The following is a 55,303-nucleotide window of genomic DNA, read 5'->3' as shown; positions in this document are numbered from 1 at the left end:
GGTGCCGGGCGGCGCGATGGCTGGTGCAACCGCGTGCGCAGCCGCGTGCGCAGCCGGGGTCGCGGCACAAGCAGCCAGGAGCAGGGCAGAGGTGATGATCACAGTTCTCATCGCAGGTCCTTCTGTAGGTAGTGGGCAGCAACGCGGGGAGGATGCCGCTTCATTTTGCGATGTTTCAGTCAGTGCCGCGTGCAGCAATGGATCATGACCCATTCCGGCTGCCGTCGTCCGATTCAAGCAAGACGGCGCCGTCGCCGCGTTGTGACAACTGGTCGCCAGGGTTTCGCAACGGACAGTCCTTCAGTGACAGGCAACCACAGCCGATGCAGCCGTCGAGCTGGTCGCGCAGCTGGACCAGGCTGCGGATGCGCTCGTTCAGCATGTCGCGCCAGTTGCTGGACAGCCTTGCCCAGTCCTTCGAACTGGGCGCCCGTTCGGCTGGAAGATCATCCAGCGCGATCTTGATCGTGGCCAAAGGAACGCCCGCCCGCTGTGCGACCTTGATCACGGCAATGCGCCGCAGCACGTCGCGGCGGTAGCGGCGCTGGTTGCCGTTGTTGCGCCAGCCATGGATCAGTCCCTTGGCTTCATAGAAGTGCACGGTGGCAATGCTGACCCCGCTGCGACGCGCGACTTCGCCCACGGAAAGCGGAACGCTGACATCGATCTTCATGGCCGGGGTTCCTTGACCTCATCAATACATGAGGTTTTATAAGGCAGTTCCCTTTTTCCTGCATGTGAACCCTGGGCTGCAGGTCATGAATCATAGGTTTGAACGAAAATGGAACAGCAAGGCATCGCCGTCCCCGGCACCCGCTGGGGCGATCTCCTGTCCGGCCGCAATGCAGTGCGCTCACTTGCCCTGGCGGGCGGGGTCGCACTGCATGCGGTCAACGTCTACATCGCCACCACCATGTTGCCAACCGTGGTGGAGGACATCGGTGGCCTGGATCTCTACGCATGGAACACCACGCTCTTCGTGGTCGCGTCCATCCTGGGGTCGGCACTGTCGATCAAGCTGCTTGAACGTGCCGGGCCTCGTGGAAGCTATGCAATGGCGACGCTCATCTTCGCAGCCGGTGCCGTGATCTGCGCGCTCGCGACCTCGATGCCGATGATGCTGGTGGGGCGGCTGGTGCAGGGTGTCGGCGGCGGCTTCCTGTTCGCACTGGCCTACGCCATGATCCGGCTCGCGTTCGAAGAGCCGCTCTGGCCCCGCGCGATGGCCCTGGTTTCGGGGATGTGGGGCGTGGCGACGTTGATCGGACCTGCGGTGGGCGGCGTCTTCGCCGAATGGGGCGTATGGCGGGCCGCATTCTGGTCGGTCACCGCGGTTGCCGTGTTGTTCGCGCTGCTGGCGTCGAAGGTCCTTCCGCAGAGGGAGGCATCGTCTTCAGCTGCGGCCAGGTCCTCGGTCCCGTGGTTGCAGATCCTGCTGCTGACCCTGGCCGTCATCAGTGTCTCCCTAGGCAGTACATCCTCGAGCGCAGTCAACAATTTCATTGGCATCGTGATGGCCGTGTTCCTCGCAGTGGTGCTGATGAGGATCGAGTCCCGAGCGAAGCAGACGCTGCTTCCTTCCGGCGCTCTCCGGCTCCGCTCGCGGCTGGCCGCGTTGTATGGGCTGATGTCGCTGCTGGTGGTGATGATCACCAGCGGCGAGGTCTTCGTGCCACTGTTCCTGCAGGTGCTGCATCAGCAATCACCGCTTGCTGCGGGCTACCTCGCGGCGCTGATGGCGGCCGGTTGGACGCTCGGGTCGTTGGTCGGCTCCGGCTTCAGCGGGCGCGCCGTTGACCGGGCGTTGATGATCGGCCCGGCGCTGGGGTGGGTGGGCATGATCGGGCTGGCGCTGCGGGTGCCGGCTGCGGGCAGCGGTACGTGGTTGCAGATGGTGCCGATCTGCGTGGCGCTGGCCGTCATCGGGATCGGCGTGGGCCTGGCCTGGCCTCACCTGCTGACACGCGTGTTGACCTCTGCACCGCCGGAGGAGCAGGAGCGCGCCGGTGCGTCGATCACCACCGTCCAGCTGTTCGCCACCGCGGCCGGGGCTGCGCTTGCCGGGATGGTCGCCAATGCAGCGGGACTGATCGAGCCGGGCGGGGCCGAGGGAACCGCGCGTGCGGCCCGGTGGCTGTTTGCCACCTTCGCGCTGGCGCCGATGCTGGGCATGCTGCTGGTGAAGCGATGCCGCTTTCCGGCGGACGTGAACTGAGGGACGGAGGAGGGCGCAGCGACCTTGCCGGGCCGCTGCGCCATGCCATCAGTTGCTGGCTGCCTTCACGGCTTCGGCCGCGTCAATGATGCCTGGCCCGCAGCCACCCGGGCAGTTCGCTGCGGCGATCGGGTGCGCAGTGCGACGCAGGATGTCCTTGACCTGGTCGGTGGTCTTTGGCACCGGCGCCACCGCTTGCATCAGCGCGACGATGCCAGCGACGTGAGGCGCCGCCATCGAAGTGCCGGACATGAAGTCGAAGGCGTTGTTACCCACCGTGGACAGGATGCCCTGCGCCGGATGCTGACGGGTCGGGGCGCAGTTGGCCTGGCTAGGCGGCGTGGCCAGCGGCAGGAACTCGCCGACGGACGCGCGGCAGGACCAGGTTTCACCACCGGGTGCGGTGATATGGATGCCTGCGCCATAGTTGGAGTAGAACGCGCGTCGCCCGCCCTGATCGTTGGCAGCCACCGCGATCACGCCCTTGCAGTTCGCCGGGGCGAACTCGGACACATCCAGATTACTGTTGCCGGCGGCGACCACCACGATCGTGCCCTGCGCGGTGATGTCGTCGATTGCATCCTGCTCGGCCGGCGAGCAGGCACGGCGGCCGCCCAGGCTGAGATTGATGACTTCGGCCGGGTTCGCATTGGCCGGGACGTTGGGCACGTTGATGCCGGCACTCCAGAGCATGCCATCGATGATGTCGGCGGAACCGCCATTGCCCTGGTTGCCGAGTACGCGTACCGGCACGACCTTCGCGTTGTAGGCCACGCCGGCCACGCCGATCTGGTTGTTGGTCACCGCAGCGACCGTTCCGGCGACGTGGGTGCCGTGTGCGATGCCCGAGGCATCGAAGGCATCGGCGTCGCGTCCATCGCCATCGTCGGATCCGCCACAGCCGGGATTCATTCCGCCGATGATGCACTGCCAATCACTGAACGGACGGGTCGACGAGATCATGTCGTAGCCCGGCAGCAGGTTGGCCTGCAGATCGTTGTTGTTGAGATAGCCCGAATCAACCACCGCAACCACCACACCCTGGCCAGTGGAGCGATCCCACGCGCCGGGCAGGCGCGCGCCACTGGTCGGATTGCTGTAGTGCCACTGTTCGCCGTAGCGTGGGTCGTTCGGTGTGGCGAATGCGCTCATCATGTAGTTCGGCTGCACGTACTCCACATCCGGATCGTCGGCGATGCGCTGCATCAGGATCTGCGCTTCGGGGAGGTCCAGTGGCTTGTCCGTGGTGACCACGTCGGCCCCGCCGCCCATGCGGCGTTGATGGGTTACGGACGCGGCTGCTGGCGGTGCGTTGCCGATCGAACGCTTGCTGCGCTGCTGGACGCCGAGGCGCTTCTTCAGCGCATCCTGCGCGGTGGTGGCGGAGACGCGCTTGCTGCTGCCGTCCCGGTACTTGACGATGAAACTGCTGTACTGCTCGTTGCTGGCCATGCCTCGCGTCCATACCCGTTCGGTGGGTTGGGCGAAGGCGGGGGCGCTGGCCAGGACCAGGGTGATGGCGCTGGCAAGGGAAACCCGAAGCGACGTACGCATGGATACAGTTCCTTTGTGAAAAGTGCGGCGGATGGGCCGGGCCTGGGGCTCGACTCGATGTGGAGAGTGGGGTATCCCGTGGGCTCCTCTCGATGGCGACCTTGAGCGAACGCATCCGCAGACGTTTCTCCCCCAGGGCGGAGGTAGGAAATTTCTGAATTGGTTTAGTGATGTCGAAAGCGTCTGACGATGTTCAGTGCCGACATGGCTTGTCCGATTCCGCTTTGCGGCGTGGTGTGATGGCGGGTTTCACGCTTTGGTTGGGCGGAAACAAGAAAGCCCGAAGATGCACGCATGCGGAGTTTCCGGGCGTAGCCTTCAGCGTTGACGTGGGACCTGAATTGGCTGCGTTGTTCCAGCCACCGCTGTCGGGCATCGCAACTCCTGCTCTTCAGCTGGCTTGACGTTTGAGAACCTACGGCCCTGGGGAGAAGGGATTACGCGGAACTCCTCGTTGGATGCAACTCCAGTGCGATTCTGATGGGCCTGGGATCCTGACGTGGTGAATTTCCACGTCAGGATGGAGATGTTCCCGAGCAAACCAACTACGGAAACTGTCGGCGGCACCACCCTTCACTATGGAATCTACAGCTGATGGCCGTTGGACTACGCGTTCGCAACCAAGGGACCGGACAGATCCAGATCGGCTCTGGCTACCGAAATCTGCAGCTGGCCAAGTCAGGCACGCTCAACACTGGTTCGTTTGCCGGTGGATCGACTGGTGGATCACCACCGTTTGCCTCATGGTCTCCGAGTGGTGTGTTGGCATCGACGAACGGGACGACGAACCTTCACGTCTGCCGATACATCAATGACTCCGTATCGACCAACACAGGATTCACTCTGGTCCAGAGCGGCGTGACGTGCAATGTCTACGCCTCCAGTGCCGCGCCGAATAAGCTGCTGGAGTACTACACGTTCAATGCTTCTGAGCGAGAAGGTACTGGTCCAGTCGGGTTGCGCCTGCGCAACGAAGTCGGCACGGTCTTCTACGACTCCAGACGCAAGGGCCTACGGGTTCTCCAAGTGGTGGCGCTGCCGACAGTCCCAGGGCCTCCGGTGGAGATCGGCCAGTTTTTCCCCGGGACGAAGATCGGCATTGCCATTCCGTCGCCGCGCTTCTACTACTTCGCGCAATCGCAGGATCGGTGCACCATGAACGCCAACTATTTCCACATGACCAGCGACAACCGGATCTTCCTTTCGCGGTTGCAGGTGACTCAACAGACCCTGATCACCAACACCTTCCCGGTGGGCGGCGTAACGATGGGGCCGCAGAACGCCACGATTTTCATCGTGGACCTGACCGAGGTGCCGCTGGGGTTCGGCTAGGGCGCCAGGAGGCATTGGCGAGTGACCATTCGAACTTGACCGTGTTGCACGCCAAATACGATACATGTCTCGGTGGCACAAATTTCCCTGCTCTAGAATCGACGTGCGGGCAAGACGCCCGCTGGAAATCTGTACGTCCATTCTCTAAGGAGTAGATGTGAAGAAGTTGATTGCTGTGGTAGCCGTTTTGGCTGGATCGCTGGCGTTGAATGCGTCCGCGCAGGAAATTGACTACTTGGGGGCGTCTCCGAAGATCCTTGCAGAGGCGAATGCCCATGCAGCTGATTTGCCCGCCGGCGTCCAGTTGGTCGAGCTCGAAAGATGGCGGTGGAGGGAGGACACTTTCAGTGCCCGGCCGCTGAACACTCCGGGTGGAATGAAGCACCCGGGTAAGAAGGAAGGCACTTTGGGCTTCATTTCCTACTATCCATTCGAAGGCAGCGTGACGATGTATGCCTGCCTCAATAATAACTGGATGGATAGCTTCTCTTCGATGGACCCGAACTGCGAAGGCCATATGAAGACCACGAACATGATGCCAATTACGGGCTACATCGCCTCGACGCAGCTCCCGGGCACCGTGCCGTTGTACCGTTGCATGCGAGGTGGTCTGAAGCCGAACAACTGGGCAGACCACTTCGATACGCTGGACCCCAACTGCGAAGGCGTGAAGTATCCAGTGAATGAAGGGATCATGGGCTACATCTGGCTCTGATTTATCGCTGATCTACAGCACCGTCAGAAAGGAGGCAGTCGCTGGGCGACTGCCTCCAAGAGATCCTCGCGGTTGTTCCGCGGCGTATTCACCGCGCGGCTGACCCGATAGGCCTCCATCGCCGGCGTCTCGCTGGCCAGCAGCCATCCACTCATCGATCTGGCCAGCCTGCAGCCACACACCGAATGAGCGAGGCGGCCTAGGAAGGCCGCCTCATGGCTCCATGTCGTTAAATCTCTTGTGATCCCTTAGGCAGCTTCGGAATCGGTCCGCCTGGTCCGACCGTTACGGTGCCGGTTCTTCCACCGCCGCCGTAGCTGCCGCCGCCTACGTCTGCGCCGCCACCTCTGCCCACTCCTTGACCGCTGCCTTGACCGCTCCCAGAGCCGACACCGGAGCGCGGGGATTGAGTAATGGCCTCTTGGGTCGTGCCATTCCAGTCGTTACTGTCGGTCATTTGATACGTCGTGCAATGCGAACCGTTGCATACGATGACCTTCGCTCCTGTCTGTATCGGCTCCAGATGTGTGCCTTTACGCTCGCGATTGGTGATCTGCATGTACTTCAGCAGAAACGCTTTAGTAGCAACGTCTGGCTCAGGCCTCTGACCCTTGCAAGCATCACAATTGACCGGACCGAAAACCGCAATTGAAGGACCAAGTATAGTGAGGGAGTACAGCAACGGAATTGCGGAAAGTCCTATCAAAGCAATCAGGACGACAAGAAATTTTTTGCTCCGAACAAAATTCATGAATTGCACCCCTGTTGATAGAATTAAAATATTATTTGCAGCATGAATTTAAGATTTTACCCGCCATCTCCCTGGCGGCCTGCGACTGATCTGGCGAAAGGTCTACAGAAATTCTATTAATTGCCGTTGTCGATAGCTCGTTTCGATTCAATCTATCGTAGGCCAGCCAATACGCAAGACTCTGCTCGGGTGATTTTTCCGCAAGAATTCCACGATCGTATATGTTTGCCAGTGCCTCCATGGAGTCTACGCTTCCAGTCGAAACAGATTCCTGAAGATATCTAACCGCATTGGTGCGGTAGTTAATAATTTCCTCGGGATTTTTTAGTGCGTTTGATAGATCCCCTACCACCTCACGGGGGTTGCGTGCATACATCAAACGCGCTTCGATTGAGCCCTGCTCCGCAGCGAGAGCAAGCCAGTTCTCAGAGGTAATGTCATCTCGAGAGTTAAGCCCTTTGCACAACTCAATTTCCCTCTCGACTCTCTCAGAAAACTGCCCCCCCAGCCCTACCGATGCATACGCCTTGTACTCCTCGCTATCGCCAGGATCCAGTGCCCGACGACAACTCGAAATTCGCGTAAAAATTTCGTAGCTAGCCTGCCCATCTCCTCGCTTAGATCGCGCCAATCGGTCATCTACATAAGCTGTCGCCTCGTCCTCCATCTCCGGAATGTCCATCTTCAAGAGAAATGCATTGCCCTCCAGATAAACTCTATTTTTGCGATCCTCGTAACCTTTGAGTTGCGCTTGACTTTTGACATCGTGATAGTCGGCATCAATCGATGCCGGAGTGGTCTTTATAGGGTTATCTACGGTGCCCGCATCACTCGTTGAGTGAAGTATGAAAAAATAGATCGCAGCGGAAATGGACGCGGTCAAAGCGACTAATGAAATGGAAAGTAATTTTCCCGATCTCTTCATTTAGATGTTTTCTTTGTGAAATTTTTGGTATTTTCAGTGAAATCAGTTTTCTTTTTACTGACGATAAGCAGGATCTGTCGCGCTAGCTTCATGCTGCTGCTCCCAACTCGAAGGTATCGAAGCGGATCACCTCTTGACGCAGCCATTCGTTGGATGAGCGATTGCGATTTCTTAGTTGAAGAAGAACGGACTCGGAAGGCGCTCCCCCCAGCGCGCATCTATGTGATGTTAATCAAGGGTTCATTTTTTGATGAGGAAACATGGTTGCTGCCAGAGCCTGTCACTCCGCCTGGAGCGGCAAGGCAGCGCCGCAGCGGCACCGCAGATGTCCGGAGAGTGGCCCGACCGGTCGTGGCCTCGGGAGGCATGTAGGGACAGCCCGACCCGACAGGGAGAGGTTGCCCGATGGTGCCGGTCGCGCGTTGAGGGCATTCTGACCTTGCCGGATCCGGGGCCGCAGGCAGCTCAACCCGGGGGGCGCGTGAGCAGCGCCGCGCCGGCTCAACTGCAGTGGACAGTGGGTTAGGGCTCCGGCCATAGTCACGGCTGGCCAATGGACGTGCCCTAGGAGCATCCTCAACGTACTGATCAGCCGTGACCAGCTTGTCGTTGCAGTGGATACGCTTGCGGAGGATGCCCTGACTGGCGCCCACTCTGCCGGTGCCAAGGTGCTCCTGATACCGCAGCACAACGTGCTACTGGCCACCAGAGGTGGAGCCCAGTTCTTCCTGAAGATCTACGAGCTGGCTCTGCAGGCGAGCTTCCGGGCCGACTTCTCCATCGAGCAGCTTTCTGCTGAGATGGGGCCTGTAATGGACCAACTGTCGTTGAACTATGAGAAGGCGGCCGCAGAGGCTGACCTGCCTATCGAACAGCTGGGGACCGAGATTGTCCTGGGCGGTTGGTCGCCCAGAAACGGCAGAATGATGGCCACGGCCTACGCCAAGAGCGACAGCCGGCAGGCTACGTCAGTGCAGCCGATCGGCGGCCAGTTCGCGTCACCAGGCGATCCACTCAAAGGCGTGGCGCCGAGCATGCTGCAGGTCGACCTGATGGCTGCCGGGCGGCTCCAAGCGAACTACCTCAACGAGCAAATGGGCCGGCAGGTCGCCGGCGGGCGTCTGCTGATCGGGTTCCTTCAGCAGGGGCAAGCGGTGGTGAAAGACCTTGGGAGCTTATAGCTTGGACAGGCACTGCACCCTATGGAGTTGCGGGACACAGTAGCCGTGGGGGCGTGGGGGATGGACGGTTCACTGTCGTACTAGTTCTGCTAGATTCCCCGAGGCCTCCATGGTTGGGGGTGACAAAGGAGAGCATCATGGTCTTTGGAAGAGTCCTAGTGCGTTTCGTTGTTTCTGGCGTCCTGATGATTTCAGGTTTAGGTTTTCATGCGGCGGCAAATGCGCAAGATACCTTGAAATCCTGTGACGGCTGCAGTCTGGATCAGATGAAGAATACGGCATGGCTTGATACCAATGCCGAGGAGGCACCTTTCTGGGGGTACAAGTACTATGTCAATCGTCAGAATGGAGTCATCGCCAAGTTTGTAACGTCCAAGGAAGATGGACCTCCAGGTGATACCTGTCCTCCGGGTGGCGGCGTTGGGTGCCAGAGCGTTGTAAAGGTGTTCCCGGATGTTCCCGAGTCGGCATTTACGGATTATGCGTTCAAGGCACAACAGGTCTGGGGCTCGCAGATAGTAATCGAACCCGGCCCAGGAGTTCCGAATAACGCATACGAGTTCGTGCAATATCCGCAGATGAGAGAAGTGGTGATGGCGCAAGCCCACACCAAGTCTGCGTTTCTCAATCTTGTAACCCAAGCAGTGCGTGGCCTGATCGATCAGCATCTGTTGAGCTTGCCCCCCAAGGTGGTCTCAGTAACGCTGATCCTTCCGGATGGATCGAGGGTCATCGCCATCATGGATCCGACGACCGAAAGGCTGTCTCACGAACCCAATACCGTGCGCGATGCTGCCGGAAATTTCGTGCCAGAGACTCCTGGTAAGGTGGCCGGCGGGATTGGCCAGACGACGTACTATGACTTCACCAATAATCCAGCTGATCGATTTAAGTTCGTACAGTGGGTCAGCTCGTTAGGGGCAACCGTTACCGGTCCGACTAGTAGTCAGAAAATGTACTGCACTGAAAGTGCGGACAACTCAGGTGCTGGTGTAAATGTAATTATTACCTGCACTGCCTACTAGAGCCTGCATTCGACATCCAGTTGCTGATCTCTGCTTGGTGGCCCGGCGTTTTGCCGGGCCACCTCTTGCAAGTGCTCTTGGAACCGTACTGCAGCGGAGGTATGCAAGGCTGAGCGGTTAAGACTGACCGTTGAGCAAGTCGCAGCGGTTGAGACAGCCGGCAGTATCCTTCCGGCTATGCTTCCCTCGCACGGCTACCAAGGCTTCCGCACCGCTCCCGTTCCGTCTGGCTGGGTCCAGATGGGGGAGAGCTGGGTGCTGTGGTGGGGCGGTCGACAGATCGCCAACATCAGACGCGGCAAGGATGGCGCTGTGCGCGTGCGTCTGGATGCCCGGAAGATGTGGCAGATCAAGGAAGTTCCGGCCGCCAGCATCGCCCAAGGCAAGCGCTACGCCGAGCGCTGGTGCGCGGCCAGGCTGTACCCCGACATGCCGCTGCGTCAGGCGGTCGCCCGGCTGACAGACAGCACCCCGATCCAGCCACCCCCGCCACTGCCCGGACTGCCGCCAATCCGCGAGCAGCAGCAACAGGCTCGGCGCCTGGCCGAGGCCGGAGCGAAGGAGGTCGAGCGGATCAAGGAAGCGCTGGAGCTGCGCAAGCCGCCGGTAGAGACGAAGCCCCGTCCGAGGGACGCACGCAAGGCGTGGGTGAGGGCAGGGCTCCGGGAGCTACGTGGTTGGTGAGCGGAAAAGGTTCCCGAATACACGGTGTCTGCCCATTGCGGGACTAGGGGCCTGTACTCAGGCCTCCTGAATTGCACTCAATCTAAGTTGTTGACTGCAATGCACAGTGCGCCAGCCTTCTAAGCCGCCGTTTGGTTGTGTTGTGATGGCGCACTGGGTGGGTTGATTTCTTTCCCTAGCTGGGCAATCGCCTCTGCAATCTCCAGATAGAGTGCGGCGAGGTTCATGCAGGCATCGCCTACCCGGTCGTATCTCTCGGCCAGGGACTCAATGGTGAAGTCCATCCCATGCGCAACGTTGCTGGACAGCGGGTCTGAATTCTCACCCTTGTACATGTAGGTTGCGAACGGCGACCGCTTCAGAAAGATCTGATCGACGCCATGGATGAGGTGATGGCGAGCGGCTGCCTCATTCTCCGCCCACTCCAATAGGTCCGCCACACGGTCCCGTGGATGCCAAAGGGCAGGGCAAGCCTCTATGCACTTTTTCAAGTTCTTGATCTTAGTGCTGAATGGCATAAATCCCGGCTTGAACTCCGGGGGCAGAGAATGCTCGCCCAACTTCTTGAGCATCTCTCGATATGGGCCTCCCGCAGCTGCCAGCAGGTCATAGATCCCATTCTCGAACCTGCCCCACGCGCTGATATAGCGACCCAATACGGCGTAATAGTCACGCTCGGAGTCGTCATGAAAATGAACCGTATCAGCTATGTACATAGGTATTCATGCAGGCGAGTACGGGACAACTTTAGCGGATCGCGCCAAGCCGAATCCGGCTGGCCGCAGACATCGTCTCTTGTCCAGCGTGTTTCCCGGCTTCTGGCCCGCCTTCGCTCATCGCGAAGTGCATATGCCAAGTCGGGCGCTGCCGGTGAACAAGCCCCGCCCGAAGCACGCCCGCAAGGCGTGGGTGAGGGCAGGGCTGGAGCAGATGCGGCGGGGTGTGTAGGTGTCATCCGGCCCGCAGCTTCACCACGTTGCCATCGCGCAGGCCATCGAGGTAATCCGCCCAGACCTGCATCATCCGCACGCGCTCCTGCAGGTGCGATGTGCGGTTGTAGGCCCGGCCGTTTGGATCCTTCACCGCGTGCGCAGGCTGGTGCTCGATGATGTCCGGGCGGAAGTGCAGGACCTCGTCCAGAATGGTGCGAGCGGTCGCGCGGAAGCCGTGGCCGGTCATCATCGTGCGGTCGTAACCCATGTTGCGCAGCGCTGCGGTCACGGCGTTCTCCGACATCGGGCGTTTGGGGTCGCGGGCGCCAGAGAACACCCACTTGTGCCGCCTGGTGACCGGCTTGATGTCCTCCAAGATCTGCAGCGCCTGCTTGGACAGCGGCACCAGGTGTGCAGCACGCATCTTCATCTTGCTGGCGGGGATGGTCCACACGGCCGCGTCGAGGTCGAATTCCTCCCATTCCGCATGCCGCAGTTCGCCAGGACGCAGGAACACCAGCGGTGCCAGCCGCAGCGCCGAGCGGGTGATGGCAGAGCCGCTGTATGCCTCGATGGAGCGCAACAGGCCTCCCAACTGCACGGGGTCGGTAATCGCCGCATGGTGGGCCTCCTTCGGCGGTGCCAAGGCACCCTTCAGATCGGCGACCGGATTGCGCTCGGCACGGCCTGTGGCCACGGCGTACCGCATGATCTGGCCGCAGTTCTGCATGATTCTGTGCGCGGACTCGATCGCGCCGCGGTCCTCGATGCGTCGTGCCACCCGGAGGAAGTCCGGCGCGGTGAGGTCGGCTACAGAGCGTGACCCGATCCAGGGGAATACATCGTTCGTCATCCAGGCTTCGACCTTCTCCGCATAGCTGGGCACCCAGGGGCGCGCGACCAGCCACTCGTTGGCGATGGTCTCGAAGCTGTCCGAGCCAAGGACGGACTGGGCGAGGGCAGCAGCCTTCTTCTGCGCGCCCGGGTCGACGCCTCTGGCCAGCAGCCGGCGAGCTTCGTCGCGGGCCTCGCGAGCTCGAGCCAAGGAGACATCCGGGTACAGGCCGATCGACAGCAGCTTCTCCTTGCCGGCGATGCGGTACTTCCAGCGCCAGCTGCGCGCGCCGGTCGGGGTGAGGTAGAGGTACTGGCCGCCGCCGTCGGTGATCTTCTGCGGCTTGTCGCTGGGCTTGGCGCGCCTGATGGCTGCGTCGGTCAGAGGCATCGGGGGTATCGCTTCAGTGGGTGCGGTCGGATACCCCCACCGTCTCATGGATTGAAACGGATTGCCCCAGTCTGCTGCGGACAATAAAAAAGCCCGGAAACCCTTGTGACGCGGGGGTTTCCGGGCTTCTCCGGTCCTTGACGAACCGTTCGTTGGTGGAGGTGGGCGGAATTGAACCGCCGTCCGAAGGCACTCCATCCCCAGCACTACATGCTTAGCTCACCGTTGAATCTCATCCCCGAGCAGCACGGTGTGCAAAGCGCACCCGGGAACCAGCCTGTTGTGTTCTAGTGCCGGACTGACAGGCAGCCGCCCAGCGCGATTCCATGATAATGACTCTACGCTGCGAGCATGGACACAAGCAGTTTCGAGGCTCCGCCTAAGTCGGCAGAAGGTCACGCACCGCAGTTTTTAGGCTGCGAGAGCGACCGGAGCGTAGTTGTCGTCGTTGGCAACTAGAGTTTTGCAGCTGGATTTACGAGGAAAGCTACCCCCTCGGCATGCGCCAGGCGACTTCACAACCCCCGTCGAAACCAATGCACCCCCGGTTTCTTCAAGCATTGCAAGGCTTTGGGGCCAATGCCGTCATAAAAGCTGACACTGACCCTGCCCAACGAGACGGATCTTACGGCAATCTTCCTGAACAGTCACGCGGGTGAGCGTCCGTCTCCCAGCTGATTGGCACGTTGCGATCCCTTGGGACGCCGTGCTCGAATTTCCGGTACCACTCCACGGGGGGCCTCATGGCCATTTCCGTCAGCCCCGGCAACTGGGGACAGTATCGGATCGGGCAAGAGGTGCGCGGTGGCATGCTGTCGGCTGAATCGTCCTGGTACATCCAGCCACACGCAGATCAGGCGGCGAAGGCCCTCGCGGCAGCGTTTCCGGCAACAGGTCCTGCATCAGGGCTGCAGGCCGATCTGTTGTTGAAGGCAGTGGTATCGGTCTGTGCTCAAGACGGGCCGCAATAGCGCCAAACGCTGAAGCGGGCCGGCGTAGGTGCGATCAGGCTTGATAGCATCCAGATTCCTGAAGTTGAGCCAGTGGAAGGACGCCATGACGCTAGACGTTGCAGTAACAGATGAACCCAGCGACGAAGCGCTGGAGGTGATTGGCACTGGCTTGGACCAATTCAATCTGGAGGCTGCAGGGTATGCCGATCGACGCGCGCTGGCGGTACTGGTTACCGATCCGGCCAGCGGCAAGGTGGTAGGGGGCCTTACCGGGCGAACCTCACTGGGCATGTGGTTCGTGGATCTGTTCCATCTGCCAGCGGCCCATCGCGGCAACGGGCTGGGGTCGCGTGTGCTGAAGGCCGCAGAGGATGAAGCGCGGCGTCGCGGTTGCCGTTCCGGCGTGCTGTACACCCTCAGCTTCCAGGCGCCCGACTTCTATGTGAAGCATGGATGGGTCGTGTTCGGCCGGGTGCCATGCGATCCGGCCGGCACATGCAGGGTGTTCCTCAGCAAGGATCTGTCGGTGGGGTGAGCGCTGCGGGCGAGCCGCGCGTCCTGTCAATCCGCAACTTGTTGTAGAGCGTCTGTCATAGCGGATTGCTAACTTCGTGGACACGAATTTGCGACACACTGGCGATGACCATCCGAGCCAGGACAGACACGGAGACCATGGGTGACCGATGCAAGCCAACAACGCAGCCTGCGGCAGCTGATCGGGCCGGTCGGTGCCGACTACCAGCGGCGTGCGTTGCCGCCGGGCTGGGTCTGGGCGGTGCTGGCGGTGCTGCTGGCGGCCACCTGGGTGACGGAGTTGCCGGCCACGGCAGCTGCGGCACTGGTCGCCAGCGCGGTGGTGGTGCACTGGTCGCAGCGCGGCCGCATCCATTGGCTGGGGTGGCGCCTGCCGGGCCTGGCAGTGCTGGCCGCCCTGCTGTGGGGGCCGGAAGTGCTGTCGCAGTGGTTCGAGCACGGGCTGGCCGTGGTCCTGATGTCGCTGGCCAGCCTCAGCATCGGTGTGCATGTCTGGCAGTCGCGACAGATGGCGCGCCAGCTGCAGGGCGCGGCCGATGCACTGGATGACGCCCAGTTGCTGGCGTTGCTGCCGGCTGATGCCGCGAACCTGGCCCAACAGTGGCGCTTGGGTGATGACCGTTACGCACCGGAGCTGGCGGTAGTGATGCACCTGGCGGTGATGCACGCGGCGCTGTCGCCGCGGATGCGCAGGCAGGGCATGCTGGCGGGGTGACCTGCCTTTTGTAGAGTCGAGCCATGCTCGACTGCTTTTCTTACCGAAGCCGAGCATGGCTCGGCTCTACAGAAAGCCAAGGCAGCCGAGCATGGCTCGGCTCTACATGATCATGTGCAACGGCCTCGACTGCTTTTCTTACCGAAGCCGAGCATGGCTCGGCTCTACAGAAAGCCAAGGCAGCCGAGCATGGCTCGGCTCTACATGGTCATGTGCAACGGCCTTACGCGTCGCGGTTGCCGCGACGCATCACGCGCTGCTTCTCGATCGCCCAGTCGCGGTCCTTGGCGGCATCGCGCTTGTCGTGGGTCTGCTTGCCCTTGGCCAGCGCGACTTCGAGCTTGATCTTGTTCTTGCTCCAGTACATCGCGGTGGGCACGATCGTGTAGCCATCGCGCTCGACCTTGCCGACCAGCTTGTCGATCTCGCTCCGGTGCAGCAGCAGCTTGCGATCGCGCCGGTCGTTGGCCACGACATGGGTCGAGGCCTGGATCAACGGAGTGATCTGCGCGCCGATCAGGAAGATCTCACCATCCTTCACGTAGGCGTAGGCGTCGACGATGTTGCCGCGGCCAGCACGGATCGATTTCACCTCCCAGCCCTGCAGGGCCAGGCCGGCTTCGAAGCGGTCTTCGATGTGGTACTCGTGGCGGGCACGCTTGTTCAACGCGATGGTTTTGTTGGCCGTCGCGCTCTTTGCTTTATCCTTGCCGCTGTTCTTGCTCATTTCCGTATTGTCTCCGATTCGGGCCCGCCCGGTCGATTGCCGAAACGTCCTGTATTCATGCCTACTATCCGCCGCAGCGCCCTGGTCGAACATTCGGCCGCGCGCATGTTCGACCTGGTCAATGATGTCCAGGCCTATCCGCGCCGTTTCCGCTGGTGTTCGGCTGCCCAGATCCTGGAGCAGGGCGAGGACCGGCTGGTAGCGCGCCTGGACCTGGGCCTGGGCTCGTTCAGCACCTGGTTCCAGACTGAAAACACACTGCAGCGCCCGCACAGTATCGATATGCAGCTGCGCGATGGCCCGTTCAAGCAGCTGCACGGCCGCTGGGAGTTCCATGCGCTGGCCGAAGATGCCTGCAAGGTCACCCTGACCCTGGACTTCGAGCCCAGTTCGCGCCTGCTCGGTCCGGCGCTGGCATTGGGCTTCCAGAGCCTGGCCGACCGCATGGTCAACGACTTCATCCGCGTTGCCGACGAGGCCTGAGCGATGATCGAGGTCGAGGTGGTGCTGGCCTGGCCGCAGCGGGTGCTTTCGCGCCGGCTGCAGCTGGACGAGGGCGCCACCGTGGCTGAAGCCATTGTCGCTGCCGCGCTGGAAGGCAGTGCTGGATGCCCGGCCGTGGCCGTGCACGGCGTACTGGCGCGCCCGCAGCAGGTGCTGCTGGATGGCGACCGCATCGAGCTGCTACGCCCGCTGCTGGCCGACCCCAAGGACAACCGCCGGCGTCGCGCGCTCGGCGGTTGATTCCTGTCGCCCGTCCGCGAGGACGGGCAGGGGGCGTCAGCGACCCTTCTTCTTCTTGTCCTTCGGCAGATTGCGGCCGAACTGGCGCACGGTCTGCTGGGCCAGGGCCTTGTCGTTACCCGGGAAGTAATCGCCTTCCCAGCGGGTCACGTTGTCATTGTCGAAGAACACGGTGAAGTTCTTCACCTCGGTACGGCCCAGGCGGTTCACGCGCTGGCTGGAGGTGTAGTCCCAGCGCTGGGCGTGGAACGGGTCCGGAATGGACGGGGTGCCCAGCAGCGCGGTGACCTGCTGCTTGCTCTGCCCGACCTGCAGCTTGGCCACGGCATCTTCCCGGATCAGGTTGCCCTGATAGATGGGTTGCTTGTAGATGATGCCGCACCCGGTGGTGGACAGGGCGACGGCGGCGACCAACAGGAGATTGCGCATCGGGACTGGCGGTTGGGGAAATCAAACCGATGATACACTCCCGGCGTGCCACCGCGACCCAATCCGAGGCAGCTGGCGCTAAATCGCCAATGAACGGAGACCTATGGAAACCCACGACCTGCGAAAAGTCGGCCTGAAGGTGACCCATCCACGGATGCGGATCCTGGCGCTGCTTGAACAGCGCAATGCCCAGCACCACATGACCGCCGAAGACATCTACCGCCAGCTGCTCGAGCATGGCGACGAGATCGGCCTGGCGACGGTCTACCGGGTGCTGACCCAGTTCGAGGCCGCCGGCCTCGTGCTCAAGCACAATTTCGAAGGCGGCCAGGCCGTCTACGAGCTGGACCGTGGCGGCCACCACGACCATATGGTCGACGTGGACAGCGGCAAGATCATCGAGTTCGAAAGCCACGAGATCGAGGAGCTGCAGCGCAAGATCGCCGCAGACCACGGCTATGAGCTGGAAGAGCACTCGCTGGTGCTGTACGTGCGCAAGAAGCGCAAGTAAGCCGTTCCAGCCAGCTGGATGCGACGAAACCCCGGGCCTGCCCGGGGTTTTTCGTTGCTTACGGCAGATCCACGCCATGTGTGAGGGGCCCCATCAACACCTCCAGATCCACCGCCTCGGCCATGGCCCGGTTGCCCGCATCGCCCGGGTGCAGGTGATCGCCGGAGTCGTAGGCGGCGGCCATCCGTGACGGATCGGCCGGGTCGCGCAGCGCCGCATCCAGGTCGATCACCGCGTCAAACGGGCTGCCCGTGCGCAGCCAAGCATTGAGCTGCTGGCGCAGGGCCTCCTTGTCCGGGTGGTAGTAGTCGTCCAGCGGCGTGCCGGGCAGGGCGCCGGCGAACGGCGTCAGGGTGGCGCCGAGGATGCGTAGACCCCGCCGATGGGCCTGCTCGGCCAGGGTGCGATACCCCGCCTGCAGTTCGGCCAGCGTGGGCCGGGCCTGGTTCCGGGCGAAGGCGGTGCCGGGCCAGCTGATGTCATTGATGCCGATCAGCACGACTACGCTGACCACGCCTGGTTGATCCAGCACGTCACGCCGGAAGCGGGCCAAGGCGGATTCGCCCATGCCATCGCGCAGCAGCCGCCCCCCGGAAATACCGGCGTTGACCACGGCAACGCCCCGCGATGCCAGGCGCGCCGCCAGATGGTCGGTCCAGCGCTGGTCCTGGTCGAGGCTGGCGGTGGCGCCGTCGGTAATCGAGTCGCCGATCACCACCACGCTGCACGTGCTGGCGGCGGCCTCGACCTCGATGCCGGCCAGGAACAGGCGGGCAGTGGTGCTGCTGGCCCCGCTCAGAGCCTGGGTCTGGCTCTGGTCGCCGGGCGCAATCCAACTGGTCTGCCGACCCTCCCAGTGGAACGTCTGCACGGGCGTCGGCCCGGGCACGAAGACACTGATCTGCAACGCCTGGCGGTCATCCGTGGCCACCGCTAGTGGATCGCTCAGCCGTTCCTGACCGGGCTCGATCGATACGCCGGGCTGGCCGTCGAAACTGAGCGGCTGCGGGGCGGCACCCGCGTGTGCGGCCACGCTGGCCGCCCCGATCCGCAGCGGCTGGGTGCCGTAGGCATTGCTCAGCCGCACCCGCAGCCGGGGCCCGCCCAGGCTGATGCGCGCGGTCTGGCGGAAGGTCTGGTCCTGCAGCGTGGCCGGAACCAGGGTCGGGAACAGGAAATCGGCGCCCCAGACCGGTTGCGGACTGGCCTGCCAGCTGGCGACCCAGTGCGGGGCCGGGGCGGCACTGGCTGCGCTGGAGAGGGTGATCAAGGCGGTCGCGGTGAGCTGGCTGAGGCGGTTCATCGGGCAATCCCGGGAGGAGGGAGGGCCATGGTGATTCTCCGTCGATCTGTGAACTAGACTGCGCATGGATAATCATCTGTGAACTGGATTCATCGCCATGGCGCGACCCGACATCAACCGATCCGGCGAACTGGAAGTGTTCGTGCGGGTGATCGAGACCGGTGGCTTCTCCGCCGCGGCCCGTACCCTGGACATGACGCCGTCGGCAGTCAGCAAGCTGGTGGCCCGGCTGGAGCAACGGCTGGGTACGCGCCTGCTGCAGCGCTCCACCCGCCAGCTGCAGCTGACCCCGGAAGGCTGCGCGTTCTACGAGCGCGGCCTGCGCGTGCTGGCCGACCTGGAGGAGGCCGAGCGCTGCGCCAGCGCCCATGCTGAGCCGCGCGGACGCCTGCGGGTCAATTCCAACGTGCCATTCGGCCAGCATTTCCTGTTGCCGCTGCTGCCGGCGTTCCTCGAACGCAACCCGCAGGTGGGCGTGGACCTGACCCTCAACGACGAGGTGATCGACCTGCTTGAGCAGCGCACCGACGTGGCGGTGCGGGCCGGCCCGCTGAAGAGCTCCAGTCTGGTGGCGCGACGGCTGGGCGCGACGCGGATGATGATCGTGGCCGCGCCGGCCTATGCGCAGCGGCACGGGCTGCCACGCAACGCCGAGGAGCTGCAGTCGCACAACCGGCTGGATATCGGCCATGCGCGCGCGATGCAGGGCTGGCCGCTGTTGCAGGACGGTCGCGAACGCATGCTGCTGCCCAGTGGCAATGCCCGTGCCAGCAATGGCAACGCGCTGCGGCAGCTGGTGCTGGGCGGGTTGGGCATGGCGCGGCTGGCGACCTACCAGGTGCAGGAGGACATCGCCGCCGGACGCCTGCTGCCGGTGCTGGAGGAGGCCAACCCCGGTGACCTGGAAGAGGTGCACGCGGTGTTCCTGGGGCAGGGCGGCTACCTGTCGCTGCGGGTGCGCGCGTTCCTTGATTTTCTGGTGGAAACGGTGGATCTGGCGCGGCCACAGGGGTAGTGGGGGGGGGGGGGGGGGGGGCCCGGCGGGGGCGGGGGGGGGGGGGGGGGGGGGCGGGGGCGGGGGCCGCCCCGCGGCCCGCCCCCCCCTGGTCCGCGTCCCACTGGTGGGCGGCGCCCCCCCCCCCCCCGGCACTACCTCGCGCGTTGTAGATCCACGCCATGCGTGGATAACCGCGAACAGGCCTCAGACCTGCAGCAGCTTGCGTGCGGCGGCGCGCGCTTCCTTGCTCACTTCCACGCCGCCGAGCATGCGCGCCAGTTCTTCCTCGCGCGCCTTGCTGTCCAGCTTTTCCACTGCGCTCTGGGTCATGCCTTCCACCGGGGCCTTGCTGACCCGGTAATGGGCGTGGCCCTTGGAGGCGACCTGCGGCAGGTGGGTCACGCACAGCACCTGGCGCTTCTCGCCAAGGGCGCGCAGCTTCTGGCCGACGATGTCCGCCACCGCGCCACCGATGCCGGAGTCGACTTCGTCGAACACCATGGTCGGCACCGCATCCAGGTCCAGCGCGGCCACTTCGATGGCCAGCGAAATGCGCGACAGTTCACCGCCCGAGGCCACCTTGCGCAGGGCGCGCGGTGGCTGGCCGGCGTTGGCGGCGACCAGGAACTCCACGCGCTCCGCACCCTGCGGATCGGGCTTGCCAGTGTCCTGTGGCTCCAGCTCGATCAGGAACTGGCCGCCGCCCATGCCGAGCTCGGCGATGATGCCGGTGGTGGTGGCCGACAGTTCGGCAGCGGCGCTGCGACGGCTGGCGGTCAGCACCTCGGCCTGTACGCGCCAGGCCGCAGCGGCCTTGTCGATTTCGCCGGCCAGGCGCTGCAGGCGTTCGTCGGCGCCGCGCAGCTGTTCGACTTCGGCATGCATGCGCTCGCGCTGCGCGCCCAGCTCGTCCATCGGCACGCGGTGCTTGCGGGCCAGGTCGTGCAGGCGGCCGAGACGACGCTCGTTCTCCTCGAACTGCTCCGGGTCGGCGTCGAGGTCGTCATGCACGCGGTCCAGCAGCGACAGGGCTTCGTGCAGCTGGATCGAGGCGTTCTCGATCAGGCCGTCCACCTCGCCCAGGCGTGGGTCGTGTTCGATCAGGCGCGACAGCTCGTGGCGCACCTGCTGCAGCAGGTCCAGCGCGGAACTGCCGTCGTCGCCATTGAGCTGGTTGCTGGCCGCCTGGCAGGCGCTCAGCAGGGCGCTGGCGTGGGCCTGGCGGCGGTGGCTGGCACCGAGTGCGACGATCGACTCCGGTTCCAGATCTTCGCGGTCCAGTTCGCGCAGCTGGTGCTCCAGGAAGCCGATCCGGTCACTGACGTCGCCCTGTTGCGACAGCGCCAGCGATTCATCGACCAGAGCCTGCCAGGCCGCGGCGGCGCGGCGCACCTGGCGGCGCTCGTTCTCGTTGCCGGCATAGGCATCCAGCAGGGCCAGCTGCGACGGGCGCGTCAGCAGGGCCTGCTGTTCGTGCTGGCCGTGGATCTCCACCAGCAGCGAGGCCAGGTCGCCCAGCTGGGCCAGGGTCACCGGACGGCCATTGATCCACGCCCGCGAACCGCCATCGGCACGGATCACACGGCGCAGCTGGCATTGTTCCTCGTCGTCCAGCTCGTTGTCGGCCAGCCATTGGCGCGCGGCCTGCAGCTGGTCCAGCGCGAACTCGGCGGAAAGTTCGGCGCGCGCAGCGCCGTGGCGGACCACGCCACTGTCGGCGCGCAGGCCGGACAGGAAGCCCAGCGCGTCGACCATCAGCGACTTGCCGGCGCCGGTCTCGCCTGAAACCACGGTCATGCCTGGCCCGAACTCCAGTTCGGTGGCGCGGACGACGGCAAAATCCTTGATCGAAAGATGTCTGAGCATGGGTAAGGGGGTATCAGCAGCCGCGCAACGCTAGCACGCGGGCGAGGGAGGTCCAATGACTTGCCAAGGTGATGCGCCGCCATTATCTAGTGTCCGTGTCTCACAGGTTGATTCCATGCACGGTTCTCCCGACCAGCTTGCCCCGCGTGCGCGCCATCTGCTGCGCACGCTGATCGCGCGTTACATCCAGGACGGCGAGCCGGTCGGCTCGCAGACGCTGGCGCGTGTGGCTGGCCTGGAGGTCAGCCCGGCCACCATCCGCAACATCCTCGGCGACCTGGAAGACCTGGGGCTGCTGGCCTCGCCGCACACCTCGGCCGGGCGCATCCCGACCGCGCATGGTTACCGGGTGTTCGTCGACAGCCTGTTGCAGATGCAGCCGCCGGGCGAGGGCGAGCTGGCCCGGTTGCGCCAGGAACTGGCCAGCGGCGGCAGCACCCAGGCCCTGCTCGGCAGCGCCTCGGAGCTGCTGTCGGCGATGAGCCACTTCGTCGGCGTGGTCAGTGCGCCGCGGCGCGAGCAGTTCGCCTTCCGCCAGATCGATTTCGTGGCGCTGGACGGGCGCCGGGTGCTGGCGATCCTGGTGTTTGCCGACAACGAGGTGCAGAACCGCGTCATCGAGACCCGCCAGGAGTTCGCGCCGGGCCAGCTGGAACAGGTCGCCAACTACCTCAATGCGCATTTCGCCGGCCTGCCGATGGCCGAGATCCGCACCCGCCTGCTGCTGGAGCTGCGCGATGCCCGTTCCGAGCTGGAGCAGCTGCTGGCGCACAGCATCGAACTGGCCGAGCAGGCCCTGCAGCCGGCCGCCGACGACATGCTGGTGGCCGGCCAGACCCGCCTGATGGGGGTGCAGGACCTGTCCGACCTGGAGCGCCTGCGCGAGCTGTTCGAGCTGTTCTCCAGCAAGCGCGAGATCCTGCAGCTGCTGGAGCGGACCATTCAGGCCCCGGGGGTGCGCATCTTCATTGGCGAGGAGACCGGGATGATGCCGTTGCAGGGGGTCTCGCTGGTCACCGCCCCGTACACCGCCAATGGCCAGGTACTGGGCGTGCTGGGCGTGATCGGCCCCAAGCGGATGGCCTACGACCGCATGATTCCGCTGGTCCAGGCCACTGCCGATGTGCTCGGCGCGGCCTTTTCACCGGCCGGGCGCACTCCCGGAACATCCGACGCTTGAAACGCAGCATCCCGCCCACACTAGGGTGGGTGGAGGCGGAGATTGACCGCCAGGGACCCAGACATGAACCACGAACATCCAGATATCGAATCCCAGCAGACTGCCGCCGATGCGGCCGCCGCCGCCGGCGTCAACGACGAAGTGGAGCGCCTGCGCGCCGAAGTCGAGCAGATCAAGGCCGATGCGCTGCGTGAGCGCGCCGACCTCGAGAACCAGCGCAAGCGTGTTGCCCGTGACATCGAGCAGGCCCGCAAGTTCGCCAACGAGAAGCTGCTTGGCGAGCTGCTGCCGGTATTCGACAGCCTGGATGCCGGCCTGAAGGCCGCCGGCGACGACCCGCATCCGCTGCGCGAAGGCCTGGAGCTGACCTACAAGCAGCTGCTGAAGGTCGCTGCCGACAACGGCCTGGTCCTGCTGGACCCGATCGGCCAGCCGTTCAACCCGGAACACCACCAGGCGATCAGCCAGGTGCCGACCCCGGGCGCCGCCCCGGGCAGCGTGGTGACCGTGTTCCAGAAGGGCTACCTGCTCAACGAGCGCCTGCTGCGGCCGGCGCTGGTGGTGGTGGCCGCCGATTGATCGGCCGGGCCGGGCCATGCCCGGTCCCGGTCGTGCCAGGCCATGCCTGGCAAGGTTTTCCAGGCGCTGAACACAGCGTTCGGGAGGTGGCTTGAATGTTCCACGAGCCTCCCCCACATCGTATTCATCCACCGGCCGAGCGGCCGGACTGACCCCAACAAGCATCCTCAGGAGTCTCCCCCATGGGCAAGATCATTGGTATCGACCTCGGCACCACCAACTCGTGCGTGGCGATCATGGACGGCGGCAAGGCCCGCGTCATCGAGAATTCGGAAGGCGATCGCACCACCCCGTCGATCGTCGCCTACACCAAGGACGGCGAAGTCCTGGTCGGCGCCTCGGCCAAGCGCCAGGCCGTGACCAACCCGAAGAACACCTTCTATGCGGTGAAGCGCCTGATCGGCCGCAAGTTCACCGACGCCGAAGTGCAGAAGGACATCGCCCACGTCCCGTACGGCATCCTGGCCCATGACAATGGCGACGCCTGGGTGTCGACCAGCGACGGCAAGAAGATGGCCCCGCAGGAAATCTCGGCCAAGGTGCTGGAAAAGATGAAGAAGACCGCCGAGGACTTCCTCGGTGAGAAGGTGACCGAAGCGGTCATCACCGTGCCGGCCTACTTCAACGACAGCCAGCGCCAGGCGACCAAGGACGCCGGCCGCATTGCGGGCCTGGACGTCAAGCGCATCATCAACGAGCCGACTGCGGCTGCGCTGGCCTATGGCCTGGACAAGGGTGACAACAAGGATCGCAAGATCGTGGTGTACGACCTGGGCGGCGGCACCTTCGACGTCTCGGTGATCGAGATCGCCAACGTCGACGGCGAGAAGCAGTTCGAAGTGCTGGCCACCAACGGCGACACCTTCCTGGGCGGCGAAGACTTCGACAACCGCGTCATCGAGTACCTGGTTGAAGAGTTCAACAAGGACCAGGGCATCGACCTGCGCAAGGATCCGCTGGCCCTGCAGCGCCTGAAGGACGCCGCCGAGCGCGCCAAGATCGAGCTGTCCAGCGCCCAGCAGACCGAAGTGAACCTGCCGTACGTCACCGCTGACGCCTCGGGCCCGAAGCACCTGAACATCAAGCTGACCCGCGCCAAGCTGGAAGCGCTGGTGGAAGACCTGATCAAGAAGTCGATCGAGCCGTGCCGCGTCGCCCTGAACGATGCCGGCCTGCGTTCGAGCGACATCAGCGAAGTGATCCTGGTCGGTGGCCAGACCCGCATGCCGAAGGTGCAGCAGGCGGTGACCGAGTTCTTCGGCAAGGAACCGCGCAAGGACGTCAACCCGGACGAAGCCGTGGCACTGGGTGCTGCGATCCAGGGCGGCGTGCTGGGCGGCGACGTCAAGGATGTGCTGCTGCTGGACGTGACCCCGCTGTCGCTGGGTATCGAAACCATGGGCGGCGTGTTCACCAAGATCATCGAGAAGAACACCACCATCCCGACCAAGGCTTCGCAGGTGTTCTCCACCGCCGAGGACAACCAGTCGGCCGTGACCGTGCACGTGCTGCAGGGTGAGCGCGAACAGGCCCGCTTCAACAAGTCGCTGGCCAAGTTCGACCTGTCCGGCATCGAGCCGGCCCCGCGCGGCCTGCCGCAGGTGGAAGTGTCCTTCGACATTGACGCCAACGGCATCCTGCACGTGTCGGCCAAGGACAAGAAGACCAACAAGGAACAGAAGGTCGAGATCAAGGCCGGTTCGGGCCTGTCCGAGGAAGAGATCGCGCGCATGGTTGCCGACGCGGAAGCCAACCGCGAAGAAGACAAGAAGTTCCAGGAACTGGTGCAGGCCCGCAACCAGGCCGACGCCCTGATCCACGGCACCCGCAGCGCCATCACCGAGCACGGCAGCAAGGTTGGCGGCGATGTCATCGGCAAGGTGGAAGCGGCCCTGGCCGACCTGGAAACCGCGATGAAGGGTGACGACAAGGCACAGATCGAAGCCAAGTCGAAGGCACTGGAAGAAGCCGGCCAGTCGCTGTTTGCCGCCGCTTCGGCCGACCAGGGCGGTGCCGCCCCGGGTGCCGACGCCGGCAATGCGGGCAAGCCGCAGGATGACGTGGTGGACGCCGAGTTCACCGAAGTCAAGGACGACAAGAAGTCCTGATCCGGACCGACACGGGACGCAGGCCATCAGCGTCCCGTTGTCGCATCAGGGTCCTGACCGCCCACCGGCGTGTCGGGGCGCCCGACGCAAGAGCGGACCTGGTTCCGCTCTTCCGCTTTGACGAATCCCGACTTTCCGGAACCCGATTCACGATATGAGCAAGCGCGATTACTACGAAGTGCTGGGCGTTGCCCGCACCGCCAACGACGAAGAGCTGAAGAAGGCCTACCGTCGCTGCGCGATGAAGTTCCACCCGGACCGCAACCCGGGCGATGCGGCGGCCGAAGCCTCCTTCAAGGAGTGCAAGGAAGCCTACGAAGTGCTGTCCGACGGCAACAAGCGCCGCATGTACGACAGCCATGGCCACGCGGCGTTCGAGCACGGCATGGGCGGCGGCGGCCCGGGCGGCCCGGACATGAACGATATCTTCGGCGATATCTTCGGCAACATCTTTGGCGGCGGTGGCGGTGGTCCGCGCCAGGCGCGTCGCGGCGCCGATATCGGCTACGTGATGGAGCTGGACCTGGAAGAAGCCGTGCGCGGCGTCGAGCGCCGCATCGAGATCCCGACCCTGGCCGAGTGCGGCGACTGCGATGGCAGTGGCTCCGAAGACGGCAAGGTCGAGACCTGCAATGTGTGTCATGGCCGCGGCCAGGTGCGCATCCAGCGCGGCATCTTCGCCATGCAGCAGGCCTGCCACAACTGCGGCGGCCGCGGCCAGATCATTGCCAAGCCCTGCAAGACCTGCCACGGCAATGGCCGTGTCGAGGAAGACAAGGTGCTGTCGGTGAAGGTGCCGGCGGGCGTCGATACCGGCGACCGCATCCGCCTGCAGGGCGAGGGCGAGGCCGGCCCGGCCGGTACGCCGCCGGGCGACCTGTACGTGGAAGTGCGCGTGCGCGAGCATGCGATCTTCCAGCGCGATGGCGACGACCTGCACTGCGAAGTGCCGATCCGCATCTCGCAGGCGGCACTGGGTGACACCGTGCGCGTGGCCACCCTGGGCGGCGAAGCGGAGATCCGCATTCCGGCCGAGACCCAGACCGGCAAGCTGTTCCGCCTGCGTGGCAAGGGCGTGCGTTCGGTGCGCAGCCGCAGCGAAGGCGACCTGTACTGCCGTGTGGTGGTGGAGACCCCGGTCAACCTCACCAACGAACAGCGCAAGCTGCTGGAGCAGTTCGAAGCCACCTTCGTCGGTGAGGAAGCGCGCAAGCATTCGCCGAAGTCGGCCACCTTCATGGATGGCGTGAAGGGTTTCTGGGACCGGATGACGTCCTGAGTTTTTCGACGGAAGCGATGAACGATAGCGCCGGGCCATGCCCGGCGTTGTCGTATGCGGTCAACGGAAAAACGCCGCCGGCGTCTGCCCCAGCTGCCGCTTGAACATGCTGGTGAACGCGCTGGGGCTGTCGTAGCCCATCGCCAGCGCCACATCGATGACCTTGTCGCCGACCGCCAGTCGCTCCAGGGCGGCCAGCAGCCGTGCCTGCTGCCGCCACTCCCCGAAGGTCATGCCCAGTTCGCTGGCGAAATGGCGCTGGATGGTTTTCACGTCCACCTGCAGCGCCTGCGCCCAGTCCTGCAGGGTGGCGTCGTCGCCGGGGTGTTTCTGGATGTGCTGGCAGATCCGCTGCAGGCGCGGGTCGGTGGGCGAGGGCAGGTGCAGCGGCAGCACGTCCATGCGGTGCAGCTCGTCCAGCAGCAGGCGCACCACGCGGCCGTCGCGGCTGTCATCCACATGCGCGGTCTCGATCAGGCTGGCGGCGAGCAGCAGCTCGCGCAGCAGCGGCGCTACCTGTACCGCGAACGCCTCGTCCGGCAGCTGCGGCGCGAAATCCGGTTCCACGTACAGGCTGCGCATATGCACCTCAGCGATGCAGTCCACCGCATGGGCCATGCCGGCCGGCACCCAGATCGCGCGGGTCGAGGGCACCACCCAGCGGCCGCCGTCCGCACGCACCACCATCAGTCCGGACATGGCGAACACCAGCTGGTGACGGCGATGCCGGTGTGGCGCGATGTGGGTGCCGGGCGGGTAGTGGCGGGCGCGGCAGGTCACCGGGCGGTGTACCGGAACCTCGTTCCACGGTGCAGTCTCGCGGACCGGGCAGGGAGTGTCCTTTTTGCGATATGCCATGACCCGAACGCGGCAGAAGGGAGAGGGAGGCCACCGTAGCATGCGTGGCTCGCCCCCAACCTGACTGTGTCCATGTCGACCCTGGCTTCTCCCGCAACGACCTCACGCCCGGTGGCCCCCGGCGTGCTGGCTGCCATTTCCACCTCGCATGTCGTCAACGACATGATGCAGTCGCTGATCCTGGCCATCTATCCGGTGATCAAGGGCGGCTTCAATCTCAGCTTCACCCAGATCGGCCTGATCACGCTGACCTACCAGCTCACCGCCTCGATCTTCCAGCCCTTGATCGGCATGGCCACCGACCGTCGCCCAGCCCCGTACTCGCTGCCGATCGGCATGGCCTCGACCCTGTGCGGCATGCTGCTGCTCGGCTTCGCACCGAACTACGCGGTGGTGCTGATGGCTGCGGCGATGGTCGGCATTGGCTCGGCCATCTTCCATCCGGAAGCCTCGCGCATCGCGCGACTGGCCTCGGGCGGTCGTCATGGTTTCGCGCAGTCGGTGTTCCAGGTGGGTGGCAATTTCGGAACAGCGCTTGGCCCGTTGATCGCCGCCGCAGTGATCGTGCCGTATGGCCAGCACGCCGCATCGTGGTTTGCCGGCGCCGCCCTGATCGGCATTGCGCTGCTGACCTATGTCGGCCGCTGGTACGCGTTGCATCTGGGCACGCCACGACCGGTCAGCACGGCTGCGATGGCGCCGCGGCATCCGCCGCGCACCGTGGCCAAGGTGCTGGCGATCCTGCTGGTGCTGATCTTCAGCAAGTACTTCTACATGGCCAGCATCGGCAGCTACTTCACCTTCTACCTGATCCATCACTTCGGCATTCCGGTGGCGCAGGCCCAGCTGCATCTGTTCGCGTTCCTGGTGGCGTCCGCCGCCGGCGGCTTCCTTGGTGGCCCGCTGGGTGACCGCATCGGCCGCAAGCCGATCATCTGGACCTCGATCCTGGGCGTGGCCCCGTTCGCGTTGATGCTGCCGCATGCTGATCTGCTGTGGACGACCGTGCTGGCGGTGCTGATCGGCTTCGTGCTGTCCTCGGCGTTCTCGGCGATCGTGGTGTACGCGCAGGAGATGATGCCGCACCGCATCGGCATGGTGTCCGGCCTGTTCTTTGGTTTCGCATTTGGCATGGGCGGGCTTGGGGCGGCTGTGCTGGGCCTGCTGGCGGACAAGACCAGCATCGAGTACGTCTACCAGTTGACCGCGTTCCTGCCGCTGCTGGGTATCGTGGCGGCGTGGCTGCCACCGTCGCGGCCTGCTGCTCACTGAGGGGGTGGGGTTTGCAGGGCTTGCAGCCCTGCACCTGCCGAAGCCAAGGCAACGGCAACGGCAACGTCAAATTCAAAAGCTGGCTTTCCGTGGGTTGGCGGGGTGGGTCCGGTTGAGGGGGACGGCGTAAATACGTCCCTGTAGCCTCGGTCGCGCCATCCATGGCGCTCACGCCCCCTCAACCGGACCCACCCCGCCTTCGACAGATTCCCGCGGTCTGTCGGAACGGGGTACTGCTCTGGTGGGTGTCGACCTTGGTCGACACGGATGAATTCGTTCGATATCTGACAGATGTGTCGACCAAGGTCGACACCTACCAACAGCCGCGCGGAACAACAGCCGCAGTTACCAACAGCCGCGTGAACCTGTCGAAGGTGGGGCGGTGTCGGATTGCGGGGTGTCAGCGGCATGGATGCCGCTGCGAAGCCTACAAGGACGTACTTGCGGCGTCCCCGCACTCCGACACCGCCCCGCCACCCCACGGAATGCCGCTTTGGCTTCGGCCGTTGCGGTTGCCGTTGCATTGAGCAGGTGCAGGGCTGCAAGCCCTGCCGAAAACTCCCTTGGGCGTAGAATGCGGGCATGAGCGAATCCCTTGATAACCACCTGGTCCACGGCCGCCGCCAGCGGCCCGATGGCCCGTCGCCGATCGATGTCATCTCGGTCCAGTCGCAACTTGTCTACGGCCACGCCGGCAACAGCGCCGCCGTACCGCCGATGCGTGCGCTCGGTGTGCGCGTCGCGGAAATTCCGACCGTGTTGCTGAGCAATGCGCCGTTCTACGACACCACGCGCGGTCGGGTGCTGCCCGCCGACTGGTTCGCCGACCTGCTGCTGGGCACCCACGAGCGCGGCCTGCCGCAGCGGGCGAAAATGCTGGTTTCCGGCTACTTCGGCAGCACCGCCAACGGTGCCGCCTTCGCCGACTGGCTGGACAACATCCTGCCGGTCTGTCCGCAGCTGCGTTACTGCCTGGATCCGGTGATTGGTGACACCCACACCGGCCCCTACGTGGAACCGGGCCTGGAAGCGATCTTCGCCGAGCGATTGCTGCCGCATGCCTGGCTGGTGACCCCGAACGCCTTCGAACTGAATCGTCTGACCGGTATGCCGGCACTGGCCGAGGCCGATGCCATCGCCGCCGCGCGCACGCTGCTGGACCGTGGCCCGCACTGGGTGATCGCGCACAGCGTGGGCGGTAACCCGGGTGAGCTGGTGACCCTGGCGGTCGGTCGCGAGGAAACCTGGCGCTGGACTTCGCCGCTGCTGCCGGTGGACGTGGCCGGCACCGGTGACGTGCTGATGTCGCTGGTGGTGTCGTTCCTGTTGCGAGGTGAATCGATGCAGCAGGCGATTTCGCGTGCGATTGCCGGTACCCATGCGGCGCTGGAGGCGACTCTGGACAATGGCTTCGAAGAGTTCGACGTGATCGCGGCGGCGCCTGCCGCACTGGCCGAAGGCACGCGCTTCCGCGCCGAACGCGTGGCATGAGCGGCTTGCTCGAACGCACGCCGCGCACGGTCGGCATCGTCGGCAGTGCCGGCGCCTATGGGCGCTGGCTGAGCCGCTTCTTCCAGCAGCACATGCAGCTGCAGGTGATCGGCCACGATCCGGCCGATCCGGACTCGCATACGCCGGAACAGCTGCTGGCGCAGGCCGACGTGCTGGTGTTCTCGGCACCGATCCGGCATACGCCGGCTCTGATTGCCGAGTACGTGTGGCAGTCGGCCGGCCGTGAGCAGGACCGGCTGTGGCTGGACGTGACCTCGGTGAAGGAAGCGCCGGTGCAGGCGATGCTGGCCTCTCAAGCCGAAGTGGTCGGCCTGCACCCGATGACCGCGCCGCCGAAGGCGCCGACGCTGAAGGGCCGGGTGATGGTGGTCTGCGAAGCGCGCCTGCAGCACTGGCAGCCGTGGGTCGATACGCTGTGCACGGCGCTGCAGGCCGAGTGCGTGCGGGCCACGCCGCAGCACCACGACCAGATGATGGCGCTGGTGCAGGCGATGGTGCATGCCACTCACCTGGCCCAGGCCGGCGTGCTGCGCCAGTACCAGCCGCAGCTCGGCGCTCTGGCCGCGATGATGCCTTACCGCTCGGCATCGTTCGAGCTGGACACGGCGATCATCTCGCGCATCCTGTCGCTCAACCCGGCGATCTACGAAGACATCCAGTTCGGTAACCCGTACGTGGCGCCGATGCTGGAACGGCTGGTCGGCCAGCTGCAGGCCCTGCAGGCCCTGCAGGCGCAGGTCGGGCAGGGCGACGACCGTGCGCGTGGTGAATTCCGCGAGCAGCTGCTGTTGGCCAACCGCAGTGCCTTCGGCGAGCAGGCGCTGGCGGACGGCAACTACACCTTTGAACGCGTGGGTTATCTGCTGGCTGACCTGACCGAGCGTAATGCGTTGTCGGTGCACCTGCCGGAGGACCGGCCAGGCTCACTGCGTGAGCTGCTGAACGTGTTCGAGCAGCATCTCATCAGCCTGGCTTCGATCCATTCCTCGCGCACGCCTGGTGGCGAAGTGCATTTCCGCATCGGGTTCGTGGCCGGCAGCGATGCTGCGGCGATCACCCGGGCAGCAGCCGACGTGGACGCCAGCGGCATCGGGCGGGTACTGGGCTGAATTCATCCACAGGCGGTGTGGATGGTTCCTGAGCAAACGTGTGGATAACCTTGCTCAGGCCTTGGCAGCAAAGGCTGTCAAGATGCTTGGTGAAAAATTGATCACGCCTTTTGTAGAGTCGAGCCATGCTCGACCGCCTTGGGCAAAAGGCGTGTCGACCAAGGTCGACACCTACCAGAGTCAAGAACGCGCGTCGATCAAGGTCGACACCCGCCAGAGCGGGGCGATACGAAATCGGGTAGCGCCGGGGTCATGCCCGGCGAACCTCAGATCGTCAGCCGCAGCTCGCCGCCACTGGTGGTGAACTCGCGGCCATCGCGCACCAGCGGCCGCCCGTCATCCAGTTCGTAGCGTGGCGTGGCTTCGGAGTGATGCCCGCTGCCATTCGCCTCGGGCTTGAACTCGATGATGATGTGGCTTTCGCCGTTGCTGTCGACGGCGGGGAACTGACGGAACGACATCGTGCACCTCCTTCAGCGGATGCGGTTGTTGCGCGGCCAGCTTGGCCGCGCCGATGTTAGCCGGACGTCATCAATCGATGAACTGCAGGCGCGCAAGTTCAGCGTACAGTCCACCTTCGGCCAGCAGCTGTGCGTGCGTGCCCTCGGCGACGATGCGGCCCTGGTCCATCACCACGATGCGGTCGGCCTTGAGCACGGTGGCCAGGCGGTGGGCAATGACCAGTGTGGTGCGGCCCGCCATCAGCCGCTCCAGCGCTTGCTGCACGCTGTGCTCGCTCTGCGCGTCCAGCGCGCTGGTCGCTTCGTCCAGCAGCAGGATCGGCGCATCCTTCAGCAGCGCACGGGCAATCGCCACACGCTGCTGCTGGCCACCGGACAGGCGGGCACCGCGCTCGCCCAGCTCACTGTCATAGCCCTGCGGCAACGCGCGCAGGAAGCCATCGGCCTCGGCGGCACGCGCGGCAGCCTCGACTTCGGCGTCGCTGGCCTGCAGGCGGCCATAGCGGATGTTGTCGCGCGCACTGGCAGCGAACAGCGTCGGCTGCTGCGGCACCAGCGCCAGCTGCGCACGCAGCTCGGCCGGGTCGGCCTGGCGCACGTCGATGCCGTCCACGTCGATGCGGCCGCTGGCTGGATCATGGAAGCGCAGCAGCATCGAAAGCACCGTGCTCTTGCCCGCCCCCGAGGGACCCACCAGCGCCACGGTCTCGCCGGGGCGGACGTGCAGGTTGAAGTGATCCAGTGCGGCCTGGTCCGGTCGCTGCGGATAGTGGAACACCACGTCGTCGAACCGGATCTCGCCATGCAGCGGCTGCGGCAGCGCGCGCGGCTGTGCCGGCGCGCGGATCTCGATGTCTTCCTGCAGCAGTTCGCCGATGCGGCCCATGCCGCCGGCCGCGCGCTGCAGCTCGTTCCATACTTCGGCCAGTGCACCCACCGAACCGCCACCGATCAATGCATACAGCACGAACTGGCCCAGCGTACCGGCGCTGAGGCGGCCGTCGATGACGTCGTGCGCGCCCAGCCACAACACACCGACGATGGCGCCGAACACCAGCAGGATGGCGCTGGCGGTGACCAGCGACTGTGCGCCGATGCGGCGACGGGCGGCGCCGATGGCATCACCGAGTGCCTTGTCGAAGCGCCCGCGCTCGTAAGGCTCGCGTGCATGTGCCTGCACCGTGCGTACCGCACCCAGGGTTTCACTGGCCAGGCTGTTGGCATCGGCGATGCGGTCCTGGCTGTTGCGTGCGACCGTGCGCAGCTTGCGCGCGCCGATGATGATCGGCAGCACCGCCAGCGGAATGCCGAGCAGCGACCATGCGGCCAGCCGCGGGCTGGTGACGAACAGCATTGCCAGGCTGCCGATGACGGTGACCGCGCTGCGCAATGCTACGGACATGGTCGAGCCGACCACGCTGCGCAGCAGTTCGGTGTCCGCGGTCAGGCGCGAGACTAGCTCTCCGCTGCGGCTGCGGTCGTGGAAGCCGGCGCCCAGCTGGATCAGGTGGGCATACAGCTGGCTGCGCAGGTCGGCCACGACCTTTTCACCCAGCAACGATACGAAGTAGAAGCGCGCGGCCGTTCCCAACGCCATGACGACCGCCACCAGCATCAGCAGGGCGAAGGCGCGGTTGATCTGGCCGCCGCTGCTGAAACCGTGATCGATCATCTGCTTCACCGCCGGAGGCAGGCTCAGCGTGGCTGCAGAAGACACCGCCAGGGCCAGCAGCCAGGCGGTGAACAGGCCGCTGTGGCGGCGCACGAACGGCCACAGCGTGCGCAGGCTGCCGAGGCGCCGCAGTGGCGGGGTCGAAGCGGGGGCGTCGTCCTTGTCAGTCATCCTGGTCGTCGTCTTCTATGCGGATACGGTCACGGGTGGCGTCGCGCAGGCGGATTTTCAATGCGTCGACCTGATCGGCAGGCAATTCGATCCGCAGGCACACGCCATTGGCATCGAACTGTTCATCGCGCTTTTCGGCACCGAAGGCGGGCAGGGTGGCATGCAGGGTACCCAGGTCCTCGAAGCCGGCCAGCAGCTGCAGCCGGGCCATCGCCACCAGCGGCAGGCGCGGGGCGGTGCGCAGGCACTCGGCGGCGGCGCCGCCGTAGGCGCGCACAAGGCCACCGGCACCGAGCTTGATACCGCCGAACCAGCGCGTCACTACCACCATCACCCGGTCGAAACCCTGGCCGTCGATCGCCGCCAGGATCGGACGTCCCGCCGTGCCGGCCGGCTCGCCATCGTCGCTGGAGCGATAGTCCTGCCCATGCCGGTAGGCCCAGCAGTTGTGGGTGGCATCGGCCACCGCAACCTGCTGCAGGAACGCCATGGCCGCTGCGGCGCCATCGATCGGCGCGGCATGGGCGATGAAACGGCTGTGTTTGACTTCCAGCGTGTGGCTGACCGGCTGGGCGAGAGTATCGAGCATTCCCGCCATTCTACGGGGTTGCCGGGTATTCCCGTCCGCTTCAGTCGTCCAGCAGCGGGCGCAGGTCGCGCGGCAGGCGTGCTTCCGGGTACTGCTGCATGTAGCGCTCCAGGCTGGCACGGGCCAGATCGCGCTGGCCCTCGTCGCGTCGTGTACGGATCTTCTGCAGCCACTGCCGGCGCGGCAGTCGTGCGTCAGCGTCCACCTCGGCCTGCACGGCATCCGCGCTCAGGCCCGCATCGCTGCCGCGGCGCATGATGCCAGGTGCGGAACGGCTGGGAGCCTCACGCTTCATCGAGGTGATTTCTACCCGGTCCAATGCCGGGGCCTGTTCGGCCTGCACGCTGTTGGACTCTGGCGTGCCTGCCGAGCGCGCCTTCAGCGAACCACTGGCGACAACCGGCGCCATCAGCGGCGCGGGTGCCGAGTAGGCGGTGGGAGCCGGAGGCGCAGGGGGGGCTGCTGCCGGCGCTGCGGCCGGAGCGGGCGGCAGGGCTGCAAAGGAGGTATCGGCGGCCGCATCCGCAGCCATCGATCGTGCAGCCTGGGCCGGCGCTTCAGCGGTCCCGGCCGGCGCAGGCTTGCTTGCGCGCGCGATGGCCGGTGCCGGGGCAGCGGCAACCGGGGCTGCCTCGGGTGCTGCGGGCGCAGCGGCCGGTTCCGCAGTCGCCACCGCGCTGTCGGCTGCACTGCGCTCAGCGGCCTGATCGGCAGCAGCGACGTCTTCTGCCGCAGCCGGTGCCGCTGCAACAGCGGCCTCACCCGCCGGAACCGGTGGCGGTTCCGGACGCAGCTGCCAGGCGATGCCGATGGCGAACACCATCGAAGCGGCGATGCCGAACACCGCCGGCCAACGCGGGCGTGTGCGCTGCGTACGTGGTGCTTCGGGAGAGGCGACCGCATCGGCAGCCGGAGCGTCCACGGCAGCGCGGGCCGCGGCCAGGATGGCGGCGTCCAGTGCGGCGGGCGGTGCCTGTTCGGCGCGACGGCCGATCAGCCGGGCAAGCTCGCGTTCTTCCGGCGTCAGCGGTTCGTCTCGGTTCATGCGTTCAATCCCGCACGCAGCTTGTCCATCGCATAGCGCAGCCGCGATTTCACGGTTTCCCGGCCTACGCCGGTGATCTGGCCGATCTCCTCCAGGCTCAGTTCCTGATCCAGCCGCAGTTGCAGCACTTCGCGCTGCTCCGGCGGCAGTTGTTCCATCGCCAGCTGGATGCGGCGACGTTGTTCGAATTCGGAAAGCTCGCCTTCCGGGGTCTGTCCATCCTCGATCGCGGCCAGGCGCAGGTCGGCATCGGCCGGGGCAGCCGGCCGGTGGCGGGCGGCGCGCCAATGGTCGTTCAGGCGGTTGTGGGCGATGCGGAACAGCCAGGTGCTGAACGCCGCGTCCGGTTGCCACCCCGCACGGGCGCTGATCACCCGCTGCCAGACGTCCTGGAAGATCTCCTCGGCCAGCGCGTTGTCGCGCAGTTGCCGCAGCAGGAAGCCGAACAGGCGCTTGCGATGGCGCGCATACAGGCTTTCAAACGCGCGCAGGTCGCCACCGGCCCAGGCCAGCATCAAGGCTTCATCGGTTGGCAGTGCGCTGGCTTCCACGGCGTACAGGGTAAGGCCTGCAGGCGATGGCGCATAGCCGGTGGCGAGGGCGGGCAGGGCGAGGGTCATGGCTCGGAAGGGGCTACGGTCAGCAGGAAAAACGTACGGGCGCACGATTCGGGGTTTACGGGCTTCCATTGCCCCCCGGGTGGCGCGCTATGCTCGGCGGCTCAGGGGAGGCGACGCACTGACGGCGCCAAGAGATTGTCATTTGTCCACGCATGCTGAACCGGCGGAAGAGCCACCACACGAGGCCGTGCTGAGCACGGCGCTGGTGCGCGCGTTGCATGCGCTTCTGCCGGAAACGGCCGTGGTCCGCGTCGGCTGGGATGACCCGCAGCTTGGCCGTGGCCAGGGGGCCTGGCCGAGGGCGACTGCCGGAGGTGATGCGGCAGCGCCAGGCGTGGGCGACGGCCAGCACGGCTGGGAACATGATGGGGCGCGCCTGCGGTTGTCGGTGGAAGGCGCGGTGCCTTCGCCGGCATGGTGGGGGGTTGCCCGGCAGGCGATGGAGCTGGCGCTGCAGCGCGGCCGCCAGGCCGGCCAGATCAAGGCGCTGGAAGAGGCCGAGCGGTTGCAGCAGGCCTTGTTCCAGATTGCAGATCTGGCCGGTGCCGACCTGGAAATGCCCGAGATGCTGCGCCACGTGCATGGTGTGCTGGGCACGCTGATGTATGCCGAGAACTGCTACATCGTGGAATACGACGATGTGCGCGACCAGATCCGTTTCCTGTACTTCGCCGATCAGGTCGATGATTTCGTCGCCGATCCCACGCAGAGCCATGACGCCAGCGAGATGCCGCGCAGCCTGACCGTGGCGTTGCTGCGTCATGGCAAGCCGCTCAGTGGTCCCTCGCGCGAACTGCTGGCGCAGGTGATGGAGCAGGAGCACGACCCGCAACGCGGGCCCGAAAGCCTGGATTGGCTGGGCGTGCCGATGCTGCGCGATGGCCGCGTATGCGGTGCCATCGTGGTTCAGAGCTATGAGCAGGCGGCCCGCTATGGCGAGGCCGAGCGCGCATTGCTGGGCTTCGTTGCGCAGCACGTGCAGACTGCGATGGACCGGCGCCAGGCGCAGGTGCGGCTGGAGCAGCAGGTGGCGCGGCGCACCCAGGAACTGCAGCGCGCCAATCACAGCCTGCAGGACGAGGTGGCCGAGCGTCGACGCGCCGAACAGCTGCAGACCGCCCTGTACAACATCGCCGAGATGGCGATGTCGGCCGACAGCCTGGCGCAGTTCTACGGACAGGTGCATGGGGTGGTCGGGCGCCTGCTCGACGCTCGCAATTTCTACATCGCCCTGGTCAACCCGGCCGGCAACGGCCTGGACTTCGTCTATTCGGTGGACGAGCACAACGCCAGCCGCGCGCCGCGACCGTTCAGCCGGGGCCTGACCGAGTACGTCGTGCGCAACCGGCGGCCACTGTTGGCATCACGCGCGCAGATCGATGCGCTGCTGGCCAGTGGCGAAGTGCGTGAATCCGGTGCGCGCTCGCACTGCTGGCTGGGCGTACCGCTGCTGCGCGACGACGAAGTGGTCGGCGCGATCGTGGTGCAGAGCTACAGCGAGAACAGCATTTTCAGCGTGCATGACCAGCGCCTGCTGACCTTCGTCGCGCAGAACATCGGTACCGGCCTGGCCCGTCAGCGCGACCAGCAACGGCTGCGCTCGGCGCATGCCGAGCTGGAGAAGCGCGTGGAGGAGCGCACGCGCGAACTGGCCGAGGTCAACGAAAAGCTGCTCGGCCAGATCGGCGAGCGCCTGCGTGCCGAACAGCGCTTGACTCACCAGGCCATGCACGATGCGCTGACCGGGCTGCCCAACCGCCTGCATCTGCTGGACCGCCTGCAGGATGCGCTGGCCCTGGCCAAGCGTGAGGGCGGCCCGGTGTTCGCCGTGCTGTTCCTCGATCTGGACCGCTTCAAGCTGGTCAACGACAGCATCGGCCATGCCGCCGGCGATCGCATGCTGGTGGAAGTGGCCAAGCGCATCGTATCGATGGCCGGCACCGAGGACGTGGTGGCCCGGCTGGGCGGTGACGAATTCGCGGTGCTGCTGCAATGCCCGCAGGGCCTGGCCCAGGCCTTGGACTTTGGCCAGCGCCTGCTGCTGGCGCTGCAGGAGTCGATGTGGATCGCCGGGCGCGAACTGTTCCCGTCCGGCAGCCTGGGCATCGCGCTGTGGAACCCCCGCTACCGCACCGGCGAAGAGCTGCTGCGTGATGCCGACGCGGCAATGTACCGGGCCAAGGCGCAGGGCCATGACCGCTGTGCGATCTTCGACGAAGACATGCGCGAGCAGGCCATGCGCAGCCTCGATCTGGAAGCCGACCTGCGTCGTGCGATCAACAACCGCGATTTCGTCCCGTTCTACCAGCCGATCGTGCGCCTGTCCGATGGCGAGGTGGTGGGCCACGAGGCGCTGCTGCGCTGGCAGCATGAGCGCCGTGGCCTGCTGCTGCCGGGGGCGTTCCTGGAGCTGGGCGAGGAAAGCGGCCTGATCGAGCAGGTCGACTGGCTGATCTACGAACAGGTGATTGCCGGCCTGGCCGAGGGCGGGCAGAGCTACGTCTCGGTGAACGTATCACCGCGCCATTTCCGCTCCGCCGGGTTCAGCGGCCGCCTGTTCGGCCTGCTGGATGCATGTGGTGCCGATCCGCACCGGCTGCGCCTGGAGATCACCGAGGTGGCGCTGCTGGACGATGGCCCGCACACGCTGCGCATCCTGCAGGGCCTGCGCGAGCGCGGCATCCAGGTGCAGCTGGACGATTTCGGTACCGGCTTCTCGGCGCTGTCCTACCTGCACCGTTTCCCGATCAGTACGCTGAAGATCGACCAGAGCTTCATCGCCGGCCTGCATGGGCCGGAAGTGCAGAGCACGCGGGCGCTGGTCGAGGGCGTGCTGTCGTTGGCGCGTACGCTGGGCATCGAGACCATCGGTGAGGGCATCGAAACCGAGGCGCAGCGGCAGACCCTGCGCGAACTGGGTTGCGACTACGGCCAGGGCTATCTGCTGGGGCGGCCCGCACCGTGGAGCTGCGCGGCGGTCTGAGCCGCCGCGCAGGAAAGCATCAGCGCAGGGCGGCGCGACGCTTTTCGTCGATCCACTTCGAGGCCTGCGCTGGCTTGTAGTTCTTCATCCACTCCAGCATCTCTTCGATATCCGAGCCGTACCACAGGTCCTGGCGCTGGTCCGGGTGCAGGAAGCGCTCTTCCACCATGCGGTCGATCATGCCGATCAGCGGGGCGTAGAAACCTTCCACGTCGAGGAAGGCGCACGGCTTGTTGCCGATGCCAAGCTGGCGCCAGGTCAGCATCTCGAAGATCTCTTCCATGGTGCCGAAGCCGCCGGGCAGCGTGACGAAGCCATCGGCGAGGTCGAACATGCGCGACTTGCGCTCATGCATCGAACCGACAATTTCCAGTTCGGTCAGGCCGCGGTGGGCCACTTCCCAGTCGGCCAGCTGGCGCGGGATCACGCCGGTCACTTCGCCGCCGGCCGCGAGCACGGCATTGGCCACGGTTCCCATCAGGCCGACATTGCCGCCGCCGTACACCAGGCGCATCCCGTCGCGGGCGATGCGGTCGCCCAGGGCAAGGGCGCGTTCGGTATAGGCCGGCTTGCTGCCAGCGTTGGAACCACAGTACACACAGATCGATTTCATGGATCTTCCTGTCTTTTGGCCGGAAACGAAAACGCCCCGTCGCCGACCGCAGGGCGGTCAGGGACGGGGTGTCTATGGAGTATGGACCTTCGCGGTTGCCGTCTGTAGAGCCGAGCCACGCTCGGCTGCCCTTCGTTCAGACCGCGGTGGGCCCCTGTAGAGCCGAGCCATGCTCGGCTGCACTTCGTTCAGATCGCGGCTACGGCTGAGTCGAGCAAGCTCGACTCTACAAAGAACGAGACTTACGCCGCCGCTGCCTGCTCGCGGCGCGGGCCTTCACGCAGCGCCCGGCCGACCATCCCCACCAGCAGGTCCAGCTCTTCGCTGTCCATGCCGAAGTGCGGAGTGAAGCGCAGCGAGTTCTCGCCACCGTGAATCACGTTGATGCCGTGCTGGCGCAGCCATTCCTCGGTGGAGTTGGCGCCGTAGCACTTGAACTGCGGCGCCAGTTCGCAGGAGAACAGCAGGCCGGTGCCCTGCACCTTGGTGATCAGTCCGCCCAGCTCGTTCTTCAGCTGTTCAAGCTTGCGCACGGCCTCGGCACCACGCTCGGCGATGTTGGCGCGCACCTGCGGGGTCAGCTGGGCCAGGGTGGCGCAGGCCACGTCCAGTGCACGCGGGTTGCTGGTCATCGTGTTGCCATAGATGCCCTTGCGGTACAGCTGCGCGGCATGCTCGGTCACCGCCAGCACCGACAGCGGGTACTGCGCGGCGTTGAGTGCCTTGGAGTAGGTCTCCATGTCCGGCGGGTCCAGGCCTTCGAAGCCCGGGTAATCGACCACCGAGAGCACGCCATGCGCACGCAGGCCGGCCTGGATCGAGTCGAGCAGCAGCAGGCTGCCATGGGCACGGGTCAGTTCGCGGGCAACGGCATAGAACGACGGCGGCACCGAGCGGCCCGGGTCGCCTTCGCCCATCACCGGTTCCAGGAACACCGCCTCGATGAACCACTGGTTGCGTGCGGCATCCTCGAACACCTTGCGCAGGCCGGCTTCGTCGTACGGCGCCACGGTGATCACCGAATCCTCGCCACGGTAGCTGGCCAGGTGCTGCATGTAGCTCTTGCGGCTGGAGTCCGAATAGAGGGCAGGGCGGTCGGTACGGCCGTGGAAGCTGCCCTTGACCACCACGCGCTTGATCGCAGCACCGGCGTGGCGTGCGCCCGGGTCGGTCTGCAGCTTGGCGTTGACGTCGGCGATGCGCGCGGCCAGGCCGACCGCCTCGGAACCGGAATTCAGGCACATGAAACGGGCAAACGGGCAGCCGCCACGGCGGTGGCCGATCTCGGCACGCAGGGCGGTGATGAAGCGCTGCTGCGACAGGCTGGGGGTCATGATGTTGGCCATCACCTGCGGGCGGGCCATCGCCTCCAGCACGGCGTCCGGGGTGTGCCCGAAGCCGAGCATGCCGTAGCCGCCGGCGTCGTACAGCACGGCGCCCTTCAGGGTGACCACCCACGGGCCGCGCGCGGCCAGTGCCACATACGGGGTCACCGCGTCATCGGCATAGAAATTGACGAAACCGTCCTGCATCGCGTCGATCTGCGCCTGTTCGTCCTGCGCCAGCAGCGGCCCCAGGTCGGCCTGCACGCGCGCGAATTCCTCGGCGGCGGCGTCCACCGCGGCGATCAGCTGCGGGTGGTTGGCGGACAGGGCGGTCAGGGTGGCGTCGTCCAGGCCGGAGGTGAGGCGGGTGCCGGGCTGGTTGCGCAGGGGGGCGAGGCGTTCGATGAAGCTCATTGCAGATCTCCTGAAACAATGGGTCGCACGGGTCTTCAAAAGCAAAACGCGCGTCATCACGCGCGCTTGGGGCAGGCTCGTGCAGCGGACTTCCGACTCGATGCTAGCACTTGTTTTTTTGCGCGATAACCCCGCAGAAACCTGCTGCATAGCAGCATTTTGCGCGACGTTCGCCGCGAAGCACGCCGGCTCGCAGACGCTGGACGTACAATGCGCGCCATTGTCGACCTGTTGCCGCCCACTGCCTTGAAGAAGTCCGATTTCAACTACGACCTGCCGGCTGAACTGATCGCGCAGGCGCCCCTGGCCGAACGTTCCGCAAGCCGCCTGCTGCTGGTGCCTCCGGCGCCCGATGCCTTCACCGACCTGCAGGTGCGCGACCTGCCGTCGCTGCTGCAGCCGGGCGACCTGCTGGTGTTCAACGACACCCGGGTGATCCCGGCGCGCCTGTTCGGGCAGAAGGCCAGTGGCGGCCGCGTGGAGATCCTGATCGAGCGCCTGCTGGGTGGCCAGCAGGCCCGCGCGCAGGTGGGCGCCAGCAAGTCGCCCAAGGCCGGCAGCCGCATCGCGCTGGATGCCGGTGGCGAAGCCGAGGTGCTGGGCCGCGATGGCGAGTTCTACGTGCTGCAGTTCCATGTGCCGGAATCGCTGGAACAGTGGCTGCTGCATGCCGGCCGCCTGCCGCTGCCGCCCTATATCCAGCGCGAGCCGGGTGTGGATGACCGCGAGCGCTACCAGACCGTGTTCGCGCGTGAAGTGGGCGCGGTGGCCGCGCCGACCGCCGGCCTGCATTTCGACGAACCGCTGCTGGCCGCATTGAAGGACAAGGGCGTGGACTTCGGCCACGTCACCCTGCACGTGGGTGCGGGCACCTTCCAGCCGGTGCGTGCCGATGACCTGAAGGACCACGTGATGCACCGCGAGTGGCTGAACGTGGGTGCCGAGCTGGTGCAGCAGGTACGGCGCACGCGCGCCGCCGGCGGCCGGGTGATCGGCGTCGGCACCACCGTGGTGCGCGCGCTGGAAAGTGCAATGCGCGATGGCGAACTGCTGCCGTTCGCGGGTGAAACGCAGATCTTCATCACCCCCGGTTACCGCATCCGCAGCGTCGACGCGATGGTGACCAATTTCCACCTGCCGGAAAGCACGTTGCTGATGATGATTTCCGCGTTTGCCGGCAAGGAGCGCGTATTCGAGGCCTACCAGCACGCGATCGAGCAGCGCTACCGCTTCTTCAGCTACGGCGACGCGATGCTGCTGTTCCCGCAGGCGGGGTAGGCGCTGACCTCTGCCTGCTTGTGGTGGGTGCGCACCGTTGGTGCGCACTTGCCGGTGCCTGGAGGCCAGGAAAGCCACGCATGGCGTGGCTCTACTGCCGTGCCGTTCAGGCCTGAATGGGCGGTCGACCCGGTTTTGGGAGACAATGGGCGACTATTTGCCCGAATGACCGCTCCATGTCCCGATTGCAGTTCCAGCTCCAGACCCGCGACGGCCGTGCCCGCCGTGGCCGCCTGACCTTCCCGCGTGGCACGGTGGAAACGCCGGCCTTCATGCCGGTGGGGACCTATGGCTCGGTCAAGGGCATCCTGCCGGACCAGGTGCGTGCGCTGGGCGCCGAGATCATCCTCGGCAACACGTTCCACCTGTACCTGCGCCCGGGCCTGGACATCATCGCCGACCACGGCGGCCTGCACGGCTTCTGCCGCTGGGATGGCCCGATCCTGACCGACTCCGGCGGCTTCCAGGTGTTCTCGCTGGCCCACCGCCGCAAGATCACCGAGCAGGGCGTGACCTTTGCCTCGCCCACCGACGGTGCCCGTGTGTTCCTGGGCCCGGAAGAGAGCATGAAGATCCAGAAAGTGCTCGATTCGGACGTGGTGATGATCTTCGACGAGTGCACCCCGTACCCGGCTACCGAGGATGTGGCGCGCCGCTCGATGGAGCTGAGCCTGCGCTGGGCCCAGCGCAGCCGCAACGCGCATGACGAGCTCGGCAACGACGCGGCCCTGTTCGGCATCGTCCAGGGCGGCGTGCACACCGACCTGCGCAGCCGCTCGGCCGAGGCCCTGCAGGCGATCGGCTTCGACGGTTACGCCATCGGCGGCCTGGCCGTGGGCGAACCGGAGCACGAGCGCAACGCCATGCTCGACCACCTGGACCCGGAACTGCCGGGCGACCGTCCGCGCTATCTGATGGGTGTGGGCCGGCCGGAGGACCTGGTCGAGGGTGTCGCACGTGGCGTGGACATGTTCGACTGCGTGATGCCCACCCGCAACGCCCGCAACGGCCACTATTTCACCTCGTTCGGCACCGTCCGCATCCGCAATTCCCAGTACGCGCGCGACATGGACCCGATCGAGCCGGGCTGCGGCTGCGTGGCCTGCACCGGCGGCTATACCCGTTCCTACCTGCGCCACCTGGACCGCTGCAACGAGATGCTGGCGCCAATGCTGGGCACCCTGCACAACCTGTTCTATTACGAAAAGCTCATGGCCGACATCCGTGCGGCCATCGAGGCGGGAACCTTCCTGGCCTTCCGTGAGTCTTTCTACGCGGCACGCGGGGCGGTAGCACCGCCCCTGTAACCCGAACACCCCCTGCCAAACGGCCCAAGGACGAACGCCCGGGGCCGTGGCATACTTCAAGGCTGACCCAGATCCGCGGTCGACACCTCGTGCCCGTGAAAGGGCCGAAGCGCCGCCCAACCAAAGGACCAACAATGAACCTGCTTGCCTTCCTGATTCCCGCCGCCCACGCCCAGGCCGCCGGCGGCCAACCGCAGGGCATGGGCCTGACCACGCTGCTGTTCCCGGTCATCCTGATCGCCATCATGTACTTCCTGATGATCCGCCCGCAGATGAAGCGGCAGAAGGAGCACAAGGCCATGCTGGAGAAGATCAAGCGTGGCGACGAAGTGCTGACCAACGGCGGCATCGCCGGCATCGTCACCGACATCGGCGACAACTTCATCACCATTGAAGTGGCGGACAACGTGCGCATCCGCGTGCAGAAGGGCGCTGTCGGCAACGTGCTGCCGGCCGGTACCCTGAAGTCGGCCCAGTAAGCCACTCCCTTTCCGATGCACAACCGCGGCGCCGGGGATGGCGCCGCGCGGGACCCAAGCAATGCTCGAATTTCCACGCTGGAAGTACGTCGTCATCCTGATCGTACTGGCGCTCAGCGCGCTGTACGCGCTGCCCAACATCTACCAGAAGGACCCGGCCCTCCAGATCACCGCCAACCGTGGCGGCCAGATCGACGATGCGCTGCGTGACCGTGTGCTGGCCGACCTGAAGAAGGCCGGTGTCGCCACCGTCGGTGCCGAGAAGGAAGGGGAAAGCCTGATCGTCCGCCTGCCGGACCTGAAGGCGCAGTCCGCTGCCAGCGACGCCCTGCGTGACACGGTCGGCGAAAAGTACACCGTGGCCCTGAACCTGGCCTCGACCGTGCCGGACTGGCTGGCCAACCTCGGCGGTCGCCCGATGGTGCTGGGCCTGGACCTTCAGGGTGGCGTGCACTTCGTGCTGCAGGTCGACCAGAAGGCCGCCCTGGACAAGCGCCTGGACGCCTACACCGAAGACGTGCGCAGCACGCTGCGCGACGCCCGCATCCCGTACCAGTCGGTGGAACGCCGCGCTGACAACAGCATCGTGGCGAACCTGAGCCCGTCCGCCGGTGACGACGCCGCGCAGCGTGCCCGCACTGCCCTGGTGAAGGCGCAGCCGACCCTCGGCTACGACGTCAGTGGCAATCGCATCACGGTGACCGTGCCGGAAACCGAGATCACCCAGATCGCCAACGGCGCCATCGAGCAGAACATCAACACCCTGCGCAACCGCGTGAACCAGCTCGGCGTGGCTGAGCCGATCATCCAGCGCCAGGGTGCCGACCGCGTGGTGGTGCAGCTGCCGGGCGTGCAGGACACCGCCGAAGCCAAGCGCATGATCGGCGCCACCGCTACCCTCGAGTACCGCGCGGTGGTTGACGGCAATGCACAGGACGCCATCAACTCCGGGCGCATTCCGCCGGAAGCGAAGGTCTACCAGCGTCGTGATGGCGGTGGTCCGGTCCTGCTGAACAAGCGCGTGATCGTCACCGGTGACCAGATGGTCGGCGCGCAGGCGGTGACCGATTCGAACAGCGGCTCTCCGGCGGTCAGCGTGACGCTGAACAATGTCGGCGGCCAGCGCATGTTCGACTTCACCAGCGCCAACGTGAACAAGCCGATGGCGGTGGTCTACACCGAGCGCGTGCCGACCGTGACCGTCGTCGACGGCCAGGAAGTGCGTGGCTTCAAGGTCAACGAGGAAGTGATCTCGGTGGCCAACATCAACGGCGTGTTCGGCAAGAACTTCCAGACCACCGGCCTGCAGAAGAAGGAAGCCGAGGACCTGGCCAAGCTGCTGAAGTCCGGCTCGCTGGCCGCGCCGATGGACTTCGTCGAAGAGCGTGTGGTGGGCCCGAGCCTGGGTGCCGAGAACGTCAAGAACGGTATGCGCGCGGTGGTGTTCGCATTCCTGTTCACCCTGGTGTTCTTCAGCGTCTACTACCGCATGTTCGGCGTGATCACCTCGATCGCGATGCTGTTCAACCTGCTGATCGTGGTGGCGGTGATGTCGCTGTTCGGCGCGACCATGACCCTGCCGGGCTTCGCCGGTCTGGCGTTGTCGGTCGGCCTGTCGGTGGACGCCAACGTGCTGATCAACGAGCGTATCCGTGAAGAGCTGCGTGCCGGCGTGCCGGGCAAGACCGCGATCGTGACCGGTTACGAGCGTGCTTCCGGCACCATCCTCGACGCCAACCTGACCGGCCTGATCGTCGGTGTGGCGCTGTTCGCATTCGGTACCGGTCCGCTGAAGGGCTTCGCGCTGACCATGATCATCGGTATTTTCGCCTCCATGTTCACCGCGATCACCGTGTCGCGTGCGCTGGCGACGCTGATCTACGGCCGCCGCAAGAAGCTCCAGAACGTGGCCATCTGACGGGACGACACGCACATGAAACTGTTTCCGCTGCACATCCTCCCGAACGACACCAAGATCGACTTCATGCGCTGGCGCCATGTCGCGATGGTCGTCACGGTCATCGTGTTCCTGGCCTCGGTTGCCATCATCGGCTTCAAGGGCTTCAACTACGCCCTGGACTTCACCGGCGGCACCCTGATCGAAGCCCGCTTCGACAAGGCGGTGGACGTCGAGCAGGTCCGTACCAAGCTCGAGGAAAGTGGCTTCGACGGTGCCCAGGTGCAGAGCGTCGGTGGCAACACCGATCTGCTGATCCGCCTGGCCCCGCACGGTGAGCACGCTGCCGGTACCGGCGACGCCGCGCACGAGGACAAGGCCACCGCCGCCGCCGTGGTGAAGGCACTGTCCACCGCCGACAACCAGGCCACCGTGCTCCGCAACGAGTTCGTGGGCCCGCAGATCGGCAAGGACCTGGCGATGAATGGCCTGTACGCCACCATCTTCATGCTGGCCGGCTTCCTGATCTACATCGCGGTGCGCTTCGAATGGAAGTTCGCGGTCACCGCCAGCATCGTGGCGATGTTCGATCTGATCGTGACGGTTGCTTACGTGTCCCTGCTGGGCCGTGAGTTCGACCTGACCGTGCTGGCCGGCCTGCTGTCGGTAATGGGCTTTGCGATCAACGATCTGATCGTGGTCTTCGACCGCGTCCGCGAGAACTTCCGCAGCCTGCGCGTGGACTCGATGGAAGTGCTGAACCGTTCGATCAACCAGACGCTGTCGCGTACGGTGATCACCGCGGTGATGTTCTTCCTGTCGGCGCTGGCCCTGTACATGTACGGCGGCAGCTCGATGGAAGGCCTGGCCGAGACGCACATGATCGGTGCGGTGATCGTGGTGTTGTCCTCGATCCTGGTGGCGGTGCCGATGCTGACGATCGGTTTCCTGCGCGTCAGCAAGCAGGACCTGCTGCCGAAGGCGAAGGACATCGAGGCCCTGGCCCGTCGCCCGTAAGCACCTGCTGCACGCAGCACACAGAGAACCCCGCGCAAGCGGGGTTTTTTGTGTGCAGGGCTGGTACGCGTCATCGCATGCGCGCTGTCGCTCCCACGGTTCGCTGCGCGAACCGTGGGCCCCACTTACCAGCTCCCAGACCCCCGCCGCTTCGCGGCCGCCCCCTGACTCAGGGGGCTCTGCCCCAGACCGGTTCCGCGCGGCTGTTGGTAGGTATCGACCTTGGTCGACACATCTGTCAGATATCGAATGAATTCAACCGTGTCGACCAACGGTCGGCGCCTACCAACAGCAGCGGCGACATGTCCGACAGATCGCGGGAAGCTGTCGAAGGCGGGGTGGGTCCGGTTGCGGGGGTGTCCGCGGCATGGATGCCGCGGCCCAGCCTCCATGGACGGATTTACGGCGTCCCCCGCAACCGGACCCACCCCGCCAACCCACAGGAACCCAGCTTTTGAAGTTGCTCCGGCTCCGGCCGTTGCTCCGGCCTCTGCGGGTGCAGGGTGCAACCCTGCAGAACAAACCCCACCCTACGCCGCCGTCGGTTGTGCAATCTTCCCCCGCGCACTACGATCCTGCGGTTCGCGCGCGCAGGCGCGCGCCCGTATTCCTGCTGAGCGCCCCGTGCGCCGCATCTGCCAACCCGAGGTATCCATGGTCATCAAACCGCGCGTCCGCGGCTTCATCTGCGTCACCACCCACCCGACCGGCTGCGAAGCCGCGGTCAAGCAGCAGATCGACTACATCCGCGCACGTCCGCCGATCCAGAATGGTCCCAAGCGCGTGCTGGTGATCGGCGCCTCCACCGGCTACGGCCTGGCTGCGCGCATCACCGCTGCCTTCGGCAGTGGCGCCGCAACCCTGGGCATCTTCTTCGAACGTCCGGGCAGCGAAACCAAGCCGGGCACGGCCGGCTGGTACAACTCCGCCGCGTTCCACAAGTACGCCGACGAAGCCGGCCTGTACGCCAAGAGCATCAACGGCGATGCCTTCTCCGATGAAGTGAAGGCGAAGACCATCGAAATGATCAAGGCCGATCTCGGCCAGGTCGATCAGGTCGTCTACAGCCTGGCGGCGCCGCGCCGCAAGCACCCGAAGACCGGCGAGATCATCAGCTCCACGCTGAAGCCGATCGGCGAGCCGATCACGCTGCGTGGCCTGGATACCGACAAGGAAGTGCTGACCGAGACCCATCTGCAGCCGGCTACCCCGGAAGAGATCGCCGGTACCGTCGCGGTGATGGGCGGTGAGGACTGGCAGATGTGGATCGACGCGCTGGCCGATGCCGGCGTGCTGGCCAACGGCTGCACCACCACCGCCTTCACCTACGTGGGCGAAGAGATCACCCAGGCGATCTACTGGAATGGCTCGATCGGTGCGGCCAAGAAGGACCTGGACACCAAGGTGCTGGGCCTGCGCGAGAAGCTGGCCAGGATCGGTGGCGACGCGCGCGTGTCGGTGCTGAAGGCCGTGGTCACCCAGGCCAGCTCGGCCATTCCGACCATGCCGCTGTACCTGTCGCTGTTGTTCAAGGTGATGAAGGAAAAGGGCACGCACGAAGGCTGCATCGAACAGCTCGACGTGCTGTACGACATCCTCTACGGCGGCAAGGCCGATGGCGTGGCGGTCGATCGTCTGCGCCACGATCTGGTCGATGGCGATGGCCACACCGTTGCGCTGGTCGATGAGGAAGGCCGCCTGCGTGCCGATTACAAGGAAATGGCCGCGGACGTGCAGGGCAAGGTGGTCGCGCTGTGGCCGCAGGTGACCAACGAGAACCTGTACGAGATCAGTGACCTGGCCGGCTACAAGGCCGATTTCCTGCGCCTGTTCGGTTTTGGCGTGGAGGGTGTCGACTACGAGGCCGACGTCAATCCGGACGTGAAGATCGAAAATCTGGTCGACATGACCTGATCAACGAAGAGGCCGGCGAAAGCCGGCCTTCTCTTTGGGTGGTGCCGGCCAGCGACCGGCACTACCATCGGTCATCCGAACTCGAAACCCATCTCCGGCAACGCCGGGCCAACGAAGTCGCCCTGCACGTAGTCCACGCCGGCACTGAACAGCAACGTCATCGAATTGGCATCGCTGACGAATTCGGCGATGGTGCGGATGCCGGCTTCCTGCGCGCGCGCGGTGATCTGGCTGATGCGGTCGATGTTCTCGCGGGTGGCTGCCAGGTCGCTGGTGAAGCCACGGTCCAGCTTGAGGAACTGCGGCTGGAAGTGGGCCAGCAGCTGGAACGAATCCAGCCCCGAACCGAACTGCTCCAGGCCGATGCGGCAGCCCAGCGGTGCCACTTCGGCAAGGAACTGCTGTGCACTGCGCAGGTGAGTGAACACCTTCGCTTCCGGCGCATGCAGCCACAGCCGTTCGCCGGGTACGCCCTGAGCCTGCAGCTCGCGGCGCAGGGTAGCGATCATCTGCGGGTCGTCGAAGGATTCCGGCGTCACTTTCACCAGCATCTGCGTGGCATGGCCTTCGCGTGCACGCTGGCCCAGCACCGCGATGGCCCGTGACACCACCCAGCGGTTGATGTCGGCCAGCAGGCCGTGCTCCTCCGCGATACCGAGGAACGCGGTCGGGCTCAGCAGTTCGCCGTTGTGCTCCAGGCGCAGGTACGCCTCATACAGCTCCAGCGACTCGCCCTGCAGGTTCAGCACCGGCTGGTAGTGCAGCTGGAAGCCGTCACCGGCCAGCGCTTCACGGATTCGGGCGACCCAGCGCAGCACGCGTTCTTCCTCCACGCGGTCGGCGGCGGCCGGGTCGAAGATGCGGCAGGTGTTGCCCAGTTCTGCGGCGGCCTGCGTGCATTCGCTGGCGCGTGCCAGCACCTGGCCGATACTGGCGATCTTCTCGCCCACCTGCACGCCACCGATGCTGACCGTTACCGTGGCCGAGCGCGCGCCGATGCTGAAGACGTGTGCGGCGTAGGCTTCGCGGATGCGCTCGGCAAGTGCCACGGTCTGCGCGTACGGCCCGGCCTGCAGCACGGCGAAATTGTGTTCGCCGAAGCGGGCCAGCTGCGCGTCTTCGCCAACGACTTCGGCCAGCAGCGCGGCGAGCGCGCCGATCAGGGTGTCGGCCGAGGCCAGGCCAATGTCCGGCAGCAGGCGCGCGTAGTGGTCCGGCTCGATCAGCAGCAGGCCGAACTGGCCTTCGCTGCGCCCGGCCTGGGCCACCGCGCTTTCCAGCTGCAGCATGAAGGTCGGGCGATTGAGCAGGCCGGTGACCTGGTCGCGCTGGCGCAGGTCCTCGACCTCACGTGCCAGCTCGGGGTCGAATTCCATGCGGCGGCGGAGCACCACCTGCAGGCAGGATTCGCCTTCGTAGGTGGCAGCGGCAAACTCCATCGTCGCCGGGAACGCACTGCCATCCTCGTGGCGCGCGTCGAGCTGGTACTGCGGCGGCGGCGCCTCGCCACGGCTCAGCCCCTTCAGCAGCTGCTTGAAGCCCTCCACGTGCTGGGCGGCGACCATGTCCAGCAGCGAGATGCCTTCGATGTCGTCGAAATGTTCGTAACCGAACATCTCCAGATAGGCGTCGTTGGCGCGGATGTGCATGCCTTCATGCACGTAGGCGATGGGGTCGCGCGAGGAGGCGATCAGCGCGTCGCAGCGGCGCTCGGTCTCGCGCATCTGCGCCTCGATGCGGCGCAGGCCACGACGCGCCTGCAGGTCCACCCACTGGTCACGGACCACGGCGAGCAGATGCTCCGGACGTTGGCGCAGGGCGAGGGCACGGATGCCGTGGCTGCTGGCCTGCACCAGTTCGTCTTCGTCGATGCGCTCGGCCAGCAGCACCAGCGGAATATCCTTGCCGCTGGCAGCAATATGCTGGGCCACCAGTGGCAGCGGGATGCCCTGGGAGGGCGAAGCCAGCACCAGGTCGATGGCCTGGCTGGCCAGCACCTGGGCCAGCTCGGCTGCATCCTGCGGACGCCACGGGCGTACCGCGATGCCGCTGTTGCGCAGCGTGCTGACGATGGCTTCGGCATTCTCGCCGCTGTCATCGACGATCAGCAGGCGGATGGTGATGTCGTTCGCGTTCTGCATGCACTGCTCCCCATTCTGCAAATCTAGATACACGATGCGCGGCGAACCGTCCATGCGCGCACCCCTTGCACGCATTGAACGGCGATGTGGTTCACACCACGCCACCGGCTGCGTGGCCGCTGGCCCAGGCCCACTGGAAGTTGTAGCCGCCCAGCCAGCCGGTCACATCCAGCACCTCGCCGACGAAATGCAGGCCGGGCACGCGCTTGGATTCCATCGTCGAGGACGAGACCTCGGCGGTATCCACGCCGCCCAGGGTGACTTCGGCGGTGCGGTAGCCCTCGGTGCCACTGGCCACCAGCGGGAACGCGCCCAGCAACTGTGCGGCCTGGCGCAGCACCGGCTCGTCCAGCTGGCGCACGGGCCGGTCGGGCAGCCAGTGTTCGCACAACCGCTGTGCCAGCCGCTTCGGCAGTACCTCGGCCAGCACCGTGCGCAGCTCGGCGGCAGGACGTTCGCGCTTCATCTGGCGCAACCACTCGCCGGCATCCTGGCCGGGCAGCAGGTCCAGCTCCAGCGCGTCGCCGGGTTGCCAGAACGAGGAGATCTGCAGGATCGCCGGGCCACTCACGCCGCGATGGGTCAGCAGCATGAAATTCTGGAAGCTCTTTCCGTTGCAGCGCGCCTCGATGGGCAGAGCGACGCCGCTGAGATCGGCCAGCCGTTCCTGGTGCTTGCCGCTGAGCGTCAGCGGCACCAGCCCGGCGCGGGTCGGCAGCACCTGGTGGCCGAACTGTCGGGCCACTTCATAGCCGAAGCCGGTGGCGCCCATGCTGGGAATGGACAGGCCGCCGGTGGCCACCACCAGCGAGGCGCAATGGAACAGGCCCTGCGTGGTGTGCACGCGGAAACCATCGCTGCCATGCTCGATGCGCTGCACGCTGCAGTCGGTACGCACCTGCACGCCTGCCGCCTGGCATTCGTCCATCAGCATCTTCACGATCTGCTTGGACGAGACATCGCAGAACAGCTGGCCCAGCTCTTTTTCGTGATACGCGATGCCGTGCTTGCTGACCAGCTCGATGAAGTGCCAGGGCGTGTAGCGCGCCAGTGCCGACTTGCAGAAGTGCGGGTTGGCCGACAGGAAGTTGGCCGGGGTGGTGCCGGTGTTGGTGAAGTTGCAGCGGCCACCGCCGGACATCAGGATCTTCTTGCCGACCTTGTTGGCATGGTCGATCACCTGCACCTGGCGGCCGCGCTGGCCAGCCGTGATTGCGGTCATCAGCCCGGCCGCACCGGCGCCGATGACAACCACGTCGCAACGGATCGTGCTCATGCCTTGGCGCGCTTGCGCCAGTTCGGGATCACGTCGAGCTGGATCTGGTCGTTGAGCAGCTGCACTTCACCGTCCTGGATCAGCACGCTCCAGCGCATGGCGCGCTGGATCTGCTGGCCCCAGCGCTCGACGAATTCACCGTCCAGATCAACCACCGAGAGATTGTCGAAGCGTGCCAGGCCCTTGCTCTGCTTGCCCCACCAGATCTCCGAGGCGTTGCCGCCGTAGTTGATCACCTGCACCTGGCGGCTGCGATTGCTGGCCTTGCGGATACGCGATTCGTCCGGATGGCCCAGGTCGATCCACTGCAGGATGTCGCCGGAGTAGTCGTGTTCCCACAGATCCGGCTCGTCATCGGTGCTCAGGCCGCGGCCGAATTCCAGGCGGTCGCCGGCGTTCAGCGCGAAGGCGAGCAGGCGCACCATCAGGCGGTCGTCGGTCTCGGACGGGTGCTGGGCCAGGGTCAGGTTGTGGGTCGCGTAGTAGCCGCGATCCATGTCGCTGATCTGCAGTTCGGCCTTGCGGATGGTGGCGGTGAGGGCCATGGGGGGTCCGTGGACTAAAGACGACAATGATAGAGGTTTGCTCCAGGGGTGTCCGTTGCCGGTCTGTCTGCGCAGCGTCAACGGTGGCACTCTTGCGCTCTTTCCCGTGGCCGGAGTGGACGCCATGACCTTGCCCAGCCGCCTGCAGCTGCCACCCGGCCACTGGTCCAGCCTGCTCGATGGCCTGTGCGCGCGTTTCCCGCGCATCGACCGTGCGCAATGGCAGGACCGCTTCGCCCGAGGCCGCGTGCAGGATGCGCAGGGCAGGGCACTGGCGCCGGACATGCCTTGGCAGGTGGGGCTGGAAATCCAGTACTTCCGCGAGGTGGCCGACGAGCCGGTGATTCCCTTCGCCGAGACCATCCTGCATCTGGATGCGCACCTGCTGGTGGCCGACAAGCCGCACTTCCTGCCGGTGACGCCGGCCGGTGGGTATGTACGGGAAACCCTGCTGTCGCGCCTGGTCGCCCGCACCGGCAACACCGAGCTGGTGCCGCTGCACCGCTTGGACCGGCTGACCGCCGGCCTGGTGCTGTTTTCCACCCAGGCAGCCACGCGTGATGCCTATCAGCGGCTGTTCCGCGAGCGGCGCATCGGGAAGACCTATGAGGCGCTGGCACCGGCGCTGCCCGGGCTGGCGTTTCCGTTGCAGCGGGACAGTCGTCTGGTGCCGGGGGAGCCGTTCTTCCGCATGGCCGAAGTGCCGGGCGAGCCCAATGCCCGCAGCCGGATCGAGCTGATCGAGGCCGAGGGGCCGGTCTGGCGCTACCGGTTGCGGCCGGAAACCGGCCGCAAGCACCAGCTGCGCGTGCATATGGCGATGCTGGGCGCCCCCATCGAGGGCGATGACCTGTATCCGCAGTTGATGCTGCGCCCGGATGAAACGGTCGAGGCGCCCCTGCAGCTGCTGGCGCAGGGGCTGGCCTTCGACGATCCATTGAGCGGGGAGCCCAGGCGGTTCAGCAGCCAGCGCCGCCTGTGCCTGCCCGGCCTGGGCGGGTAGGGCCGTTCAGCGAACCGGGCGCCGCGCAAGCCAGCGGTCCAGTTCGGCGGCGAACAGCTGTCGGTCACGGGGTCCCAGCGGCGGTGGGCCCCCGGTCTGCACCCCGGCGCCGCGCAGCTCTTCCATGAAATTGCGCATCGACAGCCGCTCGGCCATGTTGTTCGGGGTGTACAGCTGGCCACGCGGGTTCAGCGCCACCGCCTTCTTTTCCAGCACCAGTGCGGCCAGCGGGATGTCCTGGGTGACCACCAGGTCACCGGCGGCGACCCGCTCGACGATGGCGCTGTCGGCCACGTCCAGGCCCTGGGGGACCTGGATCGAGCGCAGCCAGCGTGAGGGCGGGGTCCGGATCCACTGGTTGGCGACCAGGGTCAGCTCGATACCAACGCGTTCAGCGGCACGGAACAGGATGTCGCGAATGACGGTGGGGCAGGCGTCCGCGTCTACCCAGATGCGTGGGAGAGCGGGTTCAGCTTGGGTTTCAGCTTCAGTCATTTACCCAGTGTAGGGTAGGAAAATCCTGAATGGGGACTCGGAGTTAGCCTCGATCGGCTGCCAGCCCTTGTCACGTCTAGCGGGCGGGGTCTGCCCATGAACGTCCGGGCTATCGCTTTTTGCAGAAAACACGCGTATCGTTCGTCCCACTGTGTTTGCTAGGGTCACCGTGAATCGTGGCCTGGTGCAGTTGATCTCACGATCCGCTCATCGATCCGCTTTACCAACGCCTGCAACTCAGTCTCGGCCCCGATACCCGGTGGCTGCGATTTTTTCAACATGTGTTTCAGGAGTTAGTCAAATGTCTGATCGTCAGACCGGCACCGTCAAGTGGTTCAACGACGCCAAGGGCTTCGGCTTCATCACCCCGGAAAGCGGCCCGGACCTGTTTGTGCACTTCCGTGCCATCCAGGGCACCGGCTTCAAGACCCTGCAGGAAGGCCAGAAGGTTACCTTCATCGCCGTCCAGGGTCAGAAGGGTATGCAGGCTGACCAGGTGCAGGCGGTCTAATCCGTCTGCTACCGTTTGGTAGCCAGAACGCCGGAAGCGAAAGCTTCCGGCGTTTTTTATTGCCCGCTGTTTTGTAGAGTCGAGATCCTATGTTCGTGGTCAAGCCTGCTGGAAGCAGGCTTGACCCACCTTCAGCATGGCCGGATCGAAGTCCCGGCCGCTCTTGAACACGCCCCAGGCGATCTTGGCTAGTTTCCTTGCCAGAATGTTGAAGACGGCGGTGCTGGGGTGACCGCGTTTTGACAGCTCGTCGTAGAGCGGTTGCCCCCGACGACACCGCTTGAGCCCCATGGCGGCCATGTAGAGCATCTGGCGCAGCACTGGCGCGCCCT

53 protein-coding genes, 1 other RNA gene and 1 pseudogene (1 of these 55 cut by a window edge) are annotated in these 55,303 nt (G+C 65.3%); 29 read left to right on the top strand and 26 right to left on the bottom strand.

What is annotated here, in order from left to right:
• Nucleotides 1-111 carry the start of a hypothetical protein gene (locus V3B48_RS07080; protein WP_329893428.1) on the bottom strand. 387 nt of this gene lie to the left of the window's left edge, so only the first 111 of its 498 coding nucleotides appear in the window; its start codon is at nt 109-111; its stop codon lies off the left edge, out of view.
• A 91-nt stretch (nt 112-202) separates the two neighbouring features.
• Nucleotides 203-673 (bottom strand): redox-sensitive transcriptional activator SoxR, encoded by a 471-nt coding sequence (soxR, locus tag V3B48_RS07075; protein WP_032128280.1) that lies wholly within the window; start codon nt 671-673, stop codon nt 203-205.
• A gap of 108 nt (nt 674-781) precedes the next feature.
• On the opposite strand from soxR, the gene V3B48_RS07070 reads away from it, so the two are divergent.
• Entirely contained in the window at nt 782-2,215 is a 1,434-nt protein-coding gene (locus tag V3B48_RS07070; RefSeq protein WP_329893427.1) for an MFS transporter, read from the top strand.
• 48 nt (nt 2,216-2,263) lie between these two features.
• Here V3B48_RS07070 and V3B48_RS07065 read toward each other — a convergent pair whose 3' ends face one another.
• Nucleotides 2,264-3,769: a S8 family serine peptidase gene (locus V3B48_RS07065; RefSeq protein ID WP_223224726.1), complete on the bottom strand. Its 1,506-nt coding sequence runs from the start codon at nt 3,767-3,769 to the stop codon at nt 2,264-2,266.
• A gap of 594 nt (nt 3,770-4,363) precedes the next feature.
• On the opposite strand from V3B48_RS07065, the gene V3B48_RS07060 reads away from it, so the two are divergent.
• Nucleotides 4,364-5,101, top strand: coding sequence for a hypothetical protein (locus tag V3B48_RS07060; RefSeq protein WP_329893426.1), 738 nt, complete (start codon nt 4,364-4,366; stop codon nt 5,099-5,101).
• Between the two features lie 157 nt (nt 5,102-5,258).
• Nucleotides 5,259-5,816, top strand: a complete 558-nt coding sequence (locus V3B48_RS07055; RefSeq protein WP_329893425.1) for a hypothetical protein — start codon at nt 5,259-5,261, stop codon at nt 5,814-5,816.
• Nucleotides 5,817-5,839: 23 nt separating this feature from the next.
• Here V3B48_RS07055 and V3B48_RS07050 read toward each other — a convergent pair whose 3' ends face one another.
• The 3 genes from V3B48_RS07050 to V3B48_RS07040 form a co-directional block, all read right to left on the bottom strand.
• Complete coding sequence (locus V3B48_RS07050) at nt 5,840-5,971, bottom strand: hypothetical protein (RefSeq protein ID WP_285301909.1); 132 nt, start codon at nt 5,969-5,971, stop codon at nt 5,840-5,842.
• A gap of 74 nt (nt 5,972-6,045) precedes the next feature.
• Nucleotides 6,046-6,567, bottom strand: coding sequence for a hypothetical protein (locus tag V3B48_RS07045; RefSeq protein ID WP_285301911.1), 522 nt, complete (start codon nt 6,565-6,567; stop codon nt 6,046-6,048).
• Nucleotides 6,568-6,598: 31 nt separating this feature from the next.
• Nucleotides 6,599-7,492 carry a hypothetical protein gene (locus V3B48_RS07040; RefSeq protein ID WP_329893424.1) on the bottom strand — a complete coding sequence of 298 codons (894 nt, stop codon included), beginning with the start codon at nt 7,490-7,492 and terminating at the stop codon, nt 6,599-6,601.
• A 614-nt stretch (nt 7,493-8,106) separates the two neighbouring features.
• On the opposite strand from V3B48_RS07040, the gene V3B48_RS07035 reads away from it, so the two are divergent.
• From V3B48_RS07035 to V3B48_RS07025, 3 genes are all read left to right on the top strand, one after another.
• Nucleotides 8,107-8,673 (top strand): hypothetical protein, encoded by a 567-nt coding sequence (locus V3B48_RS07035; protein ID WP_285301913.1) that lies wholly within the window; start codon nt 8,107-8,109, stop codon nt 8,671-8,673.
• Nucleotides 8,674-8,810: 137 nt separating this feature from the next.
• Nucleotides 8,811-9,698: a hypothetical protein gene (locus V3B48_RS07030; RefSeq protein WP_285301915.1), complete on the top strand. Its 888-nt coding sequence runs from the start codon at nt 8,811-8,813 to the stop codon at nt 9,696-9,698.
• Between the two features lie 177 nt (nt 9,699-9,875).
• Nucleotides 9,876-10,382, top strand: a complete 507-nt coding sequence (locus V3B48_RS07025) for a hypothetical protein (RefSeq protein WP_329893423.1) — start codon at nt 9,876-9,878, stop codon at nt 10,380-10,382.
• A gap of 119 nt (nt 10,383-10,501) precedes the next feature.
• On the opposite strand, the gene V3B48_RS07020 is transcribed toward V3B48_RS07025, so the two are convergent.
• The 3 genes from V3B48_RS07020 to ssrA all read right to left on the bottom strand — a co-directional run bounded on the left by V3B48_RS07020 (nt 10,502) and on the right by ssrA (nt 13,085).
• Nucleotides 10,502-11,098, bottom strand: a complete 597-nt coding sequence (locus V3B48_RS07020; RefSeq protein ID WP_329893422.1) for a hypothetical protein — start codon at nt 11,096-11,098, stop codon at nt 10,502-10,504.
• A 235-nt stretch (nt 11,099-11,333) separates the two neighbouring features.
• Entirely contained in the window at nt 11,334-12,587 is a 1,254-nt protein-coding gene (locus V3B48_RS07015) for an integrase arm-type DNA-binding domain-containing protein (RefSeq protein WP_329893472.1), read from the bottom strand.
• A gap of 105 nt (nt 12,588-12,692) precedes the next feature.
• Nucleotides 12,693-13,085, bottom strand: a transfer-messenger RNA (tmRNA) gene (gene ssrA, locus V3B48_RS07010).
• Nucleotides 13,086-13,282: 197 nt separating this feature from the next.
• Between ssrA and V3B48_RS07005 the strand changes: the two genes are divergently transcribed.
• The 3 genes from V3B48_RS07005 to V3B48_RS06995 all read left to right on the top strand — a co-directional run bounded on the left by V3B48_RS07005 (nt 13,283) and on the right by V3B48_RS06995 (nt 14,741).
• Nucleotides 13,283-13,510 (top strand): hypothetical protein, encoded by a 228-nt coding sequence (locus V3B48_RS07005; protein ID WP_329893421.1) that lies wholly within the window; start codon nt 13,283-13,285, stop codon nt 13,508-13,510.
• 85 nt (nt 13,511-13,595) lie between these two features.
• A complete protein-coding gene (locus tag V3B48_RS07000; RefSeq protein ID WP_197655785.1) occupies nt 13,596-14,027 on the top strand; it encodes a GNAT family N-acetyltransferase in 432 nt (143 codons plus the stop codon).
• Nucleotides 14,028-14,168: 141 nt separating this feature from the next.
• Nucleotides 14,169-14,741, top strand: a complete 573-nt coding sequence (locus V3B48_RS06995; protein ID WP_032128284.1) for a hypothetical protein — start codon at nt 14,169-14,171, stop codon at nt 14,739-14,741.
• A gap of 223 nt (nt 14,742-14,964) precedes the next feature.
• On the opposite strand, the gene smpB is transcribed toward V3B48_RS06995, so the two are convergent.
• The gene (gene smpB, locus V3B48_RS06990; protein ID WP_010484447.1) at nt 14,965-15,468 is read right to left on the bottom strand and encodes an SsrA-binding protein SmpB; all 504 of its coding nucleotides are present in this window, start codon (nt 15,466-15,468) and stop codon (nt 14,965-14,967) included.
• Between the two features lie 57 nt (nt 15,469-15,525).
• Between smpB and V3B48_RS06985 the strand changes: the two genes are divergently transcribed.
• Together V3B48_RS06985 and V3B48_RS06980 are read left to right on the top strand one after the other, a co-directional pair.
• Complete coding sequence (locus V3B48_RS06985) at nt 15,526-15,951, top strand: type II toxin-antitoxin system RatA family toxin (protein WP_010484449.1); 426 nt, start codon at nt 15,526-15,528, stop codon at nt 15,949-15,951.
• A 3-nt stretch (nt 15,952-15,954) separates the two neighbouring features.
• Entirely contained in the window at nt 15,955-16,212 is a 258-nt protein-coding gene (locus V3B48_RS06980) for an RnfH family protein (RefSeq protein ID WP_329893420.1), read from the top strand.
• Between the two features lie 36 nt (nt 16,213-16,248).
• On the opposite strand, the gene bamE is transcribed toward V3B48_RS06980, so the two are convergent.
• Nucleotides 16,249-16,641 (bottom strand): outer membrane protein assembly factor BamE, encoded by a 393-nt coding sequence (gene bamE / locus V3B48_RS06975; RefSeq protein WP_010484453.1) that lies wholly within the window; start codon nt 16,639-16,641, stop codon nt 16,249-16,251.
• 103 nt (nt 16,642-16,744) lie between these two features.
• Between bamE and fur the strand changes: the two genes are divergently transcribed.
• Nucleotides 16,745-17,152: a ferric iron uptake transcriptional regulator gene (gene fur, locus V3B48_RS06970; RefSeq protein ID WP_005409235.1), complete on the top strand. Its 408-nt coding sequence runs from the start codon at nt 16,745-16,747 to the stop codon at nt 17,150-17,152.
• A gap of 58 nt (nt 17,153-17,210) precedes the next feature.
• Here the strand turns inward: fur and V3B48_RS06965 are convergent, their stop codons facing one another.
• Nucleotides 17,211-18,455, bottom strand: a complete 1,245-nt coding sequence (locus V3B48_RS06965) for an SGNH/GDSL hydrolase family protein (RefSeq protein WP_329893419.1) — start codon at nt 18,453-18,455, stop codon at nt 17,211-17,213.
• Between the two features lie 97 nt (nt 18,456-18,552).
• On the opposite strand from V3B48_RS06965, the gene V3B48_RS06960 reads away from it, so the two are divergent.
• The gene (locus V3B48_RS06960) at nt 18,553-19,470 is read left to right on the top strand and encodes a LysR family transcriptional regulator (RefSeq protein WP_329893418.1); all 918 of its coding nucleotides are present in this window, start codon (nt 18,553-18,555) and stop codon (nt 19,468-19,470) included.
• 186 nt (nt 19,471-19,656) lie between these two features.
• Here V3B48_RS06960 and recN read toward each other — a convergent pair whose 3' ends face one another.
• Nucleotides 19,657-21,318, bottom strand: a complete 1,662-nt coding sequence (recN, locus tag V3B48_RS06955; RefSeq protein ID WP_329893417.1) for a DNA repair protein RecN — start codon at nt 21,316-21,318, stop codon at nt 19,657-19,659.
• A gap of 115 nt (nt 21,319-21,433) precedes the next feature.
• Here recN and hrcA point away from each other — a divergent pair, with 115 nt between their 5' ends.
• From hrcA to dnaJ, 4 genes are all read left to right on the top strand, one after another.
• Nucleotides 21,434-22,498, top strand: a complete 1,065-nt coding sequence (gene hrcA, locus V3B48_RS06950) for a heat-inducible transcriptional repressor HrcA (protein ID WP_107432375.1) — start codon at nt 21,434-21,436, stop codon at nt 22,496-22,498.
• 63 nt (nt 22,499-22,561) lie between these two features.
• A complete protein-coding gene (gene grpE / locus V3B48_RS06945; protein ID WP_032128290.1) occupies nt 22,562-23,077 on the top strand; it encodes a nucleotide exchange factor GrpE in 516 nt (171 codons plus the stop codon).
• Nucleotides 23,078-23,259: 182 nt separating this feature from the next.
• Nucleotides 23,260-25,185 (top strand): molecular chaperone DnaK, encoded by a 1,926-nt coding sequence (gene dnaK, locus V3B48_RS06940; RefSeq protein WP_032128291.1) that lies wholly within the window; start codon nt 23,260-23,262, stop codon nt 25,183-25,185.
• 154 nt (nt 25,186-25,339) lie between these two features.
• Complete coding sequence (dnaJ, locus tag V3B48_RS06935) at nt 25,340-26,464, top strand: molecular chaperone DnaJ (RefSeq protein ID WP_032128292.1); 1,125 nt, start codon at nt 25,340-25,342, stop codon at nt 26,462-26,464.
• Between the two features lie 60 nt (nt 26,465-26,524).
• Here the strand turns inward: dnaJ and V3B48_RS06930 are convergent, their stop codons facing one another.
• Complete coding sequence (locus V3B48_RS06930; RefSeq protein WP_329893416.1) at nt 26,525-27,322, bottom strand: helix-turn-helix transcriptional regulator; 798 nt, start codon at nt 27,320-27,322, stop codon at nt 26,525-26,527.
• A gap of 72 nt (nt 27,323-27,394) precedes the next feature.
• Here V3B48_RS06930 and V3B48_RS06925 point away from each other — a divergent pair, with 72 nt between their 5' ends.
• The 3 genes from V3B48_RS06925 (at nt 27,395) to V3B48_RS06915 (ending at nt 31,215) form a co-directional block, all read left to right on the top strand.
• Nucleotides 27,395-28,594 (top strand): MFS transporter, encoded by a 1,200-nt coding sequence (locus V3B48_RS06925; RefSeq protein WP_164162773.1) that lies wholly within the window; start codon nt 27,395-27,397, stop codon nt 28,592-28,594.
• Between the two features lie 582 nt (nt 28,595-29,176).
• On the top strand, nt 29,177-30,085 hold the full coding sequence (pdxY, locus tag V3B48_RS06920; protein WP_032128295.1) for a pyridoxal kinase: 909 nt from the start codon (nt 29,177-29,179) through the stop codon (nt 30,083-30,085).
• The gene (locus V3B48_RS06915) at nt 30,082-31,215 is read left to right on the top strand and encodes a prephenate dehydrogenase (RefSeq protein ID WP_329893415.1); all 1,134 of its coding nucleotides are present in this window, start codon (nt 30,082-30,084) and stop codon (nt 31,213-31,215) included. The genes pdxY and V3B48_RS06915 overlap by 4 nt, the downstream gene beginning before the upstream one ends.
• A 266-nt stretch (nt 31,216-31,481) precedes the next feature.
• Here the strand turns inward: V3B48_RS06915 and V3B48_RS06910 are convergent, their stop codons facing one another.
• From V3B48_RS06910 to V3B48_RS06890, 5 genes are all read right to left on the bottom strand, one after another.
• Entirely contained in the window at nt 31,482-31,676 is a 195-nt protein-coding gene (locus V3B48_RS06910; protein ID WP_005409247.1) for a hypothetical protein, read from the bottom strand.
• Between the two features lie 70 nt (nt 31,677-31,746).
• Nucleotides 31,747-33,519 carry an ABC transporter transmembrane domain-containing protein gene (locus tag V3B48_RS06905; protein WP_329893413.1) on the bottom strand — a complete coding sequence of 591 codons (1,773 nt, stop codon included), beginning with the start codon at nt 33,517-33,519 and terminating at the stop codon, nt 31,747-31,749.
• The gene (locus V3B48_RS06900) at nt 33,512-34,108 is read right to left on the bottom strand and encodes a YigZ family protein (protein WP_049400110.1); all 597 of its coding nucleotides are present in this window, start codon (nt 34,106-34,108) and stop codon (nt 33,512-33,514) included. The genes V3B48_RS06905 and V3B48_RS06900 overlap by 8 nt, the downstream gene beginning before the upstream one ends.
• A gap of 40 nt (nt 34,109-34,148) precedes the next feature.
• The gene (locus V3B48_RS06895) at nt 34,149-35,153 is read right to left on the bottom strand and encodes a hypothetical protein (RefSeq protein WP_329893411.1); all 1,005 of its coding nucleotides are present in this window, start codon (nt 35,151-35,153) and stop codon (nt 34,149-34,151) included.
• Entirely contained in the window at nt 35,150-35,668 is a 519-nt protein-coding gene (locus V3B48_RS06890; RefSeq protein WP_229301232.1) for an RNA polymerase sigma factor, read from the bottom strand. Before V3B48_RS06890 ends, V3B48_RS06895 begins: the two co-directional genes overlap by 4 nt.
• Nucleotides 35,669-35,915: 247 nt before the next feature.
• Here V3B48_RS06890 and V3B48_RS06885 point away from each other — a divergent pair, with 247 nt between their 5' ends.
• A complete protein-coding gene (locus V3B48_RS06885) occupies nt 35,916-38,756 on the top strand; it encodes an EAL domain-containing protein (RefSeq protein WP_132809917.1) in 2,841 nt (946 codons plus the stop codon).
• Nucleotides 38,757-38,775: 19 nt separating this feature from the next.
• On the opposite strand, the gene V3B48_RS06880 is transcribed toward V3B48_RS06885, so the two are convergent.
• Together V3B48_RS06880 and V3B48_RS06875 are read right to left on the bottom strand one after the other, a co-directional pair.
• Nucleotides 38,776-39,369 carry a TIGR00730 family Rossman fold protein gene (locus V3B48_RS06880; RefSeq protein ID WP_032128301.1) on the bottom strand — a complete coding sequence of 198 codons (594 nt, stop codon included), beginning with the start codon at nt 39,367-39,369 and terminating at the stop codon, nt 38,776-38,778.
• A 242-nt stretch (nt 39,370-39,611) separates the two neighbouring features.
• Nucleotides 39,612-41,108: an aminotransferase class III-fold pyridoxal phosphate-dependent enzyme gene (locus V3B48_RS06875; RefSeq protein ID WP_032128302.1), complete on the bottom strand. Its 1,497-nt coding sequence runs from the start codon at nt 41,106-41,108 to the stop codon at nt 39,612-39,614.
• A 210-nt stretch (nt 41,109-41,318) separates the two neighbouring features.
• On the opposite strand from V3B48_RS06875, the gene queA reads away from it, so the two are divergent.
• The 6 genes from queA to fabV all read left to right on the top strand — a co-directional run bounded on the left by queA (nt 41,319) and on the right by fabV (nt 49,000).
• Nucleotides 41,319-42,386 carry a tRNA preQ1(34) S-adenosylmethionine ribosyltransferase-isomerase QueA gene (gene queA, locus V3B48_RS06870; RefSeq protein WP_049462689.1) on the top strand — a complete coding sequence of 356 codons (1,068 nt, stop codon included), beginning with the start codon at nt 41,319-41,321 and terminating at the stop codon, nt 42,384-42,386.
• Between the two features lie 176 nt (nt 42,387-42,562).
• Nucleotides 42,563-43,693, top strand: coding sequence for a tRNA guanosine(34) transglycosylase Tgt (gene tgt, locus V3B48_RS06865; protein ID WP_029379947.1), 1,131 nt, complete (start codon nt 42,563-42,565; stop codon nt 43,691-43,693).
• A gap of 134 nt (nt 43,694-43,827) precedes the next feature.
• A complete protein-coding gene (gene yajC / locus V3B48_RS06860) occupies nt 43,828-44,172 on the top strand; it encodes a preprotein translocase subunit YajC (RefSeq protein ID WP_005409257.1) in 345 nt (114 codons plus the stop codon).
• Between the two features lie 61 nt (nt 44,173-44,233).
• A complete protein-coding gene (secD, locus tag V3B48_RS06855) occupies nt 44,234-46,090 on the top strand; it encodes a protein translocase subunit SecD (RefSeq protein ID WP_049400105.1) in 1,857 nt (618 codons plus the stop codon).
• A 15-nt stretch (nt 46,091-46,105) separates the two neighbouring features.
• Entirely contained in the window at nt 46,106-47,086 is a 981-nt protein-coding gene (secF, locus tag V3B48_RS06850; protein ID WP_071228983.1) for a protein translocase subunit SecF, read from the top strand.
• A gap of 654 nt (nt 47,087-47,740) precedes the next feature.
• On the top strand, nt 47,741-49,000 hold the full coding sequence (gene fabV / locus V3B48_RS06845) for an enoyl-ACP reductase FabV (RefSeq protein WP_329893410.1): 1,260 nt from the start codon (nt 47,741-47,743) through the stop codon (nt 48,998-49,000).
• Between the two features lie 71 nt (nt 49,001-49,071).
• On the opposite strand, the gene V3B48_RS06840 is transcribed toward fabV, so the two are convergent.
• From V3B48_RS06840 to V3B48_RS06830, 3 genes are all read right to left on the bottom strand, one after another.
• Nucleotides 49,072-51,141 carry an EAL domain-containing protein gene (locus V3B48_RS06840; protein WP_121503054.1) on the bottom strand — a complete coding sequence of 690 codons (2,070 nt, stop codon included), beginning with the start codon at nt 51,139-51,141 and terminating at the stop codon, nt 49,072-49,074.
• 91 nt (nt 51,142-51,232) lie between these two features.
• Nucleotides 51,233-52,417: an NAD(P)/FAD-dependent oxidoreductase gene (locus V3B48_RS06835; protein ID WP_329893409.1), complete on the bottom strand. Its 1,185-nt coding sequence runs from the start codon at nt 52,415-52,417 to the stop codon at nt 51,233-51,235.
• Entirely contained in the window at nt 52,414-52,962 is a 549-nt protein-coding gene (locus V3B48_RS06830; protein ID WP_121503056.1) for a YaeQ family protein, read from the bottom strand. The genes V3B48_RS06835 and V3B48_RS06830 overlap by 4 nt, the downstream gene beginning before the upstream one ends.
• Nucleotides 52,963-53,086: 124 nt before the next feature.
• Here V3B48_RS06830 and V3B48_RS06825 point away from each other — a divergent pair, with 124 nt between their 5' ends.
• Nucleotides 53,087-53,965 (top strand): pseudouridine synthase, encoded by an 879-nt coding sequence (locus V3B48_RS06825; protein WP_329893408.1) that lies wholly within the window; start codon nt 53,087-53,089, stop codon nt 53,963-53,965.
• A gap of 6 nt (nt 53,966-53,971) precedes the next feature.
• Here V3B48_RS06825 and V3B48_RS06820 read toward each other — a convergent pair whose 3' ends face one another.
• Nucleotides 53,972-54,460 carry a YaiI/YqxD family protein gene (locus tag V3B48_RS06820; protein ID WP_010484520.1) on the bottom strand — a complete coding sequence of 163 codons (489 nt, stop codon included), beginning with the start codon at nt 54,458-54,460 and terminating at the stop codon, nt 53,972-53,974.
• A gap of 301 nt (nt 54,461-54,761) precedes the next feature.
• Here V3B48_RS06820 and V3B48_RS06815 point away from each other — a divergent pair, with 301 nt between their 5' ends.
• A complete protein-coding gene (locus V3B48_RS06815) occupies nt 54,762-54,971 on the top strand; it encodes a cold-shock protein (protein ID WP_004153307.1) in 210 nt (69 codons plus the stop codon).
• 99 nt (nt 54,972-55,070) lie between these two features.
• Here the strand turns inward: V3B48_RS06815 and V3B48_RS06810 are convergent.
• Nucleotides 55,071-55,303: pseudogene (locus V3B48_RS06810) on the bottom strand (IS110 family transposase); the annotation flags it as partial.

This window comes from Stenotrophomonas sp. SMYL20 (assembly GCF_036320045.1).
GTDB lineage: Bacteria > Pseudomonadota > Gammaproteobacteria > Xanthomonadales > Xanthomonadaceae > Stenotrophomonas > Stenotrophomonas maltophilia_A.
The sequence above is the reverse complement of the archived record's forward strand: the minus strand, read 5'-3'. Positions and strand labels throughout refer to the sequence as shown.

Excerpts from the sequence above, each read along its gene's own strand:
- V3B48_RS06820 (WP_010484520.1), bottom strand. The coding sequence starts at position 54,460 with ATGACTGAAGCTGAAACCCAAGCTGAACCCGCTCTCCCACGCATCTGG.
- V3B48_RS07065 (WP_223224726.1), bottom strand. The coding sequence starts at position 3,769 with ATGCGTACGTCGCTTCGGGTTTCCCTTGCCAGCGCCATCACCCTGGTC.
- V3B48_RS06980 (WP_329893420.1), top strand. The coding sequence starts at position 15,955 with ATGATCGAGGTCGAGGTGGTGCTGGCCTGGCCGCAGCGGGTGCTTTCG.
- V3B48_RS06930 (WP_329893416.1), bottom strand. The coding sequence starts at position 27,322 with ATGGCATATCGCAAAAAGGACACTCCCTGCCCGGTCCGCGAGACTGCA.
- queA (WP_049462689.1), top strand. The coding sequence starts at position 41,319 with ATGCGCGCCATTGTCGACCTGTTGCCGCCCACTGCCTTGAAGAAGTCC.
- V3B48_RS06910 (WP_005409247.1), bottom strand. The coding sequence starts at position 31,676 with ATGTCGTTCCGTCAGTTCCCCGCCGTCGACAGCAACGGCGAAAGCCAC.
- V3B48_RS06890 (WP_229301232.1), bottom strand. The coding sequence starts at position 35,668 with ATGCTGGCCTGGGCCGGTGGCGACCTGCGCGCGTTTGAAAGCCTGTAT.
- dnaJ (WP_032128292.1), top strand. The coding sequence starts at position 25,340 with ATGAGCAAGCGCGATTACTACGAAGTGCTGGGCGTTGCCCGCACCGCC.
- V3B48_RS07005 (WP_329893421.1), top strand. The coding sequence starts at position 13,283 with ATGGCCATTTCCGTCAGCCCCGGCAACTGGGGACAGTATCGGATCGGG.
- V3B48_RS07050 (WP_285301909.1), bottom strand. The coding sequence starts at position 5,971 with ATGAGTGGATGGCTGCTGGCCAGCGAGACGCCGGCGATGGAGGCCTAT.
- V3B48_RS07000 (WP_197655785.1), top strand. The coding sequence starts at position 13,596 with ATGACGCTAGACGTTGCAGTAACAGATGAACCCAGCGACGAAGCGCTG.
- V3B48_RS07020 (WP_329893422.1), bottom strand. The coding sequence starts at position 11,098 with ATGTACATAGCTGATACGGTTCATTTTCATGACGACTCCGAGCGTGAC.
- bamE (WP_010484453.1), bottom strand. The coding sequence starts at position 16,641 with ATGCGCAATCTCCTGTTGGTCGCCGCCGTCGCCCTGTCCACCACCGGG.
- yajC (WP_005409257.1), top strand. The coding sequence starts at position 43,828 with ATGAACCTGCTTGCCTTCCTGATTCCCGCCGCCCACGCCCAGGCCGCC.
- V3B48_RS06840 (WP_121503054.1), bottom strand. The coding sequence starts at position 51,141 with ATGCAGAACGCGAACGACATCACCATCCGCCTGCTGATCGTCGATGAC.
- V3B48_RS07045 (WP_285301911.1), bottom strand. The coding sequence starts at position 6,567 with ATGAATTTTGTTCGGAGCAAAAAATTTCTTGTCGTCCTGATTGCTTTG.
- V3B48_RS06965 (WP_329893419.1), bottom strand. The coding sequence starts at position 18,455 with ATGAACCGCCTCAGCCAGCTCACCGCGACCGCCTTGATCACCCTCTCC.
- grpE (WP_032128290.1), top strand. The coding sequence starts at position 22,562 with ATGAACCACGAACATCCAGATATCGAATCCCAGCAGACTGCCGCCGAT.
- V3B48_RS06815 (WP_004153307.1), top strand. The coding sequence starts at position 54,762 with ATGTCTGATCGTCAGACCGGCACCGTCAAGTGGTTCAACGACGCCAAG.
- secF (WP_071228983.1), top strand. The coding sequence starts at position 46,106 with ATGAAACTGTTTCCGCTGCACATCCTCCCGAACGACACCAAGATCGAC.
- V3B48_RS06960 (WP_329893418.1), top strand. The coding sequence starts at position 18,553 with ATGGCGCGACCCGACATCAACCGATCCGGCGAACTGGAAGTGTTCGTG.
- secD (WP_049400105.1), top strand. The coding sequence starts at position 44,234 with ATGCTCGAATTTCCACGCTGGAAGTACGTCGTCATCCTGATCGTACTG.
- V3B48_RS06825 (WP_329893408.1), top strand. The coding sequence starts at position 53,087 with ATGACCTTGCCCAGCCGCCTGCAGCTGCCACCCGGCCACTGGTCCAGC.
- V3B48_RS06905 (WP_329893413.1), bottom strand. The coding sequence starts at position 33,519 with ATGACTGACAAGGACGACGCCCCCGCTTCGACCCCGCCACTGCGGCGC.
- V3B48_RS07060 (WP_329893426.1), top strand. The coding sequence starts at position 4,364 with ATGGCCGTTGGACTACGCGTTCGCAACCAAGGGACCGGACAGATCCAG.
- soxR (WP_032128280.1), bottom strand. The coding sequence starts at position 673 with ATGAAGATCGATGTCAGCGTTCCGCTTTCCGTGGGCGAAGTCGCGCGT.
- V3B48_RS07030 (WP_285301915.1), top strand. The coding sequence starts at position 8,811 with ATGGTCTTTGGAAGAGTCCTAGTGCGTTTCGTTGTTTCTGGCGTCCTG.
- V3B48_RS06880 (WP_032128301.1), bottom strand. The coding sequence starts at position 39,369 with ATGAAATCGATCTGTGTGTACTGTGGTTCCAACGCTGGCAGCAAGCCG.
- recN (WP_329893417.1), bottom strand. The coding sequence starts at position 21,318 with ATGCTCAGACATCTTTCGATCAAGGATTTTGCCGTCGTCCGCGCCACC.
- smpB (WP_010484447.1), bottom strand. The coding sequence starts at position 15,468 with ATGAGCAAGAACAGCGGCAAGGATAAAGCAAAGAGCGCGACGGCCAAC.
- dnaK (WP_032128291.1), top strand. The coding sequence starts at position 23,260 with ATGGGCAAGATCATTGGTATCGACCTCGGCACCACCAACTCGTGCGTG.
- V3B48_RS06985 (WP_010484449.1), top strand. The coding sequence starts at position 15,526 with ATGCCTACTATCCGCCGCAGCGCCCTGGTCGAACATTCGGCCGCGCGC.
- V3B48_RS06830 (WP_121503056.1), bottom strand. The coding sequence starts at position 52,962 with ATGGCCCTCACCGCCACCATCCGCAAGGCCGAACTGCAGATCAGCGAC.
- V3B48_RS06875 (WP_032128302.1), bottom strand. The coding sequence starts at position 41,108 with ATGAGCTTCATCGAACGCCTCGCCCCCCTGCGCAACCAGCCCGGCACC.
- V3B48_RS07070 (WP_329893427.1), top strand. The coding sequence starts at position 782 with ATGGAACAGCAAGGCATCGCCGTCCCCGGCACCCGCTGGGGCGATCTC.
- fabV (WP_329893410.1), top strand. The coding sequence starts at position 47,741 with ATGGTCATCAAACCGCGCGTCCGCGGCTTCATCTGCGTCACCACCCAC.
- V3B48_RS06900 (WP_049400110.1), bottom strand. The coding sequence starts at position 34,108 with ATGCTCGATACTCTCGCCCAGCCGGTCAGCCACACGCTGGAAGTCAAA.
- V3B48_RS06835 (WP_329893409.1), bottom strand. The coding sequence starts at position 52,417 with ATGAGCACGATCCGTTGCGACGTGGTTGTCATCGGCGCCGGTGCGGCC.
- V3B48_RS07040 (WP_329893424.1), bottom strand. The coding sequence starts at position 7,492 with ATGAAGAGATCGGGAAAATTACTTTCCATTTCATTAGTCGCTTTGACC.
- V3B48_RS06915 (WP_329893415.1), top strand. The coding sequence starts at position 30,082 with ATGAGCGGCTTGCTCGAACGCACGCCGCGCACGGTCGGCATCGTCGGC.
- fur (WP_005409235.1), top strand. The coding sequence starts at position 16,745 with ATGGAAACCCACGACCTGCGAAAAGTCGGCCTGAAGGTGACCCATCCA.
- V3B48_RS07015 (WP_329893472.1), bottom strand. The coding sequence starts at position 12,587 with ATGAGACGGTGGGGGTATCCGACCGCACCCACTGAAGCGATACCCCCG.
- pdxY (WP_032128295.1), top strand. The coding sequence starts at position 29,177 with ATGAGCGAATCCCTTGATAACCACCTGGTCCACGGCCGCCGCCAGCGG.
- V3B48_RS07025 (WP_329893423.1), top strand. The coding sequence starts at position 9,876 with ATGCTTCCCTCGCACGGCTACCAAGGCTTCCGCACCGCTCCCGTTCCG.
- V3B48_RS06925 (WP_164162773.1), top strand. The coding sequence starts at position 27,395 with ATGTCGACCCTGGCTTCTCCCGCAACGACCTCACGCCCGGTGGCCCCC.
- hrcA (WP_107432375.1), top strand. The coding sequence starts at position 21,434 with ATGCACGGTTCTCCCGACCAGCTTGCCCCGCGTGCGCGCCATCTGCTG.
- V3B48_RS06895 (WP_329893411.1), bottom strand. The coding sequence starts at position 35,153 with ATGAACCGAGACGAACCGCTGACGCCGGAAGAACGCGAGCTTGCCCGG.
- tgt (WP_029379947.1), top strand. The coding sequence starts at position 42,563 with ATGTCCCGATTGCAGTTCCAGCTCCAGACCCGCGACGGCCGTGCCCGC.